The sequence below is a fragment of the Ruegeria sp. BG11 genome, assembly GCF_056538565.1.
Window position 1 is genome coordinate 337200 of the sequence record NZ_JBQFTH010000002.1, and the last position, 57671, is coordinate 394870.

54 protein-coding genes and 1 tRNA gene (2 of these 55 cut by a window edge) are annotated in these 57671 nt (G+C 57.8%); 27 read left to right on the top strand and 28 right to left on the bottom strand.

All coding sequences use genetic code 11. The features are described 5' to 3' along the window. Both ACR0JF_RS05795 and ndk read left to right on the top strand, forming a co-directional pair. A protein-coding gene (locus tag ACR0JF_RS05795) for a multidrug effflux MFS transporter (protein WP_170660358.1) crosses the window boundary here: on the top strand, positions 1 to 153 show its 3' portion. It extends 1050 nt beyond the left edge of the window; the window shows 153 of its 1203 coding nt (coding positions 1051-1203); its start codon lies beyond the left edge, outside the window; the stop codon is at positions 151 to 153. Between the two features lie 115 nt (positions 154 to 268). After that, positions 269 to 691, top strand: coding sequence for a nucleoside-diphosphate kinase (gene ndk, locus ACR0JF_RS05800; RefSeq protein WP_155143779.1), 423 nt, complete (start codon positions 269 to 271; stop codon positions 689 to 691). Positions 692 to 747: 56 nt separating this feature from the next. Here the strand turns inward: ndk and ACR0JF_RS05805 are convergent, their stop codons facing one another. After that, on the bottom strand, positions 748 to 1095 hold the full coding sequence (locus tag ACR0JF_RS05805; protein WP_170660357.1) for a TfoX/Sxy family protein: 348 nt from the start codon (positions 1093 to 1095) through the stop codon (positions 748 to 750). 131 nt (positions 1096 to 1226) lie between these two features. Here ACR0JF_RS05805 and ACR0JF_RS05810 point away from each other — a divergent pair, with 131 nt between their 5' ends. The 3 genes from ACR0JF_RS05810 to ACR0JF_RS05820 are packed head-to-tail and all read left to right on the top strand — an operon-like array spanning position 1227 to position 3961. Then, entirely contained in the window at positions 1227 to 2738 is a 1512-nt protein-coding gene (locus ACR0JF_RS05810) for a CHAD domain-containing protein (protein WP_170660356.1), read from the top strand. Between the two features lie 3 nt (positions 2739 to 2741). Next, complete coding sequence (locus ACR0JF_RS05815; RefSeq protein ID WP_170660355.1) at positions 2742 to 3497, top strand: AAA family ATPase; 756 nt, start codon at positions 2742 to 2744, stop codon at positions 3495 to 3497. Beyond that, entirely contained in the window at positions 3494 to 3961 is a 468-nt protein-coding gene (locus tag ACR0JF_RS05820) for a CYTH domain-containing protein (RefSeq protein ID WP_170660354.1), read from the top strand. Before ACR0JF_RS05815 ends, ACR0JF_RS05820 begins: the two co-directional genes overlap by 4 nt. Here the strand turns inward: ACR0JF_RS05820 and ACR0JF_RS05825 are convergent. The 9 genes from ACR0JF_RS05825 to ACR0JF_RS05865 all read right to left on the bottom strand — a co-directional run bounded on the left by ACR0JF_RS05825 (position 3958) and on the right by ACR0JF_RS05865 (position 15489). Continuing rightward, a complete protein-coding gene (locus tag ACR0JF_RS05825) occupies positions 3958 to 5322 on the bottom strand; it encodes a sensor histidine kinase (protein ID WP_170660353.1) in 1365 nt (454 codons plus the stop codon). The two genes, ACR0JF_RS05820 and ACR0JF_RS05825, sit on opposite strands and share 4 nt — an antisense overlap. Next, on the bottom strand, positions 5315 to 5995 hold the full coding sequence (locus tag ACR0JF_RS05830) for a response regulator transcription factor (RefSeq protein ID WP_170376721.1): 681 nt from the start codon (positions 5993 to 5995) through the stop codon (positions 5315 to 5317). The genes ACR0JF_RS05825 and ACR0JF_RS05830 overlap by 8 nt, the downstream gene beginning before the upstream one ends. Before the next feature lie 180 nt (positions 5996 to 6175). Then, positions 6176 to 7612, bottom strand: a complete 1437-nt coding sequence (locus ACR0JF_RS05835) for a DegQ family serine endoprotease (RefSeq protein ID WP_170660352.1) — start codon at positions 7610 to 7612, stop codon at positions 6176 to 6178. 749 nt (positions 7613 to 8361) lie between these two features. Next, a complete protein-coding gene (locus ACR0JF_RS05840) occupies positions 8362 to 8961 on the bottom strand; it encodes a nucleotidyltransferase family protein (RefSeq protein WP_170660351.1) in 600 nt (199 codons plus the stop codon). 31 nt (positions 8962 to 8992) lie between these two features. Next, a complete protein-coding gene (locus tag ACR0JF_RS05845) occupies positions 8993 to 11410 on the bottom strand; it encodes a GcvT family protein (RefSeq protein WP_170660350.1) in 2418 nt (805 codons plus the stop codon). A gap of 92 nt (positions 11411 to 11502) precedes the next feature. Beyond that, entirely contained in the window at positions 11503 to 12810 is a 1308-nt protein-coding gene (locus ACR0JF_RS05850; protein WP_170376728.1) for an HlyC/CorC family transporter, read from the bottom strand. A gap of 63 nt (positions 12811 to 12873) precedes the next feature. Further along, the gene (locus tag ACR0JF_RS05855; RefSeq protein WP_170660349.1) at positions 12874 to 13827 is read right to left on the bottom strand and encodes a tyrosine recombinase; all 954 of its coding nucleotides are present in this window, start codon (positions 13825 to 13827) and stop codon (positions 12874 to 12876) included. Next, positions 13827 to 15350, bottom strand: coding sequence for a hypothetical protein (locus ACR0JF_RS05860; RefSeq protein WP_170660348.1), 1524 nt, complete (start codon positions 15348 to 15350; stop codon positions 13827 to 13829). Before ACR0JF_RS05860 ends, ACR0JF_RS05855 begins: the two co-directional genes overlap by 1 nt. Continuing rightward, a complete protein-coding gene (locus ACR0JF_RS05865) occupies positions 15340 to 15489 on the bottom strand; it encodes a hypothetical protein (RefSeq protein WP_170376734.1) in 150 nt (49 codons plus the stop codon). The genes ACR0JF_RS05860 and ACR0JF_RS05865 overlap by 11 nt, the downstream gene beginning before the upstream one ends. 79 nt (positions 15490 to 15568) lie before the next feature. Between ACR0JF_RS05865 and ACR0JF_RS05870 the strand changes: the two genes are divergently transcribed. Together ACR0JF_RS05870 and aroB are read left to right on the top strand one after the other, a co-directional pair. After that, positions 15569 to 16156, top strand: coding sequence for a shikimate kinase (locus ACR0JF_RS05870; RefSeq protein WP_170747501.1), 588 nt, complete (start codon positions 15569 to 15571; stop codon positions 16154 to 16156). Next, positions 16157 to 17269, top strand: a complete 1113-nt coding sequence (aroB, locus tag ACR0JF_RS05875) for a 3-dehydroquinate synthase (protein WP_170660346.1) — start codon at positions 16157 to 16159, stop codon at positions 17267 to 17269. A gap of 9 nt (positions 17270 to 17278) precedes the next feature. Here the strand turns inward: aroB and ACR0JF_RS05880 are convergent, their stop codons facing one another. Then, on the bottom strand, positions 17279 to 18349 hold the full coding sequence (locus ACR0JF_RS05880) for a site-2 protease family protein (protein ID WP_170747500.1): 1071 nt from the start codon (positions 18347 to 18349) through the stop codon (positions 17279 to 17281). Between the two features lie 18 nt (positions 18350 to 18367). After that, positions 18368 to 18874, bottom strand: coding sequence for a single-stranded DNA-binding protein (gene ssb / locus ACR0JF_RS05885; protein WP_170660344.1), 507 nt, complete (start codon positions 18872 to 18874; stop codon positions 18368 to 18370). Positions 18875 to 19077: 203 nt separating this feature from the next. Here ssb and ACR0JF_RS05890 point away from each other — a divergent pair, with 203 nt between their 5' ends. Next, positions 19078 to 19656: a lytic transglycosylase domain-containing protein gene (locus ACR0JF_RS05890; protein ID WP_170660343.1), complete on the top strand. Its 579-nt coding sequence runs from the start codon at positions 19078 to 19080 to the stop codon at positions 19654 to 19656. Between the two features lie 81 nt (positions 19657 to 19737). Here the strand turns inward: ACR0JF_RS05890 and ACR0JF_RS05895 are convergent, their stop codons facing one another. The 5 genes from ACR0JF_RS05895 to miaA all read right to left on the bottom strand — a co-directional run bounded on the left by ACR0JF_RS05895 (position 19738) and on the right by miaA (position 27477). After that, on the bottom strand, positions 19738 to 21825 hold the full coding sequence (locus ACR0JF_RS05895; protein WP_170551194.1) for a dipeptide ABC transporter ATP-binding protein: 2088 nt from the start codon (positions 21823 to 21825) through the stop codon (positions 19738 to 19740). 92 nt (positions 21826 to 21917) lie between these two features. After that, positions 21918 to 23381, bottom strand: a complete 1464-nt coding sequence (locus ACR0JF_RS05900; protein ID WP_170660342.1) for an ABC transporter permease — start codon at positions 23379 to 23381, stop codon at positions 21918 to 21920. A gap of 14 nt (positions 23382 to 23395) precedes the next feature. Further along, positions 23396 to 24442 carry an ABC transporter permease gene (locus ACR0JF_RS05905; protein WP_170376750.1) on the bottom strand — a complete coding sequence of 349 codons (1047 nt, stop codon included), beginning with the start codon at positions 24440 to 24442 and terminating at the stop codon, positions 23396 to 23398. A 119-nt stretch (positions 24443 to 24561) separates the two neighbouring features. Next, positions 24562 to 26232, bottom strand: coding sequence for an ABC transporter substrate-binding protein (locus ACR0JF_RS05910; protein WP_170376752.1), 1671 nt, complete (start codon positions 26230 to 26232; stop codon positions 24562 to 24564). Between the two features lie 351 nt (positions 26233 to 26583). Next, positions 26584 to 27477: a tRNA (adenosine(37)-N6)-dimethylallyltransferase MiaA gene (gene miaA, locus ACR0JF_RS05915; protein WP_170660341.1), complete on the bottom strand. Its 894-nt coding sequence runs from the start codon at positions 27475 to 27477 to the stop codon at positions 26584 to 26586. Positions 27478 to 27562: 85 nt separating this feature from the next. Between miaA and pyrH the strand changes: the two genes are divergently transcribed. From pyrH to ACR0JF_RS05985, 14 genes are all read left to right on the top strand, one after another. Then, on the top strand, positions 27563 to 28306 hold the full coding sequence (pyrH, locus tag ACR0JF_RS05920) for a UMP kinase (protein WP_170638865.1): 744 nt from the start codon (positions 27563 to 27565) through the stop codon (positions 28304 to 28306). A 50-nt stretch (positions 28307 to 28356) separates the two neighbouring features. Then, a complete protein-coding gene (locus ACR0JF_RS05925) occupies positions 28357 to 29583 on the top strand; it encodes an aminotransferase class V-fold PLP-dependent enzyme (RefSeq protein ID WP_170660340.1) in 1227 nt (408 codons plus the stop codon). A 48-nt stretch (positions 29584 to 29631) separates the two neighbouring features. Beyond that, positions 29632 to 31056 carry a cryptochrome/photolyase family protein gene (locus tag ACR0JF_RS05930; protein ID WP_170660339.1) on the top strand — a complete coding sequence of 475 codons (1425 nt, stop codon included), beginning with the start codon at positions 29632 to 29634 and terminating at the stop codon, positions 31054 to 31056. 69 nt (positions 31057 to 31125) lie between these two features. Next, entirely contained in the window at positions 31126 to 32334 is a 1209-nt protein-coding gene (locus tag ACR0JF_RS05935) for an SAM-dependent methyltransferase (RefSeq protein WP_170660338.1), read from the top strand. Positions 32335 to 32350: 16 nt separating this feature from the next. Then, positions 32351 to 32791: a TrgA family protein gene (locus ACR0JF_RS05940; protein WP_170469704.1), complete on the top strand. Its 441-nt coding sequence runs from the start codon at positions 32351 to 32353 to the stop codon at positions 32789 to 32791. Between the two features lie 31 nt (positions 32792 to 32822). Then, the gene (locus ACR0JF_RS05945; protein ID WP_170660337.1) at positions 32823 to 33938 is read left to right on the top strand and encodes an NUDIX domain-containing protein; all 1116 of its coding nucleotides are present in this window, start codon (positions 32823 to 32825) and stop codon (positions 33936 to 33938) included. Between the two features lie 68 nt (positions 33939 to 34006). Next, on the top strand, positions 34007 to 35041 hold the full coding sequence (locus ACR0JF_RS05950; protein WP_170660336.1) for a cysteine synthase A: 1035 nt from the start codon (positions 34007 to 34009) through the stop codon (positions 35039 to 35041). Then, positions 35041 to 37455, top strand: a complete 2415-nt coding sequence (locus ACR0JF_RS05955) for a DUF3772 domain-containing protein (protein WP_170660335.1) — start codon at positions 35041 to 35043, stop codon at positions 37453 to 37455. Before ACR0JF_RS05950 ends, ACR0JF_RS05955 begins: the two co-directional genes overlap by 1 nt. 108 nt (positions 37456 to 37563) lie before the next feature. Then, a tRNA-Ser gene (locus ACR0JF_RS05960) sits at positions 37564 to 37653 on the top strand. A 137-nt stretch (positions 37654 to 37790) separates the two neighbouring features. Further along, positions 37791 to 38381, top strand: coding sequence for a YrbL family protein (locus ACR0JF_RS05965; RefSeq protein WP_170660334.1), 591 nt, complete (start codon positions 37791 to 37793; stop codon positions 38379 to 38381). A 102-nt stretch (positions 38382 to 38483) separates the two neighbouring features. Next, positions 38484 to 39347 (top strand): DUF1989 domain-containing protein, encoded by an 864-nt coding sequence (locus ACR0JF_RS05970; RefSeq protein ID WP_170660333.1) that lies wholly within the window; start codon positions 38484 to 38486, stop codon positions 39345 to 39347. A gap of 21 nt (positions 39348 to 39368) precedes the next feature. After that, entirely contained in the window at positions 39369 to 40208 is an 840-nt protein-coding gene (locus ACR0JF_RS05975) for a glycosyltransferase family 25 protein (RefSeq protein ID WP_170660332.1), read from the top strand. Positions 40209 to 40332: 124 nt separating this feature from the next. Further along, complete coding sequence (locus tag ACR0JF_RS05980; protein WP_170376778.1) at positions 40333 to 40701, top strand: group I truncated hemoglobin; 369 nt, start codon at positions 40333 to 40335, stop codon at positions 40699 to 40701. Beyond that, complete coding sequence (locus ACR0JF_RS05985) at positions 40698 to 41756, top strand: adenylate/guanylate cyclase domain-containing protein (RefSeq protein WP_170660331.1); 1059 nt, start codon at positions 40698 to 40700, stop codon at positions 41754 to 41756. The genes ACR0JF_RS05980 and ACR0JF_RS05985 overlap by 4 nt, the downstream gene beginning before the upstream one ends. A 3-nt stretch (positions 41757 to 41759) precedes the next feature. Here ACR0JF_RS05985 and ACR0JF_RS05990 read toward each other — a convergent pair whose 3' ends face one another. The 9 genes from ACR0JF_RS05990 to guaA form a co-directional block, all read right to left on the bottom strand. Continuing rightward, entirely contained in the window at positions 41760 to 42377 is a 618-nt protein-coding gene (locus tag ACR0JF_RS05990) for a TetR/AcrR family transcriptional regulator (protein ID WP_170660330.1), read from the bottom strand. A gap of 111 nt (positions 42378 to 42488) precedes the next feature. Further along, positions 42489 to 43358 carry a polyphosphate kinase 2 gene (gene ppk2 / locus ACR0JF_RS05995; protein WP_170638853.1) on the bottom strand — a complete coding sequence of 290 codons (870 nt, stop codon included), beginning with the start codon at positions 43356 to 43358 and terminating at the stop codon, positions 42489 to 42491. A gap of 49 nt (positions 43359 to 43407) precedes the next feature. Further along, a complete protein-coding gene (locus tag ACR0JF_RS06000) occupies positions 43408 to 44361 on the bottom strand; it encodes an alpha/beta fold hydrolase (RefSeq protein ID WP_480668959.1) in 954 nt (317 codons plus the stop codon). After that, complete coding sequence (gene metA / locus ACR0JF_RS06005) at positions 44351 to 45268, bottom strand: homoserine O-acetyltransferase MetA (protein ID WP_170660328.1); 918 nt, start codon at positions 45266 to 45268, stop codon at positions 44351 to 44353. The genes ACR0JF_RS06000 and metA overlap by 11 nt, the downstream gene beginning before the upstream one ends. Before the next feature lie 35 nt (positions 45269 to 45303). Then, complete coding sequence (locus ACR0JF_RS06010; RefSeq protein ID WP_170660327.1) at positions 45304 to 46176, bottom strand: ATPase; 873 nt, start codon at positions 46174 to 46176, stop codon at positions 45304 to 45306. 50 nt (positions 46177 to 46226) lie between these two features. After that, the gene (locus ACR0JF_RS06015; protein ID WP_170660326.1) at positions 46227 to 47123 is read right to left on the bottom strand and encodes a DMT family transporter; all 897 of its coding nucleotides are present in this window, start codon (positions 47121 to 47123) and stop codon (positions 46227 to 46229) included. Positions 47124 to 47229: 106 nt separating this feature from the next. Next, positions 47230 to 48366, bottom strand: a complete 1137-nt coding sequence (locus tag ACR0JF_RS06020) for a porin family protein (protein ID WP_170660325.1) — start codon at positions 48364 to 48366, stop codon at positions 47230 to 47232. Between the two features lie 127 nt (positions 48367 to 48493). Next, the gene (locus ACR0JF_RS06025) at positions 48494 to 49399 is read right to left on the bottom strand and encodes a DMT family transporter (protein WP_480668962.1); all 906 of its coding nucleotides are present in this window, start codon (positions 49397 to 49399) and stop codon (positions 48494 to 48496) included. A gap of 97 nt (positions 49400 to 49496) precedes the next feature. Further along, positions 49497 to 51056 carry a glutamine-hydrolyzing GMP synthase gene (gene guaA, locus ACR0JF_RS06030; RefSeq protein WP_170660324.1) on the bottom strand — a complete coding sequence of 520 codons (1560 nt, stop codon included), beginning with the start codon at positions 51054 to 51056 and terminating at the stop codon, positions 49497 to 49499. Between the two features lie 165 nt (positions 51057 to 51221). On the opposite strand from guaA, the gene ACR0JF_RS06035 reads away from it, so the two are divergent. Then, on the top strand, positions 51222 to 51926 hold the full coding sequence (locus ACR0JF_RS06035; RefSeq protein WP_170638848.1) for an MgtC/SapB family protein: 705 nt from the start codon (positions 51222 to 51224) through the stop codon (positions 51924 to 51926). A gap of 135 nt (positions 51927 to 52061) precedes the next feature. Continuing rightward, positions 52062 to 53606 carry a trimethylamine methyltransferase family protein gene (locus tag ACR0JF_RS06040; protein WP_170660323.1) on the top strand — a complete coding sequence of 515 codons (1545 nt, stop codon included), beginning with the start codon at positions 52062 to 52064 and terminating at the stop codon, positions 53604 to 53606. Here ACR0JF_RS06040 and ACR0JF_RS06045 read toward each other — a convergent pair whose 3' ends face one another. Further along, positions 53607 to 53906, bottom strand: a complete 300-nt coding sequence (locus tag ACR0JF_RS06045) for a DUF6477 family protein (RefSeq protein WP_170660322.1) — start codon at positions 53904 to 53906, stop codon at positions 53607 to 53609. Positions 53907 to 54147: 241 nt separating this feature from the next. Between ACR0JF_RS06045 and ACR0JF_RS06050 the strand changes: the two genes are divergently transcribed. Together ACR0JF_RS06050 and ACR0JF_RS06055 are read left to right on the top strand one after the other, a co-directional pair. Next, the gene (locus ACR0JF_RS06050; protein ID WP_480668971.1) at positions 54148 to 55230 is read left to right on the top strand and encodes a DUF6456 domain-containing protein; all 1083 of its coding nucleotides are present in this window, start codon (positions 54148 to 54150) and stop codon (positions 55228 to 55230) included. Between the two features lie 47 nt (positions 55231 to 55277). After that, positions 55278 to 56201: a LysR substrate-binding domain-containing protein gene (locus ACR0JF_RS06055; protein WP_170660321.1), complete on the top strand. Its 924-nt coding sequence runs from the start codon at positions 55278 to 55280 to the stop codon at positions 56199 to 56201. 47 nt (positions 56202 to 56248) lie between these two features. Here ACR0JF_RS06055 and ACR0JF_RS06060 read toward each other — a convergent pair whose 3' ends face one another. Continuing rightward, positions 56249 to 56797, bottom strand: coding sequence for a peroxiredoxin (locus ACR0JF_RS06060; RefSeq protein WP_170660320.1), 549 nt, complete (start codon positions 56795 to 56797; stop codon positions 56249 to 56251). Between the two features lie 262 nt (positions 56798 to 57059). On the opposite strand from ACR0JF_RS06060, the gene lipA reads away from it, so the two are divergent. Further along, positions 57060 to 57671, top strand: the 5' portion of a protein-coding gene (lipA, locus tag ACR0JF_RS06065) for a lipoyl synthase (RefSeq protein WP_170660319.1). 339 nt of this gene lie beyond the right edge of the window; 612 of the gene's 951 nt are visible here — the first part of the coding sequence; its start codon is at positions 57060 to 57062; its stop codon lies off the right edge, out of view.

Consider the following 57671-nt stretch of genomic DNA (forward strand, 5'->3'; position numbering starts at 1 on the left):
GTGCTGACCTCCATCACCGGAACATTCGTCAACGCCGAAAACGGCCCGTATCTGGTTCTGGGCATGATGAGTGGCAGCAGTTTCATTGGCCTGCTTGCGGTGCTCTACGTTCGCCGTGTCGACCGTCTAGAGCCTTTGCCTGACACAATCTGAACCGCAAAGCGCGGGGCAAGGCATCATAAGACTTTCCATGAGCCACAGACCATGTTAGGCGGCGCGCGATGTATTTCGGCGCGGGCCCCGCGCCACATTGTAAGGAGAGGCCGACATGGCACTGGAACGCACATTCTCGATCATCAAACCCGATGCAACCCGCCGCAACCTGACCGGCAAAATCAACGCCAAGTTCGAAGAGGCGGGCCTGCGCATCGTTGCGCAAAAGCGCATCCACATGACCAAAGAACAAGCCGGCAAGTTCTACGAAGTCCACGCCGAGCGTCCGTTCTATGACGAACTGTGCGAATTCATGTCGTCGGCTCCGGTCGTTGTTCAGGTTCTGGAAGGCGAAGGCGCCATTGCAAAGAACCGTGAAGTCATGGGCGCAACCAACCCCGCAGACGCAGCTGCCGGCACCATCCGCGCCGAGTTCGCTGAGTCGGTTGGCGAAAACTCGGTCCACGGTTCGGACGCACCTGAGACAGCAGCGGTTGAGATCGCCTACTTCTTCTCGGGCATCGAACTGGTCGGCTAAGCCACCACTTTGATGAACAGATTGGGCCGCTCCTGCTAGGGGCGGCCTTTTTCGTTTCAGATCTGCTTCAGATCGTGGGCTGCAACCCGTACTCCGATGGCATCCAGGTCTGAGACCATTTGGCTTTCCGGGGCCGCCTTGGTGCCGGATTTGATCGTGTCAAACCTTTGTCTTAACGCCTTTTTCTCATCTCCCTTGCAGTCGTTCCAAGGGCGGCCCTGGAGCCCCATCACCAGCACATAGTAGCCGATGAAATGCGGTTTTGTTCCTGCTGCCAACAGCTTGGCATAGGCAGCGTCGGCGCCCAGCTCGCGCAGCTCCTGCGCCGAATGAATGCCCGCGCGGGTGCAGGCCTGTTCGAAGGCAGGGCCGAGGTTGCGGATGGAGGAGATCGGATCAGACATGTCTTGGTTTTAGCCGGACGGTTTTGACCTGTCACCCGCACAAATCCCCGCTTTGGTTGATCTTGTTCTTGATGCAGGGCGCGATTCACGGTCTCATAACTTTATGTAGAAGGATCTGGCAGGGGGAAGACGTGTCGCAGGGAACAAACGGGTTCTTCATCCTCCCCGGCAGGCTTGATCAGGCCGCGTTCGAGCGCGCTTTGCCCAATCACACTGTCGATATCGAGATGGGCAGCGCCGCGCGTGTCTTTATGCTTGATTGCCACGATCAGTCGCTGCGCAGTTCCGGCCGGTTACTGTTCGAGAGCAGAGGGAGCTTGCGGCTTGTCTCCATGCAGGGGCAGGTCTCAGAGCAGCACGCAGACGGCAAGGGGCAATTCGTTCAGAACCTGCCTGACGGGCCGGTGAAGGCGGCGCTGAGCGCCTTTCCTACTTTGCGCGCCCTGACGCCAATTGGCACCGGCGAGGTTGAGGAAGGCACGCTCACGATTCTCGACGATCTGCAAAAGACGCAGGTTCGGGGGCATATCCTGTCGCCGCGCACGGATCGCGGGCAGGTGGCGTTTGTCTGGCTGAAAAAACTGCGCGGCTATGATCGCGCTTTTGCTGCGGCCTGTGAGAGTCTTGAGGGGATAACTTCGGGCGGCATTGACGACTTGTTCGACGCTTTGTTCCCAGACATGGCGCGTTACCGTGCCAAACCGGAGATTGCGCTTGGCACGCAAGAACCGTCCCTGGAGGTCGCGGCCGACCTGATCCGGATCTATCTGGGCGTCGCACGTCAGAACGAAGCTGGCATAGTGGCGGATATTGATACTGAATTTCTGCATGACTACCGGGTGTCTTTGCGGCGCATCCGCTCAGTCGTGAGCTTGTTCAAAGGGGTGTTTTCAGACCAGCAGACGGCAGAGTTGAAACGGGTTTTCTCGGACCTTATGGCCCCAACCGGGCGATTGCGGGATCTGGATGTATATCTTCTGGAAAAGGATATGTATCTCAGCTTTGTACCGGAAAATCTTCATGCTGGTGTACAGGCCATGTTCGACCGGTTCGAACAAGAGCGCGCAAGGGAACTATCCCGTCTGACCCGCCATTTGCGCAGCTCCGCCTACGAAACTGCGATGACCGATCTGGCGCAGAAATTTTCAAGCTCTGAAAACCTGATACCCGGGCCGAGCGCTGATCGCGGAGCCTATAGCTATGCCTGCGCGCTAATCTGGAAACGTTATCGCAAGACTTGCAAACTCGCCCGCAGTATTAGTGACGAGACGCCAGACCAAACCGTTCACGACCTGCGGATCGATTGCAAGAAACTGCGTTATCTGATGGAGTTCTTCGGGCCTCTGTTCGACGCGAAGGATTTCAAAACGATCCTCAAGCCTCTGAAAAAGCTGCAAGATAATCTGGGTCTGTTCAACGATTACTCGGTCCAGCAAGAGGCGCTGCTGGCTTTTGTTGCGGACCAAAGCACCGCCCAAGGCCGCGTGGACGCACAGCTTGGTTTAGCCGCAGGAGGGCTGATCGCCGTTCTCGACCAACGCCAAAAAGCCGAACGCGCACGCGTGATTTCAAACTTTCAGCATTTCGACAGCCCGGAGATTCGGCATCTTTTCCGCAGCCTGTTTCACCATACAAAGGAGTGAGGAATGAAGATCATTGCCTGCTACAGTAACAAGGGCGGGGTAGGGAAGACCGCGACCTCGGTGAACCTTGCCTATGCCTTTGCGCAGGCAGGTCAGCAGGTGCTTTTATGCGATCTGGATCCGCAGGGGGCCTCGGGGTTCTATTTCCGGGTCAAGCCTTCGAAAAAGCTGACAGACGCGCGTTTTTTTGAGGATGTGGAACGGTTTACCAAGGCCATCCGAGCCAGTGACTTCGAAGGTCTGGATGTGTTGCCCGCCAACTTGACATTTCGCGATTTTGACGTGTTCCTGTCCAGGATGCGCAACAAGCGCTCGCGTTTGAAGAAGGCTCTGGTCGCGGCAGGCAGCGATTATGACGTGATTATTCTGGATTGCCCGCCGAACTTCTCGACCCTGTCCGAGAACATTTTTCGCGCCGCTGATGAGATTGTCGTACCGGTGATCCCGACGACACTCTCGGAACGCACCTTCGACCAGTTGGTCGGCTTTTTCGAGGAGCACAAGCTGCGGAAAAAGAAGCTGAGGGCGTTTTTCTCGATGGTGCAGAGGCGCAAGATTTTGCATCAGGAGACGATGGAGAAGATGCGGGGGCTATACCGCAAACGGTTTCTGCAAACCTCGATTCCCTTCACTGCGGATATCGAGAAAATGGGCCAGCACCGCGCTCCGGTCAGCACCTATGCTGCACGCAGTGCGGCCAGCGCTGCATATCAGGCGCTCTATAATGAATTGGATAACGGGGTGATTGCATCGAAATGAGCATCGAAATCGAACGCAAATTTCTGGTCGCTGAACTGCCTGATCTGGGTGGCACTACGAAGGCCGTGGTGCGGCAGGGTTATCTGACGGCCAGCGAGGACTCGGTGGAGATGCGCCTGCGGCAGAAGAATGACAGCTATTTCCTGACCCTCAAAGGCGCGGGCGGACTGGTTCGGGTCGAACGGGAGGCTGAGATTTCAGCCGATCAGTTCGAAACCTTCTGGCCCGAGACCGAGGGGCGGCGGGTAGAAAAGGTGCGGTATACAGGCACGCTGCCGGATGGGCATGTGTTTGAATTGGATGTGTTCGAAGGCGATCTGGCACCGCTGTGTCTGGTTGAGGTCGAATTCACCTCGGAGCAAGATGCGAAAGGCTACACGCCGCCCGCGTGGTTCGGTGCGGATGTGACCGAGGATAAGCGTTATAAAAACAAGAATATGGCGATCAAAGGACGCCCGAGTTAGCGCGCCAGTTTCAACGTAGTTTCGAGGCCAGGATCGCAGTTGCGCGCCTCGAACGCGCCGCCATGCATCCTTGAGATTGCAGCCACCAAGGCAAGACCTAACCCGGCGTTACGCTCTGTCCGCGCGGGGTCGAGCGTTACGAAAGGCTGTTGCAAGCGAGGCAGGTCCTGTTCCGGAACGCCGGGTCCTTCATCGCGCACGCTGAGGCGGGTGCAGGCGGTGTCCTCTGCAAGGGATACGGTGATGGTCGAGTCCTCTGGCGCATAGCGCAACGCGTTGTCCAGAAGGTTGGACAAGGCTTGCGACAGAAGGGGGCGGTGACCTTGGATGGGGCTGGCCTTTCCTGTAACTTCAAGTCGGACATTCTGGTCTCCCGCAACCGGCTCATAAAGGTCCACGACATCCGCAACCAGTTGGTGCAGATCGACATCCTCAAACTGTTCGCGCCCCAGCCCGGCTTCAGCGCGTGAGATTTCGGTCAGTTGTCCGAGCACACGCAAGACATGATCAACCTCGGTGGTGGCCCGAGCGATGTCGATCTCGCGGTCCAGATCGCTTTTGTCCGGGTCGGACAGCGCTTCAACCCGTTGTTTCAACCGGGAAAGAGGGGATCGCAGGTCATGCGCGATTGAGTTCGAGGTAGTACGCAGGTTGCTGATCAGCTCTTCAATCCGGTCGAGCATGGTGTTCAAAGTCCCGGCGACCTGATCGAACTCATCTCCGGTGCCGCGTATAGGCATCCGACGGGACAGATCACCCGAGACAATGTTCTCCGCCGTGCTGGCAATGTCGGACAGGCGCGAAAACACCAGCCGGGTGAACAGCCATCCGGTCAACAGGCTGAGGAGAAGCGCAATCCCGAGCGCCAGCGCAACCGAGCGCAGCAGGACGCGGTCAAATTGCTGACGGGCAACGGCATCACGCCCGACGATAAGGCGCTCGCCACCGGGCAGGCGGATCGAGGCGGCAGAGACTGGCACCAGCTCATCATTGTCGGCCCGGCGGACCTCAAGATCGACCCAGCCACTGCCTGCCGTGATGTCCTCGGGCCAATGCTTGAGATTGCCCGCCAGCTTGTTGCCGAACCGGTCGGTCAAAAGATAAAGCGCGTCGCGTTCCGAGGCACTGGGCAGGCGGCGTTCGATGGCGGTTATAAGGCCAATGAGACCGCGCCGCTCATATTCATCGGCAAGCCCGGTCAGCTCTGCCGAGACGACCGAACGTGTTTCGGATTCGATGCTGCGATTGGCCGTCACATAGACCAAAGCCAGCACCGTCGCCGTAAGAATGGTGCTGAGAACCATGCTGGCGACGACAAGTCTTGTTCTGGAATTATTTACCGAAAGCCGAAGGTTATCCATCAGACATCATGTAACCCGCGCCCCGGACTGTTTCAATCAGCGGTACATCTCCGCCTTCGTCCAGTTGACGCCGCAGTTTTGAGATGTGGACGTCCACTACGTTTGTGTTCGGGTCGAAGTGATAGTCCCAAACGCCCTCGAGCAGCATGGTGCGTGACACAACGCGGTTCTTGCGGCGCAGGAAGAATTCAAGGATCTGGAATTCGCGCGGGGTCAAAGAGATCTCATGCCCGTCACGCGTGACCTTGCGGGTCAGCAAGTCCATCTCAAGGTCCTTGCAAGTCAGGGTCGGTGTTTCTTCGGCGTCCTGCGGGCGGCGCAGCAGCGCCTCGATCCGTGCATGAAGCTCCTGGAACGAGAAGGGCTTGACCAGATAATCATCCGCGCCCGAACGTAGACCTTTGACACGCTCATCAACGGCGCTCATGGCGGTCAGCATCAGAACCGGCGTCTTCAGCCCGGCAGCGCGCATGGATTTGATCAGGGACAGGCCATCCAATCCGGGCAACATCCGGTCCAGAACAATGGCGTCAAAACCTCCGTCAGTGGCGTGGTACAGACCTTCGCGGCCATCTGCGGCAACCTCGACCACATAGCCTTCTTCGCTGAATCCCTTTGCGATGAAGTCCCGTGTATCCGCGTCATCTTCGACGATCAGCAGGCGTCTGCTCATGATGGAGGCTCCTTTCTATTCGAATTTAAACACAATTTTTGGCCAAAGCACATGGCCTGAGGAAAACACGAGCCGGGTGCGTCCTTGCGCACCCGGCACGCCTGGCGAATTGCGGACAAACCAATCCGCCAGGAGGCGCGCACCAGATCTCCCCATCATGTGGCGCGCGCGGGCCTGAGGTCAGACGATTTCGACCGCTACGAAGATCTGGTTGCCGCCGCGGTTGATCAACACGAGGGCAGGGTCGGTCTTCTCGCTGTCCAAAGCCGCCTTAAGGGCATCCGGCGAAGCGGTCTCCTGGCTGCCCAGCTTGACGATCACATCGCCCCGCTGCAGTCCGGCCTTGGCGGCAGGGCTTTCGGGCTTCAGATCGGTCACGACAACCCCATCGATCCCTTCGCCAACACCCATTTCTGCGCGTGCGGCCTCGGTCAGTGGGGCAACGGTGACGCCGAGCGATGTGCCCGAGACCTCGGCTTCGACCGGCGCGTCCGTCTGGGCAGACGCCGTCTGGTGTTGGCCGATGGTCAGTTCCAGCTGCTGCTCGGTGCCATCCCGCAGGACAGTCAGAACGCTGTCGGTGCCTACTTTGGTGGTGCCCACAAGGAGAGGCAGGTCGCTGCTGTTGTCCACGGGTTCATTGTTGAAGCTCAGGATCACATCGCCTTGCTGCAGTACACCATCTGCCGGGCTGTCAGTCACGACATCTGACACCAGCGCGCCGGTTGAAGCGTCGATGCCCAACGCAGCTGCCAATTCAGGGCTGACATTCTGGATCGAAACACCCAGCCATCCGCGGCTGATCTCTCCATCATCGCGCAGATCGGTCGTGATGTGATCCACGATGTTAGATGTAACGGCGAAGCCCAACCCGACCGAACCGCCGCTTGGCGAGTAAATGGCTGAATTCACGCCGATAACCTCGCCCTCCATGTTGAAAAGTGGGCCACCCGAATTGCCTTTGTTGATGGCGGCATCGGTTTGGATGAATTCGGCGTATGGTCCTTGCGAAATATTGCGCCCTTTGGCGGACACGATGCCGGTGGTGACGGTGGAACTCAGACCGAAGGGATTGCCGATGGCCACGACGTCTTCACCGACACGGATCACGTCGCTGTCACCCAGAGTCACCGCTTGCAGCTCAGCCTCAGGCTCGATCTTCAGGACGGCGATATCGGTTAACGGGTCGGTGCCGACGACCTCGGCGTCATAAGTGCGGTCGTCGCTCAGACGGACTGTGATGGTCGAGGCATTGTCGACCACGTGATGATTGGTGACGATGTAACCCTCGGCATCCAGTACAAAACCGGATCCCAGACCCTGGGACGGACCGCGCTGTGGCATGTCGAAGCCTTCGGGCGCTCCGAACCTTTTGAAGAACTCACCAAAGGGATGGTTTTCCAGATCAAAGTCCTGACTCCGAGCAGGCGTCGCGACCGCGTCCTGTTCTGCAATGATGGTCACGACCGAAGGCGAGACTGTCTCGACCAGATCGGCCAGCGCTTCATCAGCCATCGAGGGCAGGGCGGTTGTGGCCAGAAGGGCTGCGCCCAAGGCACTGGCGCCAACCCAGCTGGATTTGCTCGGCAATAGTAGTGAGGATTTACGGATGCTCATTTCTTGTCTCCTGTTCACGTCGCGCGAATTGAGGCGCGCGTTGAAACAGCAAATGAGCCCTCAATCTGTGTCTTTCCTGACTGATGAATTAAGAAAACTTAATTTTGCCACAAAGCACATGTTCCGTGTCGTCGGAACGCTGTTGGGATTCGCGGATTCTGGCCTGCTGACACATTCCGAATCGGAGGATTGTTGCTGAATTGGCTGTCAAACTTTGAATTTAGTTGAATTGAATATTGAGCATGAACAAATGGCAGGTCGTTTGGCGGTGTTTTTGAGCACTCTACTTAAAGTAGAAGGTGGCCGAAAAATATTCTGACGATGTAAACTATATTACTGCAATTACATGGTTATTATTGAATAAGACCACGTTTAATGGGGCCATTGTCGGAGGTTCTGCTAACGGAAATCCCCTTAGGGTTGATCTTGACGCAACGAGATGTTGCCTAAAAACCAAACTGAGACGTCCCTAGTTAACCATTTCTTCCAATTTTACGTTGTTTCGAAGGATCGGATCAGCAAATATGAAAGTGCCCAAGTGAGGGGGAGCCAAAGGCACTAGGGGGTGCCCGTGGCTTGCTCAGTCTTAAAGCGCTGGTGGCATGTTAACGAGGGGGTCTTGTTTAGGTTTTAGCTGCTGTACGCCTGACCACCTATATAGGTGATTTGGTTTAGCTTTATTGATTGCTGAAAGTGGTAGTCCTGTTTTGGGCACACGACCCGGTCTTTAACGACCGGGTCGTGTTCATTTACGACCCTCGTTTTCTGAGCCAATCCACCCATGCCTCAGGTGTGTCGAGGTCAAGCAGGGCATTGTCGCCGGGAAGACGTGTCAGGTAGGCCTTGTCCTTATGCGCGCGAATGACGGATTGGGCGCCTTGATCTCCGGTCAGCTTCCGAAGTTCTGGAAAAAGCTGGCGATCAAAAATCACTGGATGACCGGGTTTGCCAGCCGACGTGGCCCCGCGCCAGATCAGATTATCGGGATTGGCGCGTCTCGCGTTCTTCACAGCTCTTAGGTCGTTCGCGGTCAGCTCAGGCAAATCCGCCAGCAGCACCATGACAGCCTGCGAAGCGGCATCCACCCGGGCCAACGCGCCGCGCAAGCTGGCGTTCATGCCTTCTGCCGCGTCCGCAATTGGGACCTTCTGCACATCCAAACCGTCCAGCGCGTCGTAGCGCGCATGCGGGCGGGGAGGGAGCGCAACGATCACCGGTCCGACTCCTAAGGCTGTCATGGCAGATTGTCGCAAAAGGGGTATGCCGTCGACCGCCTGTAGCAGCTTATCTGCACCGCGCATGCGCCGAGATTGCCCTGCCGCAAGCAGTATGATGGGTATGTCTGTCATAGGGGCAACATGCCGTCCGGTTGCAGCGTTGTCAGCCCCTCATTCGGTCTCCTTCAGGATCAAACAGCGGGGTCGAGATCACCCGCGCGGTCCGCATCTGGCCGAGGATTTCGATCTGAACCTCCAGCCCGTCTTTGATACGGTCCGTCGGAAGGAACCCCATCGCGACGGAGGTTTGGGCATAGTGGGAATGGCCGCCTGAGGTGCAAAAACCAACGACCTCTCCGTCCAGCCAAATCGGCTCGTACGCGTTCACATCCGCATCTTCGGCCTCGACCTCGAATGCGATCAGCTTGCGAGTCGTACCGCTATGTCTCTCTGCCTCAGCTGTTTCTCTACCAATGAAGTCGGTGTTTTTGGAGAACGAAATGAACCGATCTAACCCCGTTTCTGCGGCTGTGTAGTCTGGTGAGAACTCACGCATCCACGAGCCAAAGAACTTGTCCAGACGCAAGGACATCATGGCGCGCATGCCGAAAGGCACCATCCCATGGGGTTGCCCGGCCTCCCACAAAGTCCACCAGAGCTGTCGTTGCGCCATCGGATCGCAATAGATCTCATAGCCCAGATCGCCGGTGTAGCTGACCCGCTGCACGAGGCAATCCGTCATGCCGATCGTCATTGGACGCACGTCGAGGAACCGGAGGGTCGAGACTTCCTCGCGCGTGCAGGCGGCCAGTACCTCGGTCGCCTTAGGGCCTGCGATTTGGAAGCCATTCAGCTGGTCGCTGAAATTGCTGATTGAGACGCCCTCGGCTGCGTTCTGCTGGAACCAACGCATGTGGTAGGCTTGGCTGCCGTATGAGGCGGTCAGGCGGAAGTCAGTCTCACTCAGGCAAGACACGGTAAAATCACCGATCAGCTTGCCTTTGGGCGACAGCATCGGGGTCAGGGTGACTCGGCCCGGTTGAGGGATGCGTCCCGCCATGATCCGATCCAGCCACGCGCGGGCATTCGGGCCCGATATGCGATACTTGCCGAAATTGTGGACCTCGTTGATCCCTACACCTTCGCGAACAGCGCGAACTTCGCGCCCCGTGGCGTCGAACGCGTCCGAGCGTCGAAATGAGGGGGTTTCATAACCCGGCTCGTCGCCTTGCGCGAAATAGTTGGCAACCTCCAGCCCGTATTGCTGGCCCCAAACCGCGCCCAGATCGCTGAAGATGTCATACATCGGCGTGGTGCGATTGGGGCGCGCGGCGGGCAGTTCCTCGTTCGGGTAGGCGACGCTGAATCGTTTCTGATAGTTCTCGATGACCTTCGGGCGGGTGTAGCCCGGGCTGATCCAGTCGCCGAACCGCGCCACATCCATGGCGAACACATCGCGCTCCGGCTCGCCTTCGATCATCCACTGCGCCAGTGTCAGGCCAACGCCGCCACCCTGGCTGAACCCGGCCATGACACCGCAAGCAGACCAATAGTTGCGCACCCCGGGCACCGGCCCGACCAGAGGGTTCCCGTCCGGCGCAAATGTGAACGGGCCATGGATCACCGATTTCACCCCGGCCTCGGCCAGAACCGGGAAGCGGCGATAGGCAAACTCAATACTGTCGGTGATCTTGTCGTAGTCGTCGGGCAGCAGTTCATGCCCGAACTCCCACGGCGTTCCGTCCACGGCCCAGGGCTTGCAGGGTTGTTCGTAGAAGCCGATACACAGACCACGCCCCTCCTGCCGCAGATAGCTCTCACCAGCAGGATCCATCACGTGCGGATGCTCTCCGCCTGCGTCGATGATGGCCTCGATCTGAGGGATCGAGTCGGTGACCAGATATTGATGTTCCATTGGATGTAGCGGGAAATAGACACCCGCCATTGCACCGACCTCACGCGCCCAGAGGCCGCCTGCGTTGACCACATGCTCGGCATGGATCGTGCCCTTGTCGGTGACCACATCCCATGTGCCGTCCGCCCGCTGGTTGGTTTCGCGCACCATGCAATGGGTCTCGATGGTGGCTCCGCCCATCCGAGCGGCCTTAGCATAGGCATGGGTCGTGCCCGATGGGTCCAGATGCCCATCCAGCGGGTCGTAAAGCGCACCGATGATTCCGTCGGTATTGGTGATCGGTGCGATCTTCGTGATCTCATCCGGGCCGACGATTTCGGTTTCCAGCCCCATGAACCGGTGCTTGGCGCGTTCGGCCAACAGCATGTCGAACCGATCCTGATTGTCAGCCAGCGTCACCCCGCCAACATGGTGCAAGCCGCAGGACATGCCGGTGATCTCTTCCAGTTCCTTATACAGGCGGATCGTATAGCCCTGAAGCGCCGCCATGTTGGTGTCGCCGTTCAGCGTGTGAAACCCGCCCGCCGCGTGCCAGGTCGAGCCTGAGGTCAACTCGGACCGTTCCAACAGCATGACGTCGGACCACCCCAGTTTGGTCAGGTGATACAGAACCGAGCAGCCAACAACGCCGCCCCCAATGACCGCCACGCGGGTTTGCAGTTTCATGAAAGACTCCCAGATTTTCTGGAAGTCTGACCGGAGGCTCCGGGGGCGCAAGTATAAAAACGACAAAAAATGTCGTGCACATCATCCCGCGCTTAGAGAGGTCTGATCTTCAGCTCTGTCACCCGGTTGCCCTCGCGCGCGGTGACCTCGAACCGGAACCCATGGAAGGAAAATACCTGACCGACCACGGGGATCATCTGCGCCTCATGTATCACAAGGCCAGCGACGGTGTTCGCCTCTTCATCTGGCAGGGACCAGTCGAGGGCGCGGTTGACGTCGCGGATGGTCATGGCGCCTTCGACCAGAAACTGGCCATCCTCGGTGCGGGTCACGGGAACCTCTTCTTCGATATCGAACTCGTCGGCGATTTCACCAACGATTTCTTCGAGAATATCCTCAAGCGTGATCAGGCCGCGCAGCGAGCCGTATTCGTCGACCACAAGGGCAAAGTGGCTGCGAATGCGCAGGAACTCTCGCATCTGGTCGTCCAGAGTGGTGGTTTCCGGTACGAAATAGGGATCGTTTGCCACTTTGGTGATGTCGAACCCGGCCAAACGGTCCGAGTTGCTTTCGGATCCGCCGACCTGCGCATACATCGCGCGGAACAGGTCTTTCGCATGAACCACGCCGATGATGTTCTCGGGCTCGTCGCGGAAGACGGGCAGGCGGGTGTGGCGGCTTTGCAGGCATTGTTCCAGAATGGCATCCGGCTCTGCATCGGCGTCGATCATCTCGATGTTCGAGCGATGGAGCATGATCTCCTCAACCGCGCGATCCCCCAGATCCAGTGCGCCCAGAATGCGGTCACGGTCTTCTTTCTCGACCACACCTTCGGAATGGCCCAGCTGCAACGCACCGGCGATTTCCTCGCGCACGGCGAGGATGTTGCTATCGGGGTCGATCTGGACACCGAAAATGCGCAAGACGCCGCGCACCAACAGGCGCACCGCGGCCACGATGGGCGAGAACACCGTGACGACAACGCTGATGATCGGGGCCACGGCAGAGGCGGCTTTTTCCGAATTGGTGATGGCATATGTCTTGGGAAGAACCTCGGCAAAGATCAGAACCAAAAGGGTCATGACCAGCGTCGCAAGTGCCACACCGCTTTCACCGAACAGTCGGGTGAACAAGGCCGTCGCCAACGAGGCCGCAAGGATATTGACAAGGTTGTTGCCCAGCAGGACCGAGCCGATCAGCCTCTCATTGTCATCGGTGATATCGAGCGCCTTTTGCGCCCCGCGAGAGCCTTTGTCGGCCTGTGCCCTCAGCTTCCCTCGGGACGATGCGGTCAGCGCTGTTTCTGAGCCTGAGAAAAAGCCCGAAAGGACAAGCAAAAGCAGGATAGCGCCAGTGGTAAACCAGAATGCGCCGTCGATCAGAGAGGATGTGGGTTCCATCGGTCCTTGGTTGTTCGTGTTTCTGCACCCGTTATGGGGATGCGGACCCTTGCAATCAAGGGGTTAGCCCTTGCTACCCTTGTCTTTCGCCAGCGGGTGATGTTCCAGCACCAGTTCTGACAGCCGTTCATCCAGCACATGGGTATAGATCTCGGTCGTGGCTATGTCTGCGTGACCCAGTAAGGTCTGGATTGATCTCAGGTCGGCCCCGTTTGCCAACAGATGGGTGGCAAAGGCATGGCGCAGCGTGTGCGGCGTGACTTTTTCAGGCGAGACACCGCCCTGAACCGCCAATTCTTTGACCAGCAAAAAAAACCTGTGCCGGGTCAGATGCCCGGATTTGCCCCGTGACGGGAACAGGAATTTTGATCGGGCGCCGCCTTTTTCAACACTTGCTTCCTCAGCCTTGTCTCGTTCTTCAAGCCAAACGGCCAGCGCATCGCGGGCCGGAGGAGACAAGGGGACCATGCGTTCCTTGCCGCCCTTGCCCAGAACCAGCAACATACGGGGATCGCCGCGCGCGGATGAGACGGGCAGGGAGACCAGCTCCGTCACCCGCATACCGGTCGCGTAGAGAAGCTCCATCAGGCAGGTGTTGCGGATACGGTCGGCCGGGCTGCGTCCGGTCTGGCGGGCGGCCTCCAACAAGCGGTCGACCTCTGGGACGTCCAGCGTTTTGGGCAGTTGCTTCTTGCGGCCAGGACCTTTGATCTGAATGGCCGGGTTCGCCTCGCGCCAGCCTTCTTCGAACGCGAACCTGTACAGCTGCTTGATCGCCGACAACCGGCGGGCACGAGTTGCGCGGGACAGGCCCTGCGCATCGCAGTCGATCAGATAGGCCTCGATCCGGTCCCGATCTGCTTGCTCGAAACTGGTTTTGCGATGCTCCAGCCACGCGGCAAAATCCTTCAGATCGCGCCCATAGGCCAGCAGAGTATTGGTGGCCGCGCCCAATTCGGCGGCCTGTGCCTGCAGAAAGGTCGAAATCCACAGATAATTTGATGCCGGGCCACTCATCATCCGCGCTCGTTCAGGATCAGTAGGTTCAGTGCGGCGCGGCGGGCGGTTTCCTCTAGCCCGACACGGCGGAAGGCAGCCATGGCTGCAGTCATGTCCACCAGATTGCCGCGCGCGCCGTGGGCAAACAATTGCATCGCCTCTAAAATCGCTTCACCGAGTTGACCGTTATCCAGCAGGGCCTCGATATCGGATGGCACAGGCGCGGCCCAGGCGAACCCTTGCGCGACCGCATCAGCCAAGGGCGACGGCGAAACAGCGCGGCCCGGATCACCCTGCGCCAAAGCTGCCAGGAACTGCGTCTCAACCGCTGTGTCCGGCGCTTGCATCGCGGCGCGTTCATAGAAGTCCGAGAGCATCAGGATACGCCAGCGCAGAGCTTCCACTTCGGCCCCCTGCAATTCGACCCCATAGAGGCGTTCGGCGAAGAGATCGGCAAAGGGCACTTCAAGCCCGACGCTACGCATCTGTTTCCAGACGAGGGGGAGGGTCTTGCTGATCGCCTCGACATTGCCGGTTTCAAGGGCGGTCTCGAACTGCTGCACAGCGGCCACCCGATCCCAAACGGCACCTGATGCTGCCGGAGAACGCTCGGTGTAAAGACCAAGCAACTGGTTCGGAGTCAGCGCGCCAATGCGGGTCAGGCGTTCAGCGGCTTCGATCTGCGCCTTCCAGCCTGCCACATCGCGAAGGTCGGCATTGGCGAAGGCCCGCGGCAGAGGAGCTGAGGGCAAACGCTCCCCAATGGCCTCAAACAACCTGAAGCTCAGCGGATCCGGGTCCTCGGGCTGCAGCAGGTAAGGCGCGTCCTCAAAAATGTCGGGGTTGAGGAAACGGTCGAGGAGGTCCAGTTCCTCAGGCGGCAACAGCTCTAGCGCGTGGGCGGCCTCAAGCGTCAAAGCGGCAGAAGGCCAATCCCCCCGGCGGGCCTTGCAGAAGATCTGGGCCGCATAGTCCTTGGATAGGTTGGGCTGGGCAATCAGCGCCGTGCAGCTGCGATCTTCGTCTCCAGTCAAAAGCGTTGCATCAAACCAGCGTTCGAACCGGGCATGCGTGTCCGTTGGACCGGCGAGTTGTACCAGTGACTGCGCCGGGTCCGCCGCGCCGAGCTGCATCAGTCGGTCCAGACGCGCCAGTAACAGTGTTTCTTCTCCAGACGCACCGCCGGGCGCGCGGGCCTCGGACAGAAGAAGGGTGAACAGCAGGCGCTGCATGGCCGGGTTGTGCTTGACCGGGATGCGAGCAATCAGTTCTGAAATCCGCTCGGGGTCGCTGCCATACCAGAGGTCGACGGGTAGCCCGGTTACACTCGACGACACCAGACCGATCGGTTGCGACAGCGCGTCCAGTGGCGTGACCTCAACTGCAGGCTGGCCTCCGTTCTGCGCGACCGGAGGCTCCAGAAGCACCGTTCCCGGCAGGTTCTCGGGCGGGTCGTTCAGCCAATCAATCGCAGTCAGCGGCTGCTGCGCCTGCGCTGCTCCGGCCAGAGACAGCGCAACCAACACATGCTTAATCGACATCCAATGTGACCGGTTCACGGATTTCGCTTTGCGGGGCCGAGAAATCGGCACCGAAATAAGGACCCACATAGGCGTAGGCCACCAGCCCGATGAAGGCCAGGCAAACAATATATATCAGGAACTTGATCAGACGACCCATGGCGCCACGCTGCCTCAATTTTTGGTTTTGACCAAGTTATAACTGGCATTTTTCTTAAGATCACGTCATTCACGTTGAAATGAGCGAAATTAAGCATAACACACACGCGGCAGGCACACAGGGCGGGTTTGATCTGCACAAAACCGTTGTTCTTGTGGGCATGATGGGGGCCGGAAAGACCGCTGTGGGCCGCGCATTAGCCGCGCGGCTGGGTGTTCCTTTCCTCGATAGCGACGCCGAGATCGAATCAGCCGCCAATATGACCATCCCTGAGATTTTCCAGCGCGACGGAGAGCCGTTTTTCCGCGCCAAGGAAACTCAGGTTATCGGTCGCTTGCTGGATGAGCAGAAAGGTATTCTATCGACGGGTGGCGGCGCGTTTCTGTCGGAGGGAAACCGCGATATGATCACCGAACGGGGTGCCTCGGTCTGGTTGCGGGCGGATCTGGATGTGTTGTGGAACCGGGTGCGGCACAAGGATACGCGCCCGTTACTGAGGACTGATGACCCTTATGCGACGCTGAAGGCGCTGTACGAGGCGCGCGTGCCGGTCTATGCCGAGGCTGATCTGACGGTGGCCTCGGACGGGGAGACCTCGATCGACAATATGGTAGACCGCGTGGTCGACGCCCTTCTGGCGCGACCCGATGTTTTGGAACGAAAATAGATGCATGAAACCGTACATGTGGAATTGGGCGAACGCTCGTATGATGTCGAGATTGGCCCGGACCTGCTGGTGCAATCCGGCGCGCGGATCGCGCCTTTGCTGCACCGTCCGAAAGTTGCGGTTCTGACCGATGAAAACGTCGCCGCCCTTCATCTGGAGGCCCTGCGCGACGGTTTGGCGGCTTCGGGGATCGAGATGTCCTCACTGGCCTTGCCAGCAGGTGAGGCGACCAAAAGCTGGCCGCATTTTGAACGCGCGGTCGAATGGCTTCTGGCCGAAAAGGTCGAACGTCGGGACATCGTCATCGCCCTTGGCGGCGGAGTGATCGGGGACCTCGCAGGTTTCGCTGCTGCTGTGCTGCGCCGTGGCGTGCGTTTCGTTCAAATCCCGACCTCGTTGCTGGCGCAGGTCGACAGCTCGGTTGGTGGCAAAACCGGGATCAACGCGCCGCAGGGCAAAAACCTGATCGGAGCGTTTCACCAGCCATCTCTGGTGCTGGCCGATACCTCGGTTCTGGGCACCATGACCCAGCGTGATTTCCTATCTGGCTATGGAGAGGTGGTCAAATACGGCCTGCTGGGCGACGCCGATTTCTTCGAATGGCTTGAAGGGAACGGAGCCGATGTCTCCTCGGGCGATAGGGCCGCGCGGGTGGGCGCCGTGACACGCTCGGTTCAGATGAAGGCGGATATCGTCGCGCGCGACGAGACTGAGCAGGGGGATCGCGCGCTTTTAAACCTCGGGCACACGTTCTGCCATGCGTTGGAGGCCGCGACGGGGTATTCCGACCGGCTGCTGCATGGCGAAGGCGTGGCCATCGGCTGTGCGCTGGCCTTTGAATTGTCGGCCCGGCTGGGCCTGTGTTCGCAGGAAGACCCAAGCCGCGTGCGCGCGCATCTGAAGGCTATGGGGATGAAAACCGATTTGGCCGATATTCCCGGTGATCTTCCCGGAGCCGAGGCCTTGGTGGACCTGATGGCGCAAGACAAAAAGGTGATCGACGGTCAGTTGCGTTTCATTTTGGCGCGAGGGATTGGTCAGGCCTTTGTCACCTCGGATGTCTCACGAGAGGCTGTTCTGTCGGTGCTGGAAGACGCGTTGTCAACTGTCTGACGTAGGCGGTCAGCGCCCTCGGATCACCATCAACTCACCGATGTTTTCACGGGTGATATAGCCGATCATAAGCCCGGTGCGATTGATCACGGCGACCGCCGGCGCGCCTTTGTGCAACCCGTCCAAAACCTTTGCCAATCCAGCGGTCAAGCCGACCTGCGGGATGTTACGCTCCATGATCGAAACGGCGGGGTCAGAGCGTGGGTGGTCGCCTGCCAGCGCTTTGAACAAGTGATCTCGGGTTACGAAGCCCTGAAGGTGGCCTTTGTCGTCCAGAACCGGAAACTCATGTTGCGTTGTATGGATCACGGCCTGCGCGGCAGTATTCAACGTGTCCTGAGGTGACAGCGCGTGAAATTCTGTAATCATCGCATCGCGTGCTAAAACGTGCCGCGTGACTGAGCGCAGCGCAACATCCTGACTTTCTGCATTGGCTGCGAAGAACACAAAAACCGCAATCACGACGAGGATCGGATTGCCCGAGCTGAGCCCATAAAACCCGAGCCCAACGGCAAGCATCTGACCGCTCAGCGCCGCGATGCGCGTGGCTGTAACGCGGTCCAGACGAAGGCAGAGGAGGGCCCGGAAAACGCGACCTCCATCCATCGGGAAGGCGGGGATCATGTTGAACGCGGCCAGCAGAAGATTGATATAGGCGAGACGGTCCACCATCCCGATATTTGCGGATTCTATCTGGCTGATCGTCTCAAAGGGCATCCCGGCGCCAAATCCCACCAGAACCAACCAGATCGCGACATTGACGGCCGGACCGGCGAGGGCTACCCAGACCTCTTGCATTGGTTTTTCCGGCATACGCTCCAACCGGGCTAGACCGCCGATGGGCAACAGGGTGATGTCAGGGGTTTTGATGCCGAAGCGGCGCGCCATGAGCGCGTGGCCGAACTCATGCGCCACAACGCAGGCGAATAGCGCCAAAACGAAAATCAGGTTCTCGATCGCGGCGGGCCAACCTCCGCTGGAATAGGCCGCAAATCCGACCCAGGCCAACAACAGGAAAAAGGTGACATGGACCCTCAGTTCGGACCCGAGAAGTCGGCCGAGAGCGAAGGACCATGCCATATTGTGTCTCCGTTTCGTTTAGAACGGAATCTCGTCGTCGTCGATTCCCCCGGATGCGGGGGCAGGTGAGCCGGACGGTGCGCCATAGGGATCGCCGTAGCCGCCGCCAGCCTGACCGCCGCCGTAGCTGCCCGATTGGCCACCGCCGTAGCCGCCGCCGCCGCCACCTTCGCTACGGCTGTCCAGCAGAGTCAGTTCACCGCGATAAGGGCGCAAAACAACCTCGGTCGAATAGCGATCTTGGCCGGACTGGTCCTGCCACTTGCGAGTTTCCAACTGGCCTTCGATGTAGACCTTGCTGCCTTTGCGTAGGTATTGCTCGGCAATGCGGGCCAGAGGTTCCGAGAAGATCGCGACCGAGTGCCACTCGGTCCGCTCCCGGCGTTCGCCCGTGTTGCGGTCTTTCCAGTTCTCTGACGTCGCAATCCGCAGGTTGCACACTTTACCGCCGTTCTGAAACGACCGAACCTCGGGATCTCGGCCGAGATTTCCGACCAGAATGACCTTGTTAACTGAACCCGCCATATAGTTCCCCGCTTTGTTCTCACTTGAATGCGCCGAATCTGGCGCTGAATATGCCAGAGACCCTATACGGCCTGCATCAGGGTGAAAACACGTTGATGACACAGTGTCGGACAAGAATCTGCTTGCCCCGTTCTGCACACTTTTAATTCAAGCGGCGGGACCATATACTCCGCTTGTTTTCGGATCGGGCAGGATAGGCATTTATGCGGTCTTTGGTTTTAGGTTTTGTCGGTGTGTGTCTGCTGCTGACCACGGCCCCGGTGCAGGCCCAGACGCTGTCTACCAAGAATAGAAAAGACATATTCCTCAAGCAATCCAAAGTGTTGGATTCGCGCGCGGCGACGCAGTATCGCGGGTCCGAGCGGCTCAAGCCGAAAGTGGCTCAGGGGCGTTTCGACAAGCGCTACACTGGAAAGTACCGTGGAGAATATTTGAAGCTTGCCCGTCAAGCAGCCCGCCAGCACAATATCCCTGAAGAGCTGTTTTTGCGTCTGGTGCAGCAGGAAAGCGGCTGGAACCCTGCAGCGAAATCTCACAAAGGGGCCCTTGGTCTGGCGCAGCTAATGCCGCAGACGGCTCAGCTGTTGGGCGTCAACCCACATGACCCCAAGCAGAATCTAGAAGGCGGCGCGCGGTATCTGTCATGGCAATACCGCAAGTTCAAATCGTGGCCCTTGGCGCTTGCAGCATATAATGCGGGCCCTAAGGCCGTTGAGAAACACGGCGGCATTCCGCCTTATGCAGAAACCCAGAATTACGTGAAGGTGATCTGGGGCGGCTAAGGCGCAGAACAGCGCAATTTGACCGTAGTATTCAACGAAAAAGGCCGGTCAGGGACCGGCCTTTCAAGTTCGCACAAGCGCCTATTCAGCGGCGATTTTGATCACAGGTTCCATTCGGGCCAGGACATCCTCGGCCAAATGGCATTTGACCTGATGCCCGTCGGCCAAAGTCTTCACAGGCGGGACATCTGATTCACAACGCCCATCCGGCACCTCAGATTTCCAACGGCAGCGCGTCTGGAACGGGCAACCCGGCGGTGGGTTCATAGCCGACGGAATATCGCCCTCCAGCACGATATGCTGTTTCTCGATCGAGGTATCGGCAATCGGAACCGCGCTCAGCAGTGCTTCGGTATAGGGATGATACGGAGGCGAAAAGACCTGATCGGTTGTGCCCAGCTCGACCACGTGGCCGAGATACATCACCATCACACGGTCGCTGAGATAGCGCACGATCGACAGGTCATGGCTGATGAACAGCAAGGTGGTCTTATGTTCGCGCTGGATCTCCATCAGAAGATCGGTCACGGCCGCCTGCACCGACACATCCAAGGCCGAGACCGGTTCGTCCGCAACCACGATCCGTGCATCACCCGCAAAGGCGCGCGCGATACCGACACGCTGTTTTTGACCACCAGAGAGCTGTCGCGGCATCCGGTCCGCGAAGGCGCGGGGTAGTTTCACCAGATCCAATAGTTCCAGCATGCGCTTTTTGCGCTCGGCCTCGGAATTGCCGACCCCAAATATCTCGAGCGCCCGGATGATCTGACGTCCGACGGTCATCGAAGGGTTCAGAGTGTCAAACGGGTTCTGGAACACCATCTGAACTTCGCCAACGGTCTTGGCGTCGCGTTCCTCGATCGGAACGGCCTCGATATTGCGGTTGTCCAACAGGATTTGCCCGTCGGTCGCCGTTTCAAGCCCCATCAGAACCTTGGCGAATGTGGATTTGCCGCAACCGGATTCGCCTACGATAGCCAAAGTCTCAGATTCATGAGCCTCAAAACTCAGGGTTTCGTTGGCTTTGACCACTTTGGTCGTCCCGCCTCCGAACAGGGCGTTGGCCGCCACCTCATAGTACTTCTTGAGGTTGTCCATCTTCAGAACGGTCCGCCCGATCTCGCCCTTTTCCTTTTGCTCGCCAACGGTGATCGGCGCGTTCCAGTCGATCTCCTGGAACTTTAGGCAGCGCGTATGGTGGCGGTCATTGCCTGGCACAGCCTCCATCAGGATGTTCTGAGCATCACAGCGGCCTTCTTCGAAATAGTCGCAACGCGGGCCAAAGTTACATCCCGGCGGGCGTTCATGCGGCAGAGGGAAGTTCCCCGGAATGGCCACCAGCGGACGCGCGTTCTTGTCGGCACCAGGCAGGGGGATCGACCGGAACAGTGCCTGTGTGTAGGGGTGCTGCATCTCGTCGAACACATCGTGGATCGAGCCGCGCTCGACCGCTTCGCCCGAATACATCACGCACAGTCGGTCGCAGGTTTCCAGAACCAGCCCCAGATTGTGTGAGATGAACAGCATCGATGTGCCGTATTTCTTGCCCAGATCCTTGACCAGTTCGACCACAGCGGCCTCAACGGTCACGTCCAGCGCCGTAGTGGGTTCGTCCAAAATCAACAGGGCGGGCTTCGACATCAACGCCATCGCGATGACGATCCGTTGCTGCTGACCGCCTGATAGCTGGTGCGGGAATGAGTTCAGCATCCGTTCAGGGTCGGGCAGGCGGACGTCTGTGACGACCTCCAAAGCACGCGCATAAGCCTCTTCCTGACCGACGCCTTCGTGGATCATCGGCACTTCCATCAGCTGCTTGCCGATCTTCATTGCCGGGTTCAGGGATGCCATCGGCTCCTGATAGATCATTGCGATTTCATTGCCGCGAATGTCGCGCAGTTCCTCGGTGGTCATTTCACCGAGATCGCGCCCCTTGAACTTGATCGAGCCGCCGACGATCCGCCCGTTCTTGCCCAGATCCTGCATGACACCCAGCGCCACCGTAGACTTACCGCAGCCGGATTCACCAACCAATCCTACAGCCTCACCAGGCTGCACACTGACCGAGAAATCCATAACGGCAGGAATTTCCCTCAGCCGGGTGAAAAACGAAATCGAAAGCTTGTCGATCTCCAGAATAGGCCCGTCATAGTCCGCCAGTTTGTTCATCTTGTTACTCCTCGCGAGAGTCAGGGGGATCCCCTTCATCTGGCTAAAAATACCTCGGGGGTCCGGGGGCAGAGCCCCCGGCCTTGATCACATCAGTCCTTCAGACTTTCTTCGCGCAGACCGTCCGCCAGCAGGTTCAAACCAAGAACCAGGGACAACAGTGCCAAAGCAGGCGGAAGGGCAGGGTGCAGATAGATCGATAGCAGCTTGCGCCCTTCGTTGATCGTTGAGCCCCAGTCCGGGCTTTCGGGCGGCAAGCCCAGCCCAAAGAAACCCAAGGTCCCCAGAAGGATGGTTGTATAGCCAATCCGAAGACAGAAATCGACGATCAGCGGACCACGCGCGTTAGGCAGGATCTCCCAAAGCATGATGTACCACGGACCCTCGCCACGCGTCTGAGCTGCAGCCACGTAGTCTCGGGTTTTGATATCCAGCGCCAACCCGCGCACGATGCGGAACACCGTGGGAGAGTTCACGAAGACCACCGAAACGAACACGACGAGAATACCGCCCGGAATGTCGAACAAATCCAGATAGGTCGGCAGACCCCAGACATGGTAGCTGTCGGTGCTGATGATGTAGCCTCCGGTCGAAATCAGCGACAGGTAGAACCACAGCGCCACGCCCAGAACCCCGATCAGCAGAGGTGTTCGGAAATTCGGACGCGTGTAGTAGCGCGAATTCAGCAGGACACCGAGGAAGATGATCGGGAAGACAAACAGGATGGCTGCCATATAGTTCGGCACACCGGTCGCCACGATCTCGGGTGTCACCAACAGGTAGAACAGCAATATCACAGGGAAGGCGAGGATCAGGTTTGCCAGGAACGACAACAGCGTATCCAAGCGACCACCGTAGTACCCGGCAGGCAGGCCCAGAGTGATCCCAACCATAAAGGCAAACATTGTGGCAAGCGGCGCAATTTGCACCACGATCCACGCGCCCTTGACCATCCGGCTGAATACGTCGCGGGCCAGATTGTCTCCGCCCAAAAGGTACCAGGCGTATTCGCCGTCCTCCAGATTGGGCAGCGGCGTACCGGGCACCTTGTTCTTCATGCCCGAGACCTGCGCAAGCGGGTCGTGGGTCACGATCAAATCAAGCGCGCCAAAGATGCCGGTGAAAACCCAGAACATCACAAGGCCAAAGCCGATCATGCCGATGGGGCTGTCGAAAAGCTTGCCGTACAGGCCCAGCTTGCGTTTGAACGCGATCGACATCGCATACAGGATGATCAGTGACAGCCAGACGGGTAGGAATTGCTGCGAGATCGCACCAATGATCCCGGCGCTGGTACCCATCAGGATGCCCAACACGACATAGGCAACCGCGATCGCCACACTGGCCAGAAAGCTATAGCGCAGCGCGGCTTGGATCATGTTTCGCAGGCCCGAGCTTGAGGTCAACGTACCATCGGGGTTCACCGTCATCTGATCTTCAGGCAGCACAATGCTGGCCAGCATCCAGACGACGATGGACAGGGCCATGACCCCCAGTGCCAGGGCGAGTAGCGGGTTGAGGAAGGCGATAGAGCCGGTCCAGGTAAGTGGTTCCATGATCTGACCCTCCCTTAAGAAATGCGAATGCGCGGGTTGAGGTAGACATAGCCGATATCCGAGATCAGCTGCGTCACCAGCACCACGAAGACCGACACGACCGAGATCGCGAGCAACAGTTGGATGTCATTGTTGCCTGCAGCCTGCACCAGCGCCCAGCCAAAGCCCTTATAGTTGAAAAGGGTCTCGACGATCACCACGCCATTCAGCAGCCATGGGAACTGCAACATGATGACGGTGAACGGTGCGATCAGAGCGTTCCGGAGCGCGTGTTTCATGACGATGTTCGGGAACGAGACACCTTTTAAGCGCGCGGTGCGGATATATTGCGCCGTCATCACCTCGGTCATCGAGGCGCGGGTCATGCGGGCGATATAGCCCATCCCATAAAGCGCAATTGTCAGCACCGGTAAGAAGAAGTTCTCAAACGTCGGGTTCTCCATCGCTTGCGTCGCCGTGCCCTTGAACCATTTCAGGCCCACAGCGGATGACGTGAAGATCGCGATGAAGATCACACCCGAGACGTATTCCGGCGTTGCGGTGGTAGTAATGGCAAAGGTCGAAAGCGTCCGGTCCGTGGCCGACCCTTCTTTCATCCCAGCCAGAATGCCAAGGATCAGGGCCGAGGGGACCATCAGCAGCATCACCCAGAACATCAGCCGGCCTGTCAAAGCCAGCCGGGTGCCGACAACGGTCCCGACTTCTTCTTTGAAGACCGTCGAATACCCCCAGTAGCCCTGAAGAATGCCGCAGAAATTAGGAGACTCTTCGGCGGTTTTGCCCGGTAGAATGCATCGGCCCTGAACTGTGCCGTCCTCATTCGTGTGCCGGTATGAGGGCAGAACGCCCAGCCATTCACCGTATTTTATTGGCGTCGACTGAAGGTATCCGCCTTTTTCCAAAAAGCTCTCGACCTGCTCATCCGACATCCGGAAATTGCCCTGCGTTTTCGCAAGCTTTTCCAGGTTCGGGTAAAGATTGGTGAGGAAAAAAACCAGGAATGTCAGGCACAATGCTGTAAGCAGCATAATCCCCACACGCCTTAAAATGAAAAGTCCCATGTTAGCCCCTGTTGGTCGGCTGGCGTGGACGGCATTCCGCCTCACGCGTTGCTATTCTTATGGTCGCCGTATTGAGGACGAAGGGCCGCGCCAGTGTGGCGCGGCCCTTGTGTTTTGGGTCAGGAGGTCAGGCCGAACTTGTAAAGCTGCGGCAGGTCCGCGATGTGCTTTTCGACGCCGACCATGTTGTCGCGATGGTGGCGCATTGCAGTCCGCCAGTAAGGCTGAATGACAACACCTTCGTCGATCATGATCGCCTGCAGCTTCGCCATTACCTCGCGGCGCATGTCGACATCAGCGAGCGAGTTCGCCTCGGCCAGCAGATTGTCGAACTCTTCGTTGGCAAAGCCGGATTCGTTCCACGCAACGCCCGACTTGTAAGCCAGCGCCAGAACCTGAGTGCCCAGCGGGCGGTGGTTCCAGTTGGTCGAGGAATACGGGTACTTGGTCCAGTCATTCCAGAAGGTCGAGCCCGGTAGAACCGTGTGCTTGGCCTTGATGCCCGCGTCGTTCAGCTGAGCGACAACCGCCGCAGTGGTATTCCGGCGCCAGTCATCGTCGATGGACTGCACTTCGTGCTCGAAATCACCCATGCCTGCTTCGTCCATCAGCGCTTTCGCGCCGGCCGGATCGTAAGGTATGCGGGTCACAGCCGAGTCAAACTCGGGGTGCATCGGGCCCACATGGCAGTTCTCGGCAGGGATGCCGTAACCGGACATGCCGAGTTCAAGACAAACCTCGTTGTCCACGGCCATTGCGAGGGCCTGACGGACTCGTTTGTCGCCGTAGATTTTGTTGCCGTCCGCATCTTCAGCCAGCTGGTTCGGGCGGATGACGATGGTAAAGCCCGACGGGATTTCCGAGCGAACAAGACCGATGCCGTCGAAGATGTCGACGAATTCACCGACCGACTCCCAGTTCATGTCGATCTCTTCGGCCTCATAAGCGGCCAGGAAGGCGGCAGGGTCGGTGCCATAATCGATGAATTCGATACGGTCGATATAACCGCCTTTGCCCGCTTCATAGCCCCACCAGTCGAAGCCCTCGTTGCGGACCAGAACGCCCTTCACGCCAACCTCGTGGCTTTCGGGGATCATGAAGCCTGTGCCGACAGGGTTCGAAAGCATGTCGTTTGCGTCAAAGCTGCTGTGGACGATAGCACCCGGATAGTCCGCCATGCCGGGGATGATGGTGATGTCCGGCGCGTTGCACTTCAGTTTGACGGTGTGCGAATCGACCACGGTAATTGCGCCATCAGCGGCTTTCTGGGTGCTCTCATCGACCAGCGACGCCATGCGCGACGCCATCGAGTTGCCTTCCAGCGATGCATCGCACCAGCCTTCGATGTTGCGCGCCACGTCTTCGGCCGTGAAATCGTCACCGTTGTTCCACTTGACGCCTTTACGGACGTTCAGCGTGTATTCAGTGGCGTCATCATTGGCTTCCCAGCTTTCCAGCAACATAGGCTTGAACGTACCGTCGTTGTTGTACTCGACAAGATATTCCAGCCAGCCCGCGGTGAAGGTCGCAATCTGCGTCCAGTCATAGGTGCGCGGGTCTTTGAGTGCGCGGACTTCCATCTGATAACGGATGGTACCGCCTTGCTGCGGCTCCGCTGCGGCTGCGGGTGATTGCAGACCGATCATGCCGTAGGCGACCGGAGCGGCAACGCCCAGTGCGGTGACGCGGGCCATAAACTCACGGCGGCTAAGATTGCCGTCGCGGTATTCCTGGGCGTGCATCTCTGCGGCCCAGTGCACCGACGTTCCCTTTGTTGTATGGTTAGTCATGAATGTCTCTCCCTGTGACATATTTGTTTTTTTGCATGGAATGAACGAACCTAGCTGGCGTTCTTGAGGCCAAGGCGAAGGTCGAAGGGTTCGGTTTTTTGAACGTTGGATTTCCCCATGTCGGTATTCGGCAACAGAATCCGAAGGACGTCAATGTTCGAATGCGGCATGAAGAGCAAAAAAACGACATGTCTGGGCGGTTGTTGCGCGTCACTTGCCCAGTGTTTCTTACCCATTCCCGACGCGGGGCATGACGCCAACTCTTAGACGCTTAGCGCCGTAAGTACTAGAAATATAGGTTCATTCCGATTGGCAGCCAGATTGGATACGGGGAATCAACCGCGTTTCGTATCAGTTTGATAAATCGAGGTGATTCCACGCCTTCATGCGCGCCCGGAACCATGTGCGCTGGCGTTTGGCAAACTGACGGGTTGAGATCGTGGCCCGTTCGCGTGCTTGCTCCAATGTCATTGAGCCATCAAGATAGGCCATGAGTTCCGGCACCCCGATGGCCTTGCAGGCGGGTAGCGACGGATCATAGCGGTCGCGCATGGCCTCAACTTCGTCCAGAGCGCCGCTCTCTAACATGTGATCGAACCGACGGGTGATGCGGTCCAGCAGCCATGATTTGTCGACGTCAAAGACAATGGGCACCGCGTCCTGCAGGGCCAGCACAGGCGGCGGGGTGTCGTCCTGCCAAGAGGCCAGACTGCGTCCGGTTGCCTGCTGAACCTCCCAAGCGCGCTGAACGCGAGCGCGGTTGTTGGTGTCCAGCCGGGTCAGGGTTTCAGCATCCACGCCAGCCATCAGCTGGGCTAAGTCCATCTGATCGGCATACTGACGCACATGCGGGGGTGTCGGTGGTATCTCGGCCATTCCTTCAGTCAAAGCGGTGAAATACAGCCCGGTGCCGCCAACGATGATTGGGCGCTGGCTGCCTGTCAGCAGCGGTATGACCTCACGCAGCCAGTGGCCAGTGGAATAATCCTGATCAAACGCGACGTGACCATAGAGACGATGTGGGGCGCGGGCTTCCTCGTCCGGCGAGGGGCGCGCCGAGATCACCTGCCAGCAGTCGTAAACCTGACTTGCATCGGCGTTGACGATCATCCCTCCGAACCTTTCAGCAATGCGCAGCGCCAGCTCGGATTTGCCCGAGGCTGTCGGGCCAGCGATCAGAACCGGTTTGTCATCCGGTATCTCGGGGATCCGGTCCCAAATCGATGCGGTGGGGTGATTGGTCATGGTCCCTCAGTATCCGCATTGAACCTGCGGTCGTTTTGCTTCATTTTGCGCCGGAAAATAAACCCGTGCCAGCCCGGAGCGCAATATGAGCCTGACCTCGTCCCCCGACACCCAAAAACCCAAATATGATCGCGTGATGCTGAAGATCTCCGGCGAGGCGCTGATGGGTGATCAGGGATTCGGCCTGCACCCGCCTACCGTCCAGCGCATCGCGCAGGAGGTGAAATCGGTCCACGATCTGGGCGTCGAGATTTGCATGGTGATCGGGGGCGGCAATATCTTCCGCGGCCTCAGCGGCTCGGCCCAGGGGATGGAGCGGACCACGGCGGATTATATGGGGATGCTGGCGACCGTGATGAACGCGCTGGGGATGCAGTCGGCGCTGGAAGAGATCGGGGTGTTTACCCGCGTGATCTCGGCCATCCGCATGGATGAGGTGTGCGAACCGTATATCCGCCGCCGCGCCGTGCGCCACCTTGAAAAGAAACGGGTTTGTATCTTTGCCGCTGGTACGGGCAACCCGTATTTCACCACGGATACGGCCGCGACCCTGCGCGCGAATGAGATGGCTTGCCAGGCGATCTTCATGGGCAAAAACGGCGTGGACGGGGTGTATGACAAGGACCCGAAAGAACATGCCGATGCAAAGAGGTATGACACGGTGTCCTATGACGACGTACTGGCCAAACGGCTGCGGGTCATGGATGCTTCGGCCATTGCGCTGGCGCGTGACAACAACCTGCCGCTGATCGTGTTCGGTCTGGATGAGCCGGGTGGCTTCCGGGGCATTCTAGCCGGTGAGGGGACCTATACCAAGGTTGAAGGCTGAGGCGCGCTCTCAGCAATTCCCGTTCCCTCTACTCATCGAAAGGCTTGGCCATGACAGCGTTGGATATTGATTTCGTTCGGGCTCAGTTCCCGGCCTTTGCCGAACCCAGTCTTCAGGGGCAGGCCTTTTTCGAGAATGGAGGTGGCTCCTTCACCTGCCAGCAAGTGATCGACCGGCTGACGCGGTTCTACACTCAACGCAAAGTTCAGCCTTACGCGCCCTATGAGGCCAGCCGCCTCGCGGGTGCCGAGATGGACGAAGCCCGCGCCCGGATGGCCGCGATTCTGGGGGTTGAGACTGACGAACTGAGTTTTGGTCCCTCGACCACCCAGAACACCTATGTTCTTGCGCAGGCTTTCCGGCAATGGATGAGCCCCGGCGAAGCGATCATTGTCACCAATCAGGATCATGAGGCCAATTCCGGCCCTTGGAGACGCCTTGTCGAGGCCGGGATCGAAGTGCGCGAGTGGAAGATTGATCCCGAAACGGGATCTCTGAACCCGCAGGATCTGGAAAACCTACTGGATGAAAAAGTTCGGCTGGTCTGCTTCCCGCATTGCTCGAACGTGGTGGGTGAGATCAACCCGGTGACCGAGATCACCGCCATTGCCCACGCGGCGGGTGCGTTCGTGTGCGTCGATGGCGTGTCTTACGCGCCGCACGGTTTTCCGAATGTGGGTGATCTGGGGCCGGATATCTATCTGTTTTCGGCTTATAAAACCTACGGCCCACATCAGGGCTGCATGGTCATCCGGCGCGCTTTGGGTGAGTTGCTGCCCAATCAGGCGCATTATTTCAATGGCGATACTCTGTACAAACGGTTCACCCCGGCAGGGCCGGACCATGCGCAAATCGCTGCCAGCGCGGGGATGGCGGATTACATCTCGCTGCTCAGTACCCACCATGGCGGCCCAACTGAGGGTACGGCTGCGCAAGGCGCTTTCGCCCATGACCTGATGCGCAATCACGAGGTGGCGCTTCTGCAACCGGTTCTGGATGCTGTCAAAAACCGAAACACAGTGCGACTGCTCGGCCCGTCCGAGGCCACTCGGCGCGCGCCCACCGTTGCCTTGGCTTTGGGTCGACCGGCCGTTACGGTGGCGGCTGAGCTGGCGGAGCATGGCGTCATGGCCGGCGGTGGTGATTTCTATGCCGTACGCGCATTGCAAGCAATGGGGGTCGATCCGGATCAAGGCGTGTTGCGGGTCAGCTTCACGCACTACACCTCCCAACAGGAAATTGATCAGTTATTGAATGCACTTGACCGGGTTTTGTGATCCAGTTTTCGATACGCTCCGTAGTGGAAAGAAAACGGCGGGGCGAATATGGAAGACGGGCAACCTCCGATCATTTTGTGGTTCAGGCGTGACCTGCGGCTAAGCGATCATCCGGCGCTTGCTGCGTCACTGGCGACGGGGCGTCCTGTGGTGCCGGTGTTCCTGTGTGATGATCTGGTACACACCATGGGCGCGGCCCCGAAATGGCGGCTTGGGCTGGGGCTTGAGGTCTTTGGACGCGCGCTGAACGACATTGGCAGCCGTCTGATCCTGCGACAGGGCGATGCCTTGGAACAGTTGCAGCGACTGATCTCTGAAACCGGCGCGACGGATGTGTACTGGTCGCGCGCTTACGATCCGGCCTCAATTGCGCGGGATACGAAGATCAAATCAGCGCTGAAGGAGCAGGGGATCGAGGCAAAATCCTTTGCCGGTCATCTTCTGTTCGAACCCTGGACGGTTGCTACCAAAGCCGGTCAGCCGTTTCGCGTCTTCACCCCGATGTGGCGCGTTGTGCAGGGGCGTGAGGTCCCTCCGCCCGAGGCAGCCCCGACACGTTTAACCGCCCCCGCGCACTGGCCCGCCTCGGATGATCTGGCGGCATGGCGCCTTGGTGCGGCGATGAACCGAGGGGCGGCGGTCGTCAAACCCTATGTGCAACCGGGCGAAAAAGCGGCGCTTGATCATCTTGAGGGGTTCCTGAACCGGATCGCGAATTACGGCGCGGACCGTGATAGGCTGGATTTGGAAGGGACATCGAACTTGTCCGAATACCTCTCATTGGGTGAAATCGGCCCGCGTACCGCTTGGCATCGCGTGCAACGTGCGGCTTTCGAAGGGACCCAAGGCACGGGTTCATTTCTACGTCAGCTTGTCTGGCGCGAGTTCGCTTATCATCTGATGTACCACACGCCTCAACTGGTGTCGGGCAACTGGAAGCCCGAGTGGGACGCTTTTCCGTGGAACGAGGCCCAAGATTCGCCCGAGGTGCAGGCTTGGCTGCAAGCCAGAACCGGCATTCCGGTTGTGGATGCGGGTCTGCGGCAGATGTATGTAACTGGGCGTATGCACAATCGTGCCCGGATGATTGTGGCAAGTTACCTGACCAAGCATCTGATGACCCATTGGAAAATCGGTATGAAGTGGTTCGAGGATTGCCTGATCGACTGGGATCTGGCCTGTAATGCGATGGGCTGGCAATGGGTCGCAGGGTCCGGCCCGGATGCGTCTCCGTTCTTCCGCATTTTCAATCCCGTTACTCAACAGGAAAAATTCGACCCCAAAGGTGTCTACCTAAAGCAATGGATCGCCGAAGGCAGGCCAAACCCGTCTGCGACGGCCTTGTCCTACTTTGAAGCCACGCCCCGTTCCTGGGGACTGAACCCCAAGGCGGATTACCCGCCACCGGTGGTCGATCTGCCAACAGGTCGCGCCCGCGCGCTGGCCGCGTATGAACGCCGAAAAAACCAGTAAGGAACTGAAAACTTGCCACAAACACAATTGCGTCCTAGCCTGCATCAACCACCGCAGAGGGGAGAGCGGATGATCTTGACAACGACCGAAGGCCAAAAAGGTCTGCCCAGATATTTCGCGCAGGTTTTCAAGATGCTGAGCAAAATGGAAGCCGGGCGCTTGGATATTACTTTGACCGACGGACGGACCTTCCGTGTTGAGGGCTTAAAGCCAGGCCCGGTTGCCGAGGTCGAAATTCACGATCCCGACGTGTTTGCCCGCCTGATCCGGGAAGGTGAGCTTGGATTTTCCGACGCTTATCTGGAAGGCCATTGGAGCACGCCTGATTTGCGCGCCTTCATGGATTTGGTCCATATGGGCAGTGAGACAGCCTACGATGGGTTCACCGGCAAGTTTCTCGTGCAGGCCTATGAGCGTCTGCGCTTTTGGCTGCATCGGAACAACCGTAGACAGGCCAAGAAGAATATCTCGTATCACTACGATCTGGGGAACGATTTTTACGCGCTCTGGCTGGACGATACGATGACGTATTCCAGCGCCATTTTCCAGACAGGGCAGGAAAGCCTCGAGAAGGCGCAGACCGCCAAATACGCCAGCATGGTCGATGAGATGGGCGTCAAACCAGGCGATCATGTGCTTGAGATCGGCTGTGGCTGGGGCGGCTTCGCCGAATATGCCGCGAAAGAGCGGGGCCTGCGCGTAACGGGTCTGACCATCAGTCAAGAGCAGTTGAAGTTCGCGCAACAACGCATTGAGAAGGCTGGTATATCGGATCTTGTTGATCTGAAGCTTCAAGACTATCGCGACGAACAAGGGCAATACGACGGCATCGCCTCGATCGAGATGTTTGAGGCCGTAGGTCAGAAATACTGGCCGGTTTATTTCGATTCAGTGCGGGAGCGACTAAAGCCGGGGGCGCAGGCCACGTTGCAGATCATCACCGTGGGCGATCATCGCTGGAACTACTACAAGAACGGCGTTGATTTCATTCAAAAATACATCTTCCCAGGGGGGATGCTGCCATCGCCTACGATCTTGCGACAGCAGATTGATCAGGCGGGGCTGAATGTCGTGCGCTCGAAGGAGTTCGGCAAAAGCTATGACCTGACCTTGCGGCGTTGGTTCGACACGTTCAACGACAAGTGGGACCAGATCTCGGAGATGGGATTTGATGAGCGTTTCCGCCGCATGTGGAATTATTATTTGACGGCCTGCGGCGCAGCCTTTGACACGGGCAATTGCGATGTGACACAGATCACCATAGCAAAGCCTAGTTAACGAACGGAACTCATACATGCCCACCGCCAGTCGCCTTGTCGCCGCCGCTTGTCTTGTGGTGTTGGCGTTCATCGTGTCCAGCATGGTTATCGCAAACGGAGAAGAGGGGAAGGACTACGGGTATTTTACCGTGGTCAACATCGCCTTGGGTTGGATCTGCGGTTGGAAAATCATGGGCAAGCGCGCTGGCCGAGGCTGGACGGCCGGGATCAACAACGGCCTGACTGGCGTGGCCTCACTGGTGTTTTGGGGTCTTTTCGTTCAGGGCACCTATGAGATGTTCCGGCTGGCCATGCGCCACCGTTATGATGGCCCCTTCGAGGCGCTGATTGCCATCTTCAAGATTGGCGTCGAATTCGGTGAGCAGTTGCTCGCGCCCGAAATCCTGATCACTTTGGGTGTTGGGGCCGTTGCCACCGGTTTGCTGACAGAAATAGCGAGCCGACGCTGGCGCTGAATGTGAACACTTAACGAAAGTCTACCCTCTCGTGTCCGATTTGTTGTTCTATGGAACCCTGCGGCATGTGCCGCTGTTAGAGGCCGTTCTGGGGCGCTCGTCGTCTGAGCTGTCGCTGACACCAGGCATCTTACCAGACCACGTCGTTTTAGCGATTCGGGGGCAGGACTTCCCAATGATCCAGAAGGCAAATGGCGAACAGGCCTTGGGATTGTTTGTGCAAGGCCTAAGGCAAGCGGATCTGGATCGACTGGCCTATTATGAGGGCGGGGTTGATTATGATCTGAGGCCGTTGACGGTGACGCTAGAGGATGGAACCCAAGCGCAGGCTCAGGTGTTTTTCCCTGAACCGGCGGCCTGGGTGCCGGATGGGCCTTGGTCTCTGGAAACGTGGGTTGAACGCCTCGGTGAAGTCACCGCGCTCGCCGCCGAGGAAGAGATGAGCTATTTCGGGCGGGTTGCACCGTCGGATATGGCGCGCAGTATGCTGGCGATTCAGACACGGGCCTGGGCAAAACTCTTCGCGCGTCAGCGACGAACGGGGGATGCGCGCGATGTGTCTAAGGACGTGATCGTCCATCGCCATCACCGCGCTTATGTCAACTACTTCACGATGGAAGAGATCGACCTGCAACACCGTCAACACGATGGAGCTATGGGGCCGACGCTGAACCGAAGTGCGCTCTTGCAAGGCAGTGCAGTAATTGTTCTCCCCTATGATCCTGTGCAAGATACAGTGTTGCTTGTCGAGCAGTTCCGCGCCCCAATCTATCTGATTGATGATCCCGAACCTTGGATGTGGGAGCCGGTCGCAGGCATGATCGACCCCGGCGAAACGCCAGAGCAGGCCGCACATCGTGAAGGAATGGAGGAGGCAGGCATCGCTTTCGATGCTCTGCATAGCGCAGGCGGAGGTTATTCCTCCAGTGGGTCGTCGACCGAGTACGTCTATCTCTACGTCGGGCTTGGCGATTTGACTGATCCTGCAATAACCGCGGGGCTGGCCACCGAAGGTGAGGATATACGCTCTCGTGTTCTAACGTTTGAGACGTTTATCGCCATGGTGGATCGCGGTGAATTCAAGGACTTACCGCTGCTGACTCTGGCCCATTGGCTGGCGCGCCATCGCGACCGCCTGCGTGGTTGACTATCGCGCTTGTGGTTGGCGCACGGCGGCTGTAAATCTGCAGTGTTACGTAATGAAATGAGGGTGCCATGCGCATTGCACGAGATCTTGCCGACGCAGTCGGAAAAACGCCGCTGATCCGGTTGAAGCGCATCGGTGAAGAAACCGGGTGCGAGATCCTCGGCAAGGCTGAATTCATGAACCCCGGTCAGTCGGTCAAGGACCGCGCTGCGCTCTACATCATCCGCGACGCAGTTGCGCGGGGTGAGTTGAAGCCCGGTGGCACCATAGTGGAGGGCACCGCAGGCAATACCGGTATCGGCCTGGCTCTGGTCGGCGCGTCGATGGGCTTCAAAACGGTGATCGTGATCCCGGAAACCCAGTCAGAAGAGAAGAAAGACATGCTGCGTCTTGCGGGCGCGCAGTTGGTTCAGGTTCCTGCAGCACCTTATCGTAACCCGAACAACTTCGTTCACTACTCCCGCCGTCTGGCCGAAGAACTGGCGCAGACCGAACCCAATGGCGCGATCTGGGCCAACCAGTTCGACAACGTCGCCAACCGTCAGGCCCATGTGGAAACTACTGGCCCCGAAATCTGGGAACAGACCGACGGTAAGGTTGATGGCTTTGTCTGCGCGGTCGGATCGGGCGGAACGCTTGCGGGCGTGGCCGATGCGCTGCAGCCCAAAGGCGTGAAGATTGGCCTGGTCGATCCGATGGGCGCGGGGCTGTATTCCTATTACACAACCGGCGAAATCGCGATGGAGGGCGGCTCGATCGCAGAAGGCATCGGACAGGTGCGGATCACCAAGAACCTCGAAGGGTTCAAGCCCGACTACACTTATCAGGCGACCGACAATGAGGCCTTGCCTTACATCTTTGATCTGCTGCGCGAAGAAGGTCTGGTCATGGGCGGTTCGACTGCGATCAACATGGCTGGTGCGGTGCGTTTGGCCAAGGACCTTGGGCCGGGGCATACGATTGTGACCATCCTGTGTGACTATGGCACACGCTATCAGTCCAAACTGTTCAATCCCGAGTTCCTGCGCGAAAAAGAACTGCCGGTACCGGATTGGATGACAGACGCCCCGCGCAAGATACCGGGCGTATTCGAGGACGTCTGATGCTGCGACAGGTCCGCCTGTTTCTGACACTCGCTGCGCTGATCTTTGTCGGGTTGGCGGGGGTAGCCTCGGCGCAACTGACTGATCGGCAGAGCGAGTTCTATAAGGGCTGGCTCAGCACTGCGGACCGTGCCGAAAGCGTTGTTGAAGCCGACAGAGCGTCGGACGCCGCAATGGAGCAGTTGCGTACCGAGATCGACGGCTATCGCAATACGTTCAATACGGCCCGCAATGCCAATGCCGACCGCATCCAGACACTGGAAAGCCAGGTAAATGCGCTGGGTCCCAAGCCTGAAGAAGGTGTCACAGAGCCGGAGGATATCGCGCAACTTCGCGAGCATCTGGACGAACAGCTCAACGCTTTGCGGGTGCCGCGGATTATCTCTGAGGAGGCCTTTAGCCGCGCCAACGGTCTGATCAGCGAAATTGACCGTATCCTGCGAGAACGTCAGAGAAAGCAGTTTCTGGAACGCGGTCCATCGCCGCTGAACCTGTCGACATGGCCCGCCGCATGGTCCGATATCCGCGAGGCTCTGTTCGGGCTGTTCAACGAGACGACGGCCAGTCTGACATCCGACGTAACTAAAGAACGCGTTCAGAATCAGGCTCCCGCGATACTGGCCTTGGTGGCGCTGGCCGTCATCTTACTGGTTTACGGACGCCGTTGGTCTGAACGAGGAGGCGACTATCTGCGTCGTTTCGGTGGGCGCGGGACCGGTGCGTGGACCTTTGTGATTTCCTTGCTGCGTATCATCCTTCCCTGGATTGGCGTGGTGGCTCTAACAGCTGCGATTGACCTGACCGGAGTACTTGGTCTGCGCGGAACGCTCTTGCTGCAGCAGGTGCCGTATTGGGCGGCGATCGTGCTTGTTTTCGACTGGGTCGGACGGCAGGTCTACCTGATGGCCGCGGCACAGAATTTCCAAAGATTCTCGGCGGGGCAGATCACCGAAATACGTATCTATGTCGATATTCTGGCAGTGATGCTGATCCTGCACGACATGGTTGGCCTGTTCGAGAGGATTGAGAACATAGCGGATTCCACCCGCGCCGTTGTTATCTTCCCGGTCATTGTCGTCACCTCTCTTCTTCTGCTGCGCATTCGTCAGATCAGACAATCAGATCCAGCGACCGAGGGCGGCGAGATCCCACGTGCCAGTGGATTTTCGCAGGTTGTCGAGGTTGTCCGGCGTATTGTACTCATGCTGGGTGTCAGCGCGCCTGTTCTGGCCTTGTTGGGCTACACCAACGCGGCCGAAGCGATTGTGTTTCCTGCAGTCAATACGCTCATCCTGATCGCCATTCTTGTGATCGTGCAGCGCTTTATCAGCTCGCTTTACGGCTGGTTTACGGGACAGGGGGATCATGCCCGCGAATCTCTGTTCGCGGTCCTGGTGGGTTTCTTCCTGGCCTTGGTTTCGATCCCTATCCTGGCCCTTTTCTGGGGCGCGCGCGAAGCGGATCTGAGCGAGATCTGGTCGCAGATCCTTCAAGGGTTCAGCTTGGGCGGGGTTACGATCTCTCCGTCCAATTTCCTGACTTTTGTCGCCGTGTTTGCCATCGGATATGGCCTGACACGACTGCTACAGGGAGGCTTGCGCAATTCGCTGCTGCCCAAGACAAGTATTGATCCAGGCGGGCAAAATGCGATCGTATCGGGCACTGGTTACGTCGGTATTTTCCTCGCTTCGCTGGTTGCAATCACGGTGGCTGGGTTTGATCTCTCATCACTCGCTATTGTAGCCGGTGCACTGTCTGTCGGTATTGGTTTTGGTCTTCAGACCATCGTTTCGAACTTCGTTTCTGGCATCATTCTTCTGGTCGAGCGTCCCATCTCGAAAGGGGATTGGATCGATGTGAACGGCATGATGGGCTACGTCCGCGATATCTCGGTCCGATCCACGCGGATTGAGACTTTTGACCGGACGGATGTCATTGTTCCGAATTCGGATCTGATCAGTGGCGTTGTCACCAACTATACGCGTGGCAACACGATTGGCCGGGTGATCGTGCCGGTGGGTGTGGCATACGGAACCGACACGCGCAAGGTCGAGACCATTTTGGGAGAGATCGCGAATTCTCATCCTATGGTGTTGGCGAACCCAGCCCCCAGCGTGGTGTTTCAGGGGTTCGGCGCGGATTCGCTGGACTTTGAAATCCGGGGTATTCTGCGGGACGTGAATTGGGTTCTGTCGGTCAAATCCGACATGAACCACGAAATCAACCGCCGGTTCGTGGAAGAAGGGATCGAGATTCCATTCGCACAACGCGACGTTTGGCTTCGCAACCCCGAAGCCCTGCGCACTGAATCACAAGACCCAACCTCGCCAGCCCCGGAGCAACGAGCACCCAGCACCGAACCCGCAGCCATGACCGAGGGAGATCTGGACGGCGACGGAGGGGACGAAGTCTGACCATTGCTCGCGTTGGGAATGGTCCGCAAACTAATGTGCAAACGGGTGTGAATTCACGGAATTGGGGCCTTGCAAATCCTTTTGCATTGCGTCACATATCGCGCTCACGGAGAGGTGGCCGAGTGGTCGAAGGCGCACGCCTGGAAAGTGTGTAGGCGGGAAACCGTCTCCAGGGTTCGAATCCCTGTCTCTCCGCCACAATCCCCCTGATCAGTTTATGCCGCACCTAGATACTAGCGTTCTATGTGGCGAGATCTGGTTGCATTGTATCAGTTCCATGACAGCCATATAGTGCCGGTCGACGCGAATTTTCTGCACAGGACAGACGGACGAACATGATTGACCTGACCGGGCAGGTGCCTCTGCGTACAAGCCAGAATTATGAGATTTTCCAGCATCCCGAAATGGATGGCGCCCTGTTGAAAGTCCGCGTGGATGAGCCGAAGCGAAACCACCTCATACCGCGCTATGCGGAATGGCGTTACGGCAATTTGCGACAGTGGAACCGCGAAGCGAACGAATACCTTGCCGCGCTGCACCGTGGCTGCTCCGAGATCGAGCGTCTGGCGAAGTTCATGGGCTATGCACCAACTTCACGGGGGCCTGCAATCGTGGTGGAAAAGATGACCGGCCCGGATGGGGATCTCGCCCCGTCCCTGCATGCAGAAATGGTGGCTGCAAATGGTGACCCGGAAGTGGCTCAGAAGCTGCGGGCCGACTTGCTGGAGTTGCTGGATGATCTGGAGCGCGGACGCATCATTGTCGGTGACATGGGGATCGGAAACATCGTGCGCGCGCAGGAGCGTGGTGGCAAACTTGTCGTCATTGACGGGTTGGGCGAGAGGGTCCTGTTGCCTTTGACACTGTTCAGCGATTGGGCGTTTCGCAAATCCATGGCACGGCGGCGCGCGCGCATGGCGGGCTAGTTGCGTCAGAATGGACCAATTTGAGCATTGGCCGCTGTCCTGTATTTGCTTTATGTCTGGCGATGTTAGGTGCAAGACAGCCCAAATTGGCGGAGGTGCTAAGTGAAACTCTCAACCCCAAATTTCCCGGCCCCAACTGATGCCGAGGACCGCAAGGCCATCCGCCCAGTCATCTGCTACCCGCCCGAGACTCTGCCCAGCCCCGACCTAGAAGGGCTGACTCGCTTGCGGGACACATCCGTGAAAACTGCCGAGGTCACCGCTGCGCCGCGAGACGCGTCCTGTATCGACGTGCCAGCCGGTGCTTTTTTCCGCATCACATCCGTCGAGGGCGCTCAAGTCGGCGATCTGAACCTTTGGAACAAACACGATCTGACAGAACGTTTCTATTCGGGTAAAACCCGTGCCCTGCACGGAACGCATCTTTCGACCGGTGACCGCATGTGGTCGACCTTCCCAAATATGCGGCCGATGGCGACGATCACGGCTGATACGCTGGACTGGTACGGCTTTGACGCCTTTGGAGGCTCCGTTCATGACGTGATCGGCACTCGCTGCGACCCGTATACCGGGCGGTTGCTGTCGGGGGATGACTACCACTATTGCTGTCATTCGAACCTGACCCGGGCTTTGTCGCAGCATTGCGATCTGCCTCTGCACGAGGCGGAGACCTATGTGCATGACGTTCTGAACGTCTTCATGTGTACCGGCTTCACGCGTGACACCGGCCAATACTTCATGAAGGCCAGCCCGGTACGTCCAGGTGACTACCTTGAATTCCACGCCGAGATCGACTTGATCGTCGGCCTTTCAGCCTGTCCGGGCGGGGACTGTTCCTCCGAGCATTCCTCGGATACCGCCGCGTGCTACCCCTTGCTGATCGAGGTCTTTGATCCGGGTGAGCCCGTGCGGCGGTCGCATGTGCAGCCCAGTGTCTCGGCTTATGACCGGTCGCATGGCACATAAAAGGCAGCGAAAGGACAACGCGTGACGCAAGCGGATGAGCAGCTTAGTACGGCTGTGTTCTACATAAACCTCGACCGGGTTCCCGAACGCCGCGCGTTCATGGAGGCGCAGTTCGCAAAAGCTGGCGTGACCGACTCGATCCGTTTTAGCGCAGTTGATGCACGTCAGGCGGATGCTCTGGAGGGGAATGGGTATGTGCCGGGCGTTGGCTCTCGCTGGGGTTTGAAGCAAAGCGAGATCGCCTGTTTTGAAAGCCATCGCGCCGTCTGGCAGCAAGTGGTGGACCAAAACCTGAAGGCGGCTGCGATTTTCGAGGATGATGTCGAGATGTCGTCCCGACTGGGGCAGGTGATCGACAGCCTCGTCGAGAACGCGGACAGGTTCGATTTCGCAAAGATGGACTACTCGCCGCGCAGCCTGCGCTTTGGGGCCGAGACGGAGATAGGCGGCGTCACAGTTCGCCCTCTGCTGGAAATGGCCCCAAGTGCTGCTGCCTATATCTTATCGCAGGAGGGGTGTCGCAAACTGCTGGCATGGTCTCAGAAGTACTCCGACCATCTGGATGATTTCGTATCGATTCCGCGGCCAGACTGGCGGATGTATCAGGTTTTCCCGGCCGTGGGTGTGCAGATGATCTGGTCGAAGCAGCAGCAGGATCTTGAACGGGTCAAGACCAGCGAGCGGGAAGGGGATCAATCCACCAATACAGGCTTGGACAAGGGGCCGTTCTGGTTCCGCGCGCGTCGCGAGCTATTCGCGGCAAAACGCAAGCTTGGTTGGCGCTGTGGAGGGCGGAGAAAGCTACTCGATCAGGGTGGGTTTGTCGGGTACATTCCGGTTGAAAAGGACCTTCGGGTCTGAGGCCAGTCTCACCGGCGCAGAAACAAACCGTGGCCTAAGACGTCAAGTTTTCAAAAGCATTAACAAAAATACCAATTTGATATAAGGTTGTGGCGTTATTTCTAGTTATTGACTGGGTGTTGGGGTGTCACAAACGCTTTACGAGAAATACGGCGGCTTCAAAACCATCAGCCGAGTGGTGATGAGTTTCTACGAAATAGCCCTGGAGTCCGATGAAATTGGGCATTTCTTCGAAGATATCGACATGCCGCGCTTGATTGACCATCAGACCAAATTCGTCTCGTCCCTGGTTGGTGGACCTGCAGCGTTTAGCGACGACAGGATCGAAGCCGTTCATCGGCACCTTGGCATTTCACATGATCATTTCGATGTCATGGCAGAGCTATTCGGCGAAGCGCTCGAGATGCATGGCATGTCCGAGCGCGATATCAAAACGGCCCTTGGCGCGATTGAAGGCAAACGCTCGATCATCGTCAGCCGTGACGCGGCATGAGCATCCTTGCCATCAATGAACAGCTTCTGCGTGCCATCGGCGTTGGGGTTGCCGTTGTGCGTGCCTCTGATCTCAAATTCGTTTTTCACAACAGTCCTTTCGCCGAATGGTTTGGCAAGCCTGAGAAAAAGCAGTCTCTGTTGGATATCCTGCCCGACCTCGACGCGAGAGAGCTGGAGGACGTCAAACAATCGGGACTGCGATATTCAGTCGAGCTTCAGATCAAACCCAAGCGCCGGACACTGATCTTTGCGGTCACTGTCTCACTGGCCAGTGGGTTGTCGGAACAGGTGCTGATCGTGGAATGCCAAAACATCACGCGCATTCGCGAGCTTGAGAGCATGATTGACAGCTACTCGACCATGGTTGAGCGCAACACGCGTGAATTAGAGCGCGAGAAGGAGAGGGTTGAACGCCTCTTGCTGAACGTGATGCCCCGTGCCGTGTATGAAGAGTTCAAGACCTTTGGCGTCGTGACCCCTCAGCTGTTTGATCAAGTTTCGGTGGTGATGTTGGATTTCGTCGGGTTCACGGATTTTGCTGCTAAAACCGACCCTACGGTCACGTTGAGCGAGTTGAATGATATCTTCACGGCCTTCGACCGGATCGTCGAGCAATACGGTTGCGAGCGGATCAAAACGATTGGGGATGCCTATCTGGCCGTATCTGGCATGCCGGATGAGACGCCCGACCATGCCACGGCTGTCGCCCATTGCGCGGTGCGTTTCTTGCGGTATCTCGAGCGTCGAAACGAAAGCCATCCGCATAAATGGCAGGCCCGGATCGGTCTGGGTATGGGGCCAGCTGTCGGGTCGGTCGTGGGCATTCAGAAATATGTCTATGACGTGTTTGGCCCAGCCGTGAACATCGCCGCGCGCCTGCAGGTCTTCGCAAACCCAATGAACATCGTCGCGCCAGAGGCGATGAAATACGCGTTGATCGATGAGTTTCAGGTCTCAGACCTGGGGCGGGTCGAGATCAAAGGGATGGGAGAGATGGATTTGATCAACGTCTCGTCAGGCCTCAGCGCCAATCAGGGAAGCCGATTGTTCTGAGGATCAGTCGTCCTGCGGCACTAAACCCAGCCCACGCAGGTAAATCCCAATCCCGCTTTCCAGCAGGTCCTCGGGCGAAAAGGGCGAGGTCGCACCGGTCGCGTTACGCGCATAGAGTTCGACCACACCGTGACTCATCGCCCAGATGTGGGCCGAGAACATGGACGCGGGAGGCCGCTTTTCAGGCGGGATATGTTGCGACAGGTCCGCAGCGGCCTTCTCCAGAACCGTTTTGGCCCGGTTTGACGCTAACGACAGCTCGGGCGTGCGGTTCGGGGAAATCCCACTTTCGAACATGGCGATGTAGTGTCCGGGATGCTTGCGAGCAAAAGCCAGATAGGCGCGCCCGGTGGCCTCAAACGCGGCCAGCGCGGATGGCTGGCCCTCGTCATAGGCATATTGCATCAGGTCGGCGAACATCTCGAACCCTTGGCGGGCGGCTTCGGCAATCAGGTCCTCACGCCCGTGATAGTGCCGGTAGACGGCAGCAGGAGTGACCCCGGCGGTCTTGGCGGCCTCGGACAGGGTGAAACCGGTTGGGCCTTTCTTTTCAATCAACGACAGCGCGGCCTCGATCAGGGCCTGCTTCAGGTTTCCGTGGTGATACCCGCGCTTCGTCATTCCGGCCTCAGGTTACTGGTTTTTCACGTGTTCGGGTGCCAAGAGATAGTCCAATTTCAGCCAATGGTCCAACGCCCAAGCGACCAATTCTTGCCTAGCCCACTATTTACGTCAGGACTCCCAGACATCCGGCCCGCCGCAGATATTCGGATCATTCTCGCCGATGGCTTTTTCGTCTTTTTCATCGTAGTCCAAAGCCAGCAGCACCGTTCGGATGGCAGCAAGGCGCGCACGTTTTTTGTCGTCTGATCGCACGATCGTCCATGGGCAGTTTTCCGAATGTGATCGGGTCAGAGTTTCAGAAATCGACTGAGTGTATTCATCCCATTTTTCCAATCCGGCGATATCGATTGGGCTGAGTTTCCACTGTTTAAGCGGATCCGTCTCACGCGCCAAAAAGCGGTTCAGCTGTTCCGCCCGGCCGACATTCAGCCAGAACTTGAACAGACTTATCCCGTCGTTCACGAACCCGGTTTCCAGCGGCAACACCTGACGGAAGAACCGTTCGCGCTCCTCCTGATTACAGAACCCAAAGACGTTTTCCACGACACCTCGGTTGTACCAACTGCGGTCGAAAAAAACGATCTCACCGGCTGAGGGTAGGTGCTGGATATAGCGTTGGAAATACCATTGGCTGCGCTCGGAATCCGAGGGCTTGCTGAGCGCAACATTCCGCGCCCCGCGTGGGTTCAGGTTCTCGCGGAACCGCTTGATGGTGCCGCCTTTTCCCGCCGCATCTCTGCCCTCAAAGATGATCGCGACCCGTTGGCCGGTTTCTTTGACCCAGGATTGCATTTTAACCAGTTCAATTTGCAGCGCCTCGATCTGCTGCTCGTAGTCCTTGGTCTTCATTTTTTCGGCGTAAGGATAGCTCGGGTTCAGGATGTCGCCCTTGTTTGCCTTTTCGATCATTTTGCGCACGTCGCCGGGCGCTTTTTTGCGGTAATACTTCTCGATTGCACCTTTTTCTGACCGGGCCATGAGCTACCTCGCGATAAAATCCATATCTTACTATGGATTAGGTGCTAGCCTAACGCAAACCTGCCCGTTGTGCGGCGCGGTCTATCGCGGCGGCAACCTCATCGGCTGCGACGACCTGAGGCATATGGCCGATGCCCGGCAGCTCGATCAGCTCGGCACCGGGGATTTGTTCGATCAAGCGGGTTGAGTGCCAATCCAGCTTGACGGTCGTGTCTGCCGTGCCGTGAATGATTTCGGTGGGCACAGAGATTTCACCGTATCGGGGCTGCAGACGCTCAACCTCTTCCAGCAGCCGGACCCGTTGTTTTGCGTTGGCATGCATTGAGGCACGGCGCATCGTCAGGGCGGGGCCGAAATGTTCGGCATAGCCTTCGGGTGCAGTTTGCGGAGCAAACACTTTGTCGAGGGCCGTTTCGACATAAGATTCCGGCACATAGGAGGTGATCAGGGGCAGGGCGAGCGCGCTACCTAGGTTAGTCGCTGCCAATCGGTTGAAATTGTCCAGCGGCGTCTCCCACGGGATGGCAGCCGGGGCGATCAGCACAAGGCCCGAGAGATTGTTGGGACGGGTCACCGCCCAGGCCAACGCTACCGATCCTCCGAGGCTTTGTCCGGCGACGATGGGTTTCTCAGCGCCAAGTTGGGCAGCGGCGCGTTGCAGGATATCCGCCTGCTCCTGGATGGTTTCGCCCTCGGGATTGAAACTGTCCGAATAGCCTAGGCCGGGGCGGTCAAACACGATCACGCGGTAGTTTTTGGCCAGAATAGGGGCCAAGGCGAAGGTCATGTCACGGGTATTGCCGCTGGAGCCATGAATCAAGACCACGTCAGGGCCATCCCCCATGACAACCGCGTGCACGGCAATTCCATCCACGTCGAGTATCTGGCCTTCGGGAGGAAACGCCTGCGCGGCGCGTGCCTCGTTCTGGGCGGCTCGCCACAAGGTAAACGCTGCAAAGCCGATCAGGCCCAGCGTCAGAAGTATCCAGAATTTAACGGCCAATTTCACTCATATCGAATGGTGTGGACTGATATATTTCATTGATCCAGTTACCATAGAGCAGATGCGCATGGCTGCGCCACCGGTTCTGCGGCGCCTGCGTCGGATCATCATCCGGATAGTAGTTCATCGGCACGTTGATCGGTGTGCCATTGGCGATGTCCCGATCATATTCCTGCTTCAACGTATCGCTGTCATATTCGAAATGGTTGAAGATATAGAGCGCACGATGCGCCGGGTCCTCGACAAGGCAAGGACCTGCTTCATCGCTGCCAAGCAACGTGACGAGACCGTTCGCGGCGTCGATCTCGGCCTGTTTCATCTCGGTCCAGCGGCTGACAGGAATAACGCAATCATCCGAGAATCCCCGCAAAAACGGAGAGGACGGGAGGAGGTTCCGATGCCGGAAACAGCCAAAGGCCTTGGCGTCCAGCATGTGTTTTTTCACGCCGTGGAAATGGTTGATCATCGCCATACCGCCCCAGCAGACCCCGAATGTGGAATGGACGTTGGTCTGGGTCCACTCAAATACCTCGCGGAGTTCTTCCCAATAGGTGACATCATCGAATTCCAGATGTTCGATCGGTGCACCGGTGATGATCAGGCCGTCGAACTTCTGGTCCTGCACGTCCTTGAACGGCTGATAGAACTCGGCCATGTGCGCAGCGGCGGTGTTCTTGGTCCGATGCTCGGTCATGCGGATCAGAGACAGGTCAATCTGCAGTGGAGTGGCCCCGATCAGACGCGCGAACTGGTTCTCGGTCTGGATCTTTTTGGGCATCAGATTTAGCAGCCCGATCCGCAGGGGGCGAATATCTTGCCGCATTGCCTGATCCGCGGCCATGACCATGACGCCTTCCTTAGTCAGGACGTCAAAGGCGGGCAGTTCGGATGGGATTTTAATCGGCATCGGGTCAGACTTTTGAGCAGGTTAGGAGGAGGTAGTTAGGCGCGATCGCGCCTGGTCTCAAGGGTGCGTTCGATCAACTCATCGAAATCAGCCGCATCGCGCACTTTTCCGATGTCTTCGGCCGCTATCGCAACGCCCCAGTTTCTCGCCATCGCCTCGTATCTAGGCTGACGATGGGCAAGCGCCTGAGCGTAGGTCCACCGGATGAACGCATCGGGGTCTACGTCACCCTCACCGCAGCCGTGTTGATCCAGATATTCGGTCCAGACTCGGGACAGGAATTCAGCCTGATAGGACATCGGCTTAGGGGCCTTGTCAAAGCGTCGGACCAGCTCGGCCGTGTGGTCGTCGTCACCTTTCAGCCAGATCATCAGCGCCTGTTTTGATAGCTCGGACATCAGTTGATCCGCTGGATCATCCGGGTCGACCCACTCACAAATCGATCCGCCCGTGTCGCAGATGAAATGCGGATAGCCATAGAGACGCTCTGCCCGGTCCACGAAATATTCGGTGTCCAGAAGGGCGTGAATTTCGGCCAGTCGGAATTGCTCCTGTCGGCGCCGGTATTCAGACATTTCCAACCCGCCAAGTGCCGGATTGCCGGGTTTGCCAAGATAGGATGCAACAGGGGTCAGGTTCTCGAATGAGATATTCGAGCCGATATATATCGAATCCGACAGCAGAAGATCCCTCAGAAACGGGACTTTCATCGCCTCAGCTTTGGCGTTATCGGCGATGTATTCGCCCATGTAGCGGGTGCCGATCCGGTAGTCGACCGAGTAGTGAAACCAGCCACCGCTGTCCCGCAGGATGTTGGATACATAGGTCTTGCCCAGCCCCGACATGCCGAAAAACAGCACCTTCTTGCGTGCAGCCCCACGCCAATCTCTTGCCGAGCTGTAGATCATCTTGCGCTGTCCCTTGTTTTTGCCTTTGCTAAATCGGGCAGGCGGCGGCGTCAATCGCGAGGGACGGCTCGGTTGAGGATCAATAGTCCCGCAGCCAGCACGGCAAAGCCAATATAGGCGCGCGGATCCAGTGCCTCGTCGCGCAGCAAGGCCCCCAAAACGATCGCGACAGGTGGGATGATGAGGGTCACGAGTAACAGATTGCCACTGCCCGCCATTGCAAGAACCCGGTAGTAGAGAAGATATGCACCTGCCGTCGCGATCAGGGAATAATACGCGATTGCTGCCCATGTAACCGCAGGCAGGCTGAGACTTGGGATGCCGTCTGTCATGAGGGCAATAGGGATCATGAACAGGGTCGAGCCGGTTAGCATCCCTGCAGCCGCAACAATAGGGGGCAGGGAGCCTAGGTGTTTGCGCGCCCAAACGCCGGCAAACGCGTAGGAGATAGTGCCCGCGAGGATGGCAAGTTGAGCTGTGTTTTGTAGGCTAAAGCTGGTGAGGTTGCCGATACCGATTGCGATTGAGACGCCAAAAAAGCCCAGTCCAGCGCCGAGAAGCCGCGGTGGTGTCAACCGCTCGTCGGAAAAGAAGAGGGCAGCAACGAGAACACCAAAGATAGCCGTCGCCGCGTTCAAAATCGCCGTGAGGCCGGTGTCAATGTACAACTGCCCCCACGCCATCAGCGAGAACGGAATCACGTTGTTGAGCAGTCCCATGACCAGAAAACCCAACCAGAGGCGCGGTGAGCTCGGGACGCTTAGACCCCTGATCCAAACCACCAACCACAAGGCCAGCATTGCCCAGAATGTTCGATGCAGCACCGAGGTCATCACTGGTATCGTATCCAGCGCTATCCGAATTGAAACGAATGAAGCGCCCCAGATGATACCCAGCAGCGAAAGCTCAGCCCATGCGCGGGGGGATAGGTGTTTTTGCTGTTCCATGAACAGGTTGTGGCAGCTTTGAGTTCATGCGGCGACCCGAAAGATGCGGAAACAAAAAGACCCCACGGAAAACGGCGGGGTCTGATTGGTTTTTGTGTGGGGGCGATTAATCCAGAGCGTAGGTTATCTGGAAGCCGACACTCCAAGCGCTGTTGCCCGAGAAGTCAGCTGTTTGACCAAACCCACCGTCAGCCGTTGCATCACCAATATCGGTGTAGCGAACGCCCGCCGAGATTTTGGCTTTTTCCAGAGAGTAGGTGCCGCCAAGACCGATGCTCCAGAAACCGTCTGTGGGACCAAGGTTGGTCACCGGTTCTCCTTCGTCGGTTTCATATCCCAACGTTACAGCGCCCGAGAACTCCTCAGAGAACTGGTATCCCAAACCCAGAGTGTAAGTGTAGGTGGCATTGCCATAGCTAACCAGTGCAGTGGTCGGCGGATAGTTTGGCGGATCGTACTCCAATTGCGGCCAATCAACCCATCTGATCGAACCGAATAGCAGCGTTTTGGGCGCTACGCCGGTTTGGAAATCCAAGTTCACCGACTGCGGCGTTTCGATTTCGCTGCTGGTATCGACCGATCCAAACAGAGTACCGCTCTCTGTTTGCGACAGATCGTGCGAAATCTTCGAGTTGTATGTCAGCGAAACGCGAGCGGCAATTTCTGGTTTTTCCCACGCAACGCCGAGCACGTAGCCAAAGGCAGTATCAGCATCCGTTTCAACTGAATACCCCAACGCGGCCGGCACATCTACGCTGGCTTTCACGCGTTGAGCGCGAACACCGCCAAGAGCACTGAACCCGTTGTCGAACTTGTAGCGGAACAAGGCGGTGATTGCATCGGTATCAGCCGTTGCGCGCAAAGAGCCGGGGGTTGTGGGCGATGCCGGATTGATCGAAAGTGGGTAGTTGGAAGCATATGCGATGTCAGCGCCATAGGGCTGGTCATACATGATCGCAAAGTCGATCTTTTCAGTCAAAGATGTCTTGTAGCCAAGATGTGGCGTGAAGAAGTCGTTGGAGACGTTTCCAGAGTTAATAACCTGCCCGTTCGTGGGGCTGGCGGGGTTCGCGTCAAGTAGCGAACCGCTGACGCTCGGATCTGTATACCCGAGGCGAAACTGTACTACCGATCCTTCTTCAAAGATCAAGTTGATGCCCTGACCGCTTCGGTCCAGACCGCCAGCGTACCCGGCCGTTGCCCCCACGCAAAGCGCGCACGCTGATAGTAGCGCCTTTCTCATGTATTCCTCCCTTACTGTCCCTTGAAGGCCTGTATGGCATCTTGTGAGTGTACGGATGCCGACCTGCTCGATTTGAATGCCCGATACTGTCTCGGTGTCTAATTTATCGTCAACTAGTGACCGTGCGTTACTTCTTATGAGTGTCGGCACGAACTGTTGCTAAACTGTTACGATTTTCGGACCAAACAATCAGAAAGATACCTGAAAAGATCACGGCTGCTCCGAGCAGCGTCCAGTGATCCAGTGGTTCATGGTAAAGAAGCATACCGATAACTGCGATCGTCGGCAGGCGGGCAAAGTCGAACGGCACGACCACGGTCGCGGGGGCGATTGCAAGCGCGTTTGTGATACAGAAATGCGCCAAAAGACCGGCCAGACCAACCAGCAACAAAAAGGGTGCCGTCTGCAGCGTTGGCAAGGCGATTTGCTGATCTATCCCAGCGGCGATCGTGCCAAGAACAGCCTGCATCACAGTCAGCCAGAACACGATACATCCGATACTGGCGTGTCGGGTGAGCTGTTTCGTCGTGATCGTTGTAAACGCGAAGAAAATCGCGCTTCCGGCAGCCATAAGGATACCCGGCGACAGGCTAGAGGTGCCGGGTCTTGTCACCATCAGAACACCGACAAACGCAATCAATGCCGAGGTCATGCGGATCGCGGTCAGGCGCTCTTTCAATAGAAGCGGAGAAAGCAGGATAACCCAGATCGGTTGGGTGAATTCAAGCGCGAAAACCTGCGCCAGAGGGGCCACTCCGACGGCGTAGAACCAAAGGTTTTGGCCGGTGAAATGGAACGTGTTGCGTAGGGCGTGCAAACCAAGACGCTCGGTTGTGACCTGATGCCATTTGCGGGTCGCCGTCAGTACTAGCGCTACGATGATCACGCCGACAAAACTGCGATACATCATGATCTCGAAAGTATCGTGATGCAGGCTCAGTTCTCGACCGGCGACGGCCATTGAGGAGAAAGAGGCAATAGCGCCGGTCATCCACAGAGCGGCCTTACCAAACTGCGTTTTGTCGCCCTGCACGCTGCGCCTCTTAACGATTGGTTTAGATGTCTGACTTTAAATCACTTTTCTCAGTGTCGGTGAAACAAAAAAGCCGGGTCAGAACCCGGCTTTTGTCTCATTCCCACTCAATCGTTCCCGGAGGTTTCGAAGTGATGTCGTAGGTGCATCGGTTGATGCCCTTGACCTCGTTAATGATCCTTGTGGCGGTTTCGCCCAGGAATTCGTGGCTGAAGGGGTAATAGTCGGCGGTCATGCCATCAACTGACGTCACGGCACGCAGCGCGCAGGCGTAGTCATATGTGCGGCCATCGCCCATGACGCCGACGGTGCGTACGGGAAGAATCGCTACAAAGGCCTGCCAGATTTCATCATAGAGCCCGTGTTTGCGAATCTGGTCGATGTAGACTGCATCGGCTTCCCGCAGGATTTCCAGCTTCTCTCGGGTAATCTCTCCGGGGCAGCGAATAGCCAGACCCGGTCCGGGGAAGGGGTGGCGGCCGATGAAGCTGTCCGGTAGACCTAGCTCGCGACCCAGCGCGCGGACCTCATCCTTAAACAGCTCGCGCAGGGGTTCGACCAGTTTCAGGCCCATCTTCTCGGGGAGGCCACCGACATTGTGGTGCGACTTGATCGTGACCGATGGACCGCCGCTGAACGAAACGGATTCGATTACATCGGGGTACAGCGTGCCTTGGGCAAGGAACTCGGCCCCCTCGATGGTGTCGGCGTGTTTCTGAAACACGTCGACGAACAGCTTGCCGATGATCTTGCGCTTGGTTTCGGGGTCGGACTGGCCGTCCAACTCACCAAGGAACAACTCGCTTTCATCCGCGTGGATCAGTTGGATGTTATAGTTGTCGCGGAACATGCCGACGACTTCTTGGGCCTCGTTCTTGCGCAGCAGCCCGTGGTCGACGAACACACAGGTCAACTGATCGCCAATCGCCTCATGGATCAGGATCGCCGCGACCGAGCTATCGACGCCGCCGGACAGACCGCAGATGACCTTTTTGTCGCCAACCTGCGCGCGGATCTGTTCGATCATCTGTTCGCGGTAGGCACCCATCGTCCAGTCACCGCTGAACCCGGCCAGTTTGACGAAGTTTTCATACAGCTTCGCGCCCTTGGGGGTATGGTGAACCTCGGGGTGGAACTGTACCGCATAGAAATGGCGGTTGGTGTCGGCGGTGATCGCATAGGGCGCGTTGGGCGAGGTGCCAAAGACCTCAAACCCCGGAGCGATTTCGCTGACATGGTCGCCGTGGCTCATCCAGACTTGTTCATCGCCCTCGGTGAACCAATCGTTCAGAATGTCCAACTGTCCTTTCGGAGTGACAAAGGCGCGTCCGAATTCGGCGGTGCCGTGGCCGCTTTCGACCTTGCCGCCCAACTGGTGCATCATCACCTGCTGGCCATAACAAATGCCCAGGATCGGAATACCATAGTCAAAAATCTCTTGCGGCGCGCGCGGAGAACCTTCACGCGTGACACTGTCCGGCCCGCCCGAAAAAATCACCGCTTTGGGCGCCATTTCGCGCACAAATTCCATGGTGACGTTTTGGTAAGGGTGGATTTCGCAATAGACATTCAGCTCGCGCAGACGGCGTGCAATCAGCTGCGTTACCTGGCTGCCGAAGTCGATGATCAGAAGGCGGTCGTGGGATGTATCACTCATGTGCGGGCCATAGGCCAAGCGTAACGAATTCGCAAGAGAAAGGTCTTTGCAGAAGGGCAGATACCCACATTTCCGGGAAACTGCGTTTCGGCTATTGTAAAAGTTTTGTAACAAAAATATGACGATCTTTCCGCCTGCGTCCTGCGGACACCCCGAAAAGGAGAGATGCGTTTGCCCATAGCTGTTGAACTTGCCGCTTTAAATCTGGCTCTGGCCATGTTCTGCGGGGCGTTGATCGGGTCCGAGCGTCAAGTACGCCAACGTATGGCAGGTTTGCGCACCAATGCGCTGGTGGCCTTAAGCGCCGCGGCTTTTGTGGTGTTCTCGGCGCTCTATCCAGATGAGGTGAGTCCGACTCGTGTGGCCGCGCAGGTCGTTTCGGGGATTGGGTTTCTTGGGGCAGGCATTATCTTTCGACACGGGTTCACCATTCATGGATTGAACACGGCGGCAACCCTGTGGTGTTCAGCAGCTGTGGGGATGATGGCCGGTAGTGGGGCCTGGATCTTTGCGATCATGATGACGGGTTTCGTCATTTTTGTGAATCTGGGGCTGCGGCCACTGGTGAAGTGGTTGAAAAAAACGACACGTGCCGGGGTTCCGTTGACGCAGGAGTTCCGCATTCTCGTGCAGTGTGCGGCAGATGCGCAGGCAGAGGTTCGCGCGGCGGCACTACAGGCTTTGGCGCAAAACGGGGTGCGCATTGTCGGGTTTCAGAAGGGGGATGCAGACGACAAAGGTTTGCAAACACTGGAAATTCTCGTTTCCACCGAAGATCATCCAGAAAATGTGCAACACAAAATTGCTGCGCCCCTAATTCTTGAGCCGGGGATTCTGAGTGTCGAATGGGAAGACGCGAACGAGACCTGAAACCGTTGTTTTAAAGGGTCCCGTCGCGGCGTAATGTCGCTTTTATGTGCCAATAGCCGTTATCTTCCAATAGTAGCGAGTGTTGGCGGGCTAGATAGAACCCCAATCAACACATCCAAAGTATGGTGAGGAAAAATGGCTGAAGCATCAGCACGTCGTCGAGGTCGCGGTGGTGGCGGAGCCGCCCGCCGGGCAGAACGCACTGCGGTTCGGATCGACACCGCAAAGTACATTGAGCGGAACATTCCGAACTTTGAGGTCCTCAACGAAGAAGCGTTGGAGATCATCGAGTACAACGCGGAAACGATTCTGGAAGAGGTTGGAGTCAACTTTGTCGAAAATCCCGCCGCGCTGGAGCGTTGGCGCAATGCTGGTGCAGATGTTGATGGCGAACGCGTGCGCATCCCGCGTGGTCTGGCGCGGCAGCTGATCAAAACGGCCCCAAGCCAGTTCACTCAGCACGCCCGCAACCCCGAGAAATCTGTTGTGATCGGCGGCCGCAACATGGTTTTAGCGCCTGTATACGGCCCTCCTTTCGTGCGTGATGCGCAGGGTGGTCGTCGCTATGCGACCATGGATGATTTCAACAAGTTCGTGAAGCTGGCCTACATGTCGAAGTGGTTGCACCACTCGGGCGGTACCGTCTGTGAACCGACCGATATCCCGGTGAACAAACGCCACCTCGATATGCTGATGGCGCACATGAGCCTGTCGGACAAACCATTCATGGGTTCCGTGACCGACCCCAGCCGGGCTCAGGATTCGGTCGAGATGTGCGAGATTCTATTCGGCAAGGAATTCGTTCAGAACAACACCGTAATGACCTCGCTGACCAACATCAACTCGCCGATGACATTTGACGACGTGATGATGGGGTCGCTAGAGGTTTACGCGAAGAACAATCAGGCTTGCATCGTCTCGCCTTTCATCGTCGGTGGTGCGATGGCGCCGGTTTCGGTTGCAGGAACTCTGACGCAGGTTCTGGCCGAGGTTCTGGCGGGTATTGCCTATAGCCAAATCATCCGTCCGGGTGCACCCGTGATCTTTGGTGCGTTCGTGACTTCGATTGACATGAACTCGGGCGCGCCGACCTTTGGTACACCCGAGGCCGCGCATATCACCTATGGTGCAGGTCAGCTGGCACGTCGTCTGAACCTGCCTTACCGCTCTGCGGGGTCGTTCTGTGGCTCGAAACTGCCTGATGCGCAGGCGGCTTATGAGACCGCGAACTCGCTGAACATGGGTCTGATGTCGGGCGTGAACTTCATGCTGCACTCGTGCGGCTGGCTTGAAGGCGGTCTGGTTGCAGACTTTGAGAAGTTCGTGATGGATGCCGATCAACTTGGTGTTCTGCACGGTCTGGCCAAAGGTGTCGCCTATGACGAGAACGCACAGGCGATGGGCGCGATCCGCGAAGTGGGACCGGGCGGCCACTACCTTGGCTGTGAGCACACGCAGGCCAACTTCAAGGAAGCCTTCTGGAAAACCGAGGTGCTGGACTACAAACCGTTCGAGACCTGGCAGGACGAAGGTTCGCGCGATACGCGTCAGTTGGCCTCGGCCCGGGTCGAGCATCTGCTGGCCAACTACCAGCAGCCGCAGATGGACCCGGCCACCAAAGAGGCGCTCGAGGCTTATATTGCCGACAAGAAAGCCTCGATGCCGGACGCGTTTACCTGATCACTCGAACTGTGCGGCGCGGCTGGCTTGGTACAGCTGCGCCTCACCCAAAAGCGCGATCAGAAGATCAAGATGCCTGACCAGAGAATAGGCGGCATCCTCTTCTTTTCGCAGCGTATTTTGCTCTCTCTCCATATCCATAAGCCGCATCAGAGCGGCCCCGTTTCCCGGCAGTTGACCATAACCCAGGATGCGCTGAAGATGCCGGTCACGGTTGTAATCCTGCGCCCCGAATTTTGCTGCGCGCGCCAATAGACGGGGGCGGCGCAGGGTCGTGATCATGGTCATCAGGTCTTGCATTCCAGGTGCCTCTTGTTCGGATAATTGACGCTCTGTTTGTCACACAACCTAAGCGGGTGTTGCGCTCTTCAAGGTCGCCCCGAACGTTGGTTTCACGACTGTTTATCTTTTTGAATCAAATCTGGTTGCTGCGCTTCGGGGTTAACGAACGAGTAACGAAACCACCTCTAGTTAGATTTGGTTAACTGTAATTTCGGGGGGCAAAAGTGGCAGTCTGTTTTGTCGACGAGAGCAAATGAACATGGAAAACAACGTGGCATTCTCTATTCCGGCATGGGTTCCCGAGGGGGCACAGCGCTACCTTGCGCACACGGAAACCGGTCAGTCGATCCGTGATATCGCAAGATCAGCCGGGTGCCATGCCTCGACCATTCTCAGACAAATCCGACGGGTCGAAATGCGCCGCGATGATCCTTTGGTCGATGCGGCGCTGCAATCGCTGGCCGAGACGCATTTCTCGGTCTCTGATCGGACGCGCCGCTTTGACGCAGGCGGACAGGACAGCCAGGAAGACGACTCATTCGAGGGCGAAGCGCTGCGTGTGCTGAGACGCCCATGTGAGACGGGATCGGTTCTGGCGGTCGCCGAGGATATGGAGAAGGCCGTGGTCGTGCGTGACACCGTTGAGGCCGGAACCACTAGGACGGCCGTTGTTGACTGCAAGATCGCACAGGCGCTTGCCTTGCAGGACTGGATTTCCTGTGACAATCCGGGCCGTATTTCCCGATACCGGATATCAACATCGGGGCGCGCGGCGCTCAACCGTTTGGTGGCCAAGGTGGAAAACAAGGCTCGGTCGCGAAATGAGTTCGGCATGGCCGAGGCACAGGCGGCGTTCCAGCCGAAGTTAAATAGAGACGCACCGGAACGCTCCCGACGCATGCGCTACAGTGCTACGGAAAGCCCGTTGATCGCGTTGGCGCGGCGGAGGGACCGGGACGGCAAACCCTTTCTCGATGAAACGCTTGTCCGTGCCTGGGAACGTCTGCGCGAAGACTTTGAGCTGGCGCAGATCGGTCTTCGGGTTGCGCAGAATTGGGATCGCTTTCTGACCGGAGGCGGGCATGGCAATTTTGACAGTGAATCTCACGGTTGGCGAGGGGCCTCGGACGCAAAAGACCGTGTGGCGCGCGCGTTGTCGGACCTTGGTCCTGGGCTGAGCGACGTTGCGCTGCGCTGTTGTTGCTATCTTGAGGGGCTGGAGCTGGCCGAAAAGCGCATGGGCTGGTCCGCGCGCTCGGGCAAGATCGTTCTGCGTATCGCATTGCAGCGCCTGAAACGACACTATGAGGAACTCTCTGGGCAAGATCGCATGATCGGCTAGTTATAAGTCCCTCTTGTGGTTTTGGCCCTTACTGATAATCAAGGGCTATGAATTTCACACTCAAACAATTGCAGTATTTTCAAGCTGTGGCCGAACAGCGCAATTTCGGCCGCGCCGCGCAGGTCTGCAATGTGTCGCAACCTGCGCTGTCCGTTCAGATCAAATCGCTTGAAGAAACGCTTGGCGGTGTTCTGTTCGAGCGTCAGGCACGGGATATCCTGCTGACGCCACTGGGACGAGACGTTCTGGAACATGCGCGACAGGTGTTGGGGGCAGCTGTGCGGCTGGACCAGTTCGCGCGGGATCACTCTGGCGGCCATCGGTCGTTGTCGATCGGGATCATCCCGACAATTGCGCCGTATCTTCTGCCCGGCGTTCTGGGTGGTCTACGCGCCGCAGATGTTTCGCTGCGCGTGCAGATCCGCGAGGCGAGGACCGAACGGTTGGTGTCTTTGCTCCGCGAAGGCGAGATCGACGCTGCGGTTCTGGCCCTGCCAGCCGGTGGCTCGGAATTCCGCGAAACGCCGTTGTTCCAGGATCACTTCCTGCTGGCAGGCAGCGCAGCGCGGCTGCAACGTGTGAACACCAGCCCCGAGATGCTGCGCCCTCTGGATTTGCAATCAGCACAATTGATGCTGTTGGAGGATGGCCATTGCTTGACGGATCAAGCGCTTGAGGTCTGCGGTCAGGATCGGGGTAGTGGACAGATCAACATGGGGGCCTCCTCGCTTGCGACGCTTTCCCGATTGGTTGCTGAGGGGTTCGGCCTGACCCTGATGCCCGAATTGGCCGCAAAATCGGAATCAGAAGCTGTTCCGGGCATGAAGCTATTGCGTTTCGGCGCCCCGCAACCGGCGCGCACGGTGGGGCTTGTTCGGCGTGCATCAACAACAGACGACGGATGGGTGGATCGTTTGGCCCAGGTAATCCGGGATGTGGGGGAACAGATCGTTTCGGCCACGCGGATATGAAAAGGCCCGCTAGAAGCGGGCCTGTATTCAGCTCTTAAGTTCCAGATTTACGCCAGCGCGGGTTCGGCGGCTGCTTCCAAATGCTGGATCAGAGTCTCGGGCGAGGACACGCCATACGGGTCTTCGGGGCAGTTATCCATCAGGCCAGGCTCTTCGAACCATGCTTCGACGACGCCGTCATTGATGATGGCAGCATAGCGCCACGAGCGCATGCCAAAACCAAGGTTGTCCTTGTCGACCAGCATCCCCATCTTGCGGGTGAACTCACCCGAACCATCAGGGATGACCTTGACGTTCTGCAGGCCTTGATCCTGCGCCCATTTGTTCATGACAAAGCTGTCATTGACGGACATGCAGTAGATCTCGTCGATACCCTTGGCGGTGAAATCGGCGTAACCGTTTTCAAATCCGGGCAGCTGGTAGGTCGAACATGTGGGGGTGAAAGCGCCGGGCAGCGAGAACAGGATCACTCGTTTGCCAGCGAAATAATCGGCGGTTGTCTTGTCTTCCCAGCGGAACGGGTTGGGGCCTTCGACGGCCTCGTCGCGGACGCGCGTATGGAAGGTCACATCGGGCAGTTTTGCGCCGGTCTTCATGTTCAAGTTCCTGTGATTCAGTTGTGACTTTCTGGCGATTTAAATCAGTTCTAAATTGCATGCAATCCATGAAATGCTGTATCTGCAAGAAAGGTTTGATTGGCTTATCCATTGATTTTACGTGCGAAAAATATAGTTTAAGTTTGAACTAATTTGACGCTCGCGAGATATGTGCATAGCGGCTATGCGTCGCTGGTGTAACAGGCGTGAGTGTTTTATGTTATGGGTACACAAAGTTGACCCAAAGTTAGGAAAACTGCCCGTGCGCGATCTGAAAATCCCAGAACAACGTCACCCCGAAAAGGCGCATCGCCCGGACAACGCCCAGCCTAAGAAGCCGAAATGGATCAGGGTTAAGGCGCCAGGCGGCAAGGGTTATGCCGAGACGCATAAGATCATGCGTGAAAACAATCTGGTGACGGTGTGCGAAGAGGCCGGATGCCCCAACGTGGGCGAGTGCTGGAGCCAGGGTCACGCCACCATGATGATCATGGGTGAGATTTGTACCCGCGGCTGTACCTTCTGCAATATCGCCACGGGACGTCCGGACTCGCTGGATGCATTCGAGCCGGGTCGTGTAGCGCATGCGGTTCAAGAATTGGGTCTGAACCACGTTGTGATCACCTCGGTTGATCGGGACGATTTGAACGACGGCGGAGCGGATCACTTTGCGCAGACAATTCGCGCCGTCCGTCACCGCTCACCCAAGACGACGATCGAGATTCTGACGCCGGACTTCTTGAAATGTGAGCCCGAAGTGCTTGAGACCGTGGTCGAAGCCAAGCCGGATGTGTTCAACCACAACCTCGAAACCGTACCGGGCCTCTATCCCGAGGTGCGCCCCGGCGCGCGGTATTTCCATTCGCTGCGCCTG

Bases quoted from the DNA above. Each gene is read 5' to 3' on its own strand.
- ACR0JF_RS05950 (WP_170660336.1), top strand. From the start codon at position 34,007: ATGCGCATTGCACGAGATCTTGCCGACGCAGTCGGAAAAACGCCGCTG.
- ACR0JF_RS05850 (WP_170376728.1), bottom strand. From the start codon at position 12,810: ATGGAACCCACATCCTCTCTGATCGACGGCGCATTCTGGTTTACCACT.
- ACR0JF_RS06050 (WP_480668971.1), top strand. From the start codon at position 54,148: ATGGAAAACAACGTGGCATTCTCTATTCCGGCATGGGTTCCCGAGGGG.
- ssb (WP_170660344.1), bottom strand. From the start codon at position 18,874: ATGGCGGGTTCAGTTAACAAGGTCATTCTGGTCGGAAATCTCGGCCGA.
- ACR0JF_RS05835 (WP_170660352.1), bottom strand. From the start codon at position 7,612: ATGAGCATCCGTAAATCCTCACTACTATTGCCGAGCAAATCCAGCTGG.
- ACR0JF_RS05870 (WP_170747501.1), top strand. From the start codon at position 15,569: ATGAGCGAAATTAAGCATAACACACACGCGGCAGGCACACAGGGCGGG.
- ACR0JF_RS05985 (WP_170660331.1), top strand. From the start codon at position 40,698: ATGAGCATCCTTGCCATCAATGAACAGCTTCTGCGTGCCATCGGCGTT.
- ACR0JF_RS05990 (WP_170660330.1), bottom strand. From the start codon at position 42,377: ATGACGAAGCGCGGGTATCACCACGGAAACCTGAAGCAGGCCCTGATC.
- ACR0JF_RS05820 (WP_170660354.1), top strand. From the start codon at position 3,494: ATGAGCATCGAAATCGAACGCAAATTTCTGGTCGCTGAACTGCCTGAT.
- miaA (WP_170660341.1), bottom strand. From the start codon at position 27,477: ATGACCAATCACCCCACCGCATCGATTTGGGACCGGATCCCCGAGATA.
- ACR0JF_RS05910 (WP_170376752.1), bottom strand. From the start codon at position 26,232: ATGACTAACCATACAACAAAGGGAACGTCGGTGCACTGGGCCGCAGAG.
- ACR0JF_RS05845 (WP_170660350.1), bottom strand. From the start codon at position 11,410: ATGAAACTGCAAACCCGCGTGGCGGTCATTGGGGGCGGCGTTGTTGGC.
- ACR0JF_RS05840 (WP_170660351.1), bottom strand. From the start codon at position 8,961: ATGACAGACATACCCATCATACTGCTTGCGGCAGGGCAATCTCGGCGC.
- ACR0JF_RS06015 (WP_170660326.1), bottom strand. From the start codon at position 47,123: ATGGAACAGCAAAAACACCTATCCCCCCGCGCATGGGCTGAGCTTTCG.
- ACR0JF_RS05965 (WP_170660334.1), top strand. From the start codon at position 37,791: ATGATTGACCTGACCGGGCAGGTGCCTCTGCGTACAAGCCAGAATTAT.
- ACR0JF_RS05855 (WP_170660349.1), bottom strand. From the start codon at position 13,827: ATGAGTGGCCCGGCATCAAATTATCTGTGGATTTCGACCTTTCTGCAG.
- ACR0JF_RS05860 (WP_170660348.1), bottom strand. From the start codon at position 15,350: ATGTCGATTAAGCATGTGTTGGTTGCGCTGTCTCTGGCCGGAGCAGCG.
- ppk2 (WP_170638853.1), bottom strand. From the start codon at position 43,358: ATGGCCCGGTCAGAAAAAGGTGCAATCGAGAAGTATTACCGCAAAAAA.
- ACR0JF_RS06060 (WP_170660320.1), bottom strand. From the start codon at position 56,797: ATGAAGACCGGCGCAAAACTGCCCGATGTGACCTTCCATACGCGCGTC.
- ACR0JF_RS06010 (WP_170660327.1), bottom strand. From the start codon at position 46,176: ATGATCTACAGCTCGGCAAGAGATTGGCGTGGGGCTGCACGCAAGAAG.
- ACR0JF_RS06035 (WP_170638848.1), top strand. From the start codon at position 51,222: ATGCGTTTGCCCATAGCTGTTGAACTTGCCGCTTTAAATCTGGCTCTG.
- ACR0JF_RS05905 (WP_170376750.1), bottom strand. From the start codon at position 24,442: ATGGGACTTTTCATTTTAAGGCGTGTGGGGATTATGCTGCTTACAGCA.
- ACR0JF_RS05900 (WP_170660342.1), bottom strand. From the start codon at position 23,381: ATGGAACCACTTACCTGGACCGGCTCTATCGCCTTCCTCAACCCGCTA.
- ACR0JF_RS05955 (WP_170660335.1), top strand. From the start codon at position 35,041: ATGCTGCGACAGGTCCGCCTGTTTCTGACACTCGCTGCGCTGATCTTT.
- ACR0JF_RS06040 (WP_170660323.1), top strand. From the start codon at position 52,062: ATGGCTGAAGCATCAGCACGTCGTCGAGGTCGCGGTGGTGGCGGAGCC.
- ACR0JF_RS05895 (WP_170551194.1), bottom strand. From the start codon at position 21,825: ATGAACAAACTGGCGGACTATGACGGGCCTATTCTGGAGATCGACAAG.
- ACR0JF_RS06055 (WP_170660321.1), top strand. From the start codon at position 55,278: ATGAATTTCACACTCAAACAATTGCAGTATTTTCAAGCTGTGGCCGAA.
- ACR0JF_RS05805 (WP_170660357.1), bottom strand. From the start codon at position 1,095: ATGTCTGATCCGATCTCCTCCATCCGCAACCTCGGCCCTGCCTTCGAA.
- ACR0JF_RS05940 (WP_170469704.1), top strand. From the start codon at position 32,351: ATGCCCACCGCCAGTCGCCTTGTCGCCGCCGCTTGTCTTGTGGTGTTG.
- ACR0JF_RS05865 (WP_170376734.1), bottom strand. From the start codon at position 15,489: ATGGGTCGTCTGATCAAGTTCCTGATATATATTGTTTGCCTGGCCTTC.
- ACR0JF_RS06020 (WP_170660325.1), bottom strand. From the start codon at position 48,366: ATGAGAAAGGCGCTACTATCAGCGTGCGCGCTTTGCGTGGGGGCAACG.
- ndk (WP_155143779.1), top strand. From the start codon at position 269: ATGGCACTGGAACGCACATTCTCGATCATCAAACCCGATGCAACCCGC.
- ACR0JF_RS05825 (WP_170660353.1), bottom strand. From the start codon at position 5,322: ATGGATAACCTTCGGCTTTCGGTAAATAATTCCAGAACAAGACTTGTC.
- ACR0JF_RS05890 (WP_170660343.1), top strand. From the start codon at position 19,078: ATGCGGTCTTTGGTTTTAGGTTTTGTCGGTGTGTGTCTGCTGCTGACC.
- ACR0JF_RS05925 (WP_170660340.1), top strand. From the start codon at position 28,357: ATGACAGCGTTGGATATTGATTTCGTTCGGGCTCAGTTCCCGGCCTTT.
- ACR0JF_RS05830 (WP_170376721.1), bottom strand. From the start codon at position 5,995: ATGAGCAGACGCCTGCTGATCGTCGAAGATGACGCGGATACACGGGAC.
- guaA (WP_170660324.1), bottom strand. From the start codon at position 51,056: ATGAGTGATACATCCCACGACCGCCTTCTGATCATCGACTTCGGCAGC.
- aroB (WP_170660346.1), top strand. From the start codon at position 16,157: ATGCATGAAACCGTACATGTGGAATTGGGCGAACGCTCGTATGATGTC.
- ACR0JF_RS05815 (WP_170660355.1), top strand. From the start codon at position 2,742: ATGAAGATCATTGCCTGCTACAGTAACAAGGGCGGGGTAGGGAAGACC.
- ACR0JF_RS05880 (WP_170747500.1), bottom strand. From the start codon at position 18,349: ATGGCATGGTCCTTCGCTCTCGGCCGACTTCTCGGGTCCGAACTGAGG.
- ACR0JF_RS05930 (WP_170660339.1), top strand. From the start codon at position 29,632: ATGGAAGACGGGCAACCTCCGATCATTTTGTGGTTCAGGCGTGACCTG.
- ACR0JF_RS05935 (WP_170660338.1), top strand. From the start codon at position 31,126: ATGATCTTGACAACGACCGAAGGCCAAAAAGGTCTGCCCAGATATTTC.
- metA (WP_170660328.1), bottom strand. From the start codon at position 45,268: ATGCCGATTAAAATCCCATCCGAACTGCCCGCCTTTGACGTCCTGACT.
- pyrH (WP_170638865.1), top strand. From the start codon at position 27,563: ATGAGCCTGACCTCGTCCCCCGACACCCAAAAACCCAAATATGATCGC.
- ACR0JF_RS06045 (WP_170660322.1), bottom strand. From the start codon at position 53,906: ATGCAAGACCTGATGACCATGATCACGACCCTGCGCCGCCCCCGTCTA.